This window comes from Thioalkalivibrio sp. ALE11 (genome assembly GCF_000381205.1).
GTDB lineage: Bacteria > Pseudomonadota > Gammaproteobacteria > Ectothiorhodospirales > Ectothiorhodospiraceae > Thioalkalivibrio.
Genome location: NZ_KB906176.1, coordinates 1 through 54740 on the forward strand (window position 1 = coordinate 1; position 54740 = coordinate 54740).

Annotated in this window: 54 protein-coding genes and 1 pseudogene; 24 read left to right on the top strand and 31 right to left on the bottom strand. The window is 69.4% G+C overall.

Annotation, left to right across the window (positions count from 1 at the left end; genetic code table 11):
- Together F620_RS14390 and F620_RS0111680 are read right to left on the bottom strand one after the other, a co-directional pair.
- Positions 1–183 (bottom strand): annotated as a pseudogene (locus tag F620_RS14390) (IS110 family transposase); the annotation flags it as partial.
- 173 nt (positions 184–356) lie between these two features.
- The gene (locus F620_RS0111680) at positions 357–1673 is read right to left on the bottom strand and encodes a zinc ABC transporter substrate-binding protein (protein WP_019570690.1); all 1317 of its coding nucleotides are present in this window, start codon (positions 1671–1673) and stop codon (positions 357–359) included.
- Between the two features lie 25 nt (positions 1674–1698).
- Between F620_RS0111680 and F620_RS0111685 the strand changes: the two genes are divergently transcribed.
- Positions 1699–2589, top strand: coding sequence for an ATP-binding cassette domain-containing protein (locus tag F620_RS0111685; protein ID WP_026331442.1), 891 nt, complete (start codon positions 1699–1701; stop codon positions 2587–2589).
- Positions 2589–3413, top strand: a complete 825-nt coding sequence (znuB, locus tag F620_RS0111690; protein WP_019570692.1) for a zinc ABC transporter permease subunit ZnuB — start codon at positions 2589–2591, stop codon at positions 3411–3413. The genes F620_RS0111685 and znuB overlap by 1 nt, the downstream gene beginning before the upstream one ends.
- A gap of 6 nt (positions 3414–3419) precedes the next feature.
- Here the strand turns inward: znuB and F620_RS0111695 are convergent, their stop codons facing one another.
- From F620_RS0111695 to lgt, 4 genes are read right to left on the bottom strand one after another with little or no spacing between them, the layout of a single operon-like run.
- Positions 3420–3926 carry a dihydrofolate reductase gene (locus F620_RS0111695; RefSeq protein WP_019570693.1) on the bottom strand — a complete coding sequence of 169 codons (507 nt, stop codon included), beginning with the start codon at positions 3924–3926 and terminating at the stop codon, positions 3420–3422.
- Positions 3916–4134, bottom strand: a complete 219-nt coding sequence (locus F620_RS0111700) for a type II toxin-antitoxin system HicB family antitoxin (RefSeq protein WP_018870877.1) — start codon at positions 4132–4134, stop codon at positions 3916–3918. Before F620_RS0111700 ends, F620_RS0111695 begins: the two co-directional genes overlap by 11 nt.
- A 42-nt stretch (positions 4135–4176) precedes the next feature.
- Positions 4177–5010, bottom strand: a complete 834-nt coding sequence (locus F620_RS0111705) for a thymidylate synthase (protein ID WP_019570694.1) — start codon at positions 5008–5010, stop codon at positions 4177–4179.
- A 9-nt stretch (positions 5011–5019) separates the two neighbouring features.
- Entirely contained in the window at positions 5020–5838 is an 819-nt protein-coding gene (gene lgt, locus F620_RS0111710; protein WP_019570695.1) for a prolipoprotein diacylglyceryl transferase, read from the bottom strand.
- A gap of 115 nt (positions 5839–5953) precedes the next feature.
- Here lgt and F620_RS0111715 point away from each other — a divergent pair, with 115 nt between their 5' ends.
- The 6 genes from F620_RS0111715 to F620_RS0111740 all read left to right on the top strand — a co-directional run bounded on the left by F620_RS0111715 (position 5954) and on the right by F620_RS0111740 (position 12276).
- Positions 5954–7990 carry a thioredoxin domain-containing protein gene (locus F620_RS0111715; protein WP_019570696.1) on the top strand — a complete coding sequence of 679 codons (2037 nt, stop codon included), beginning with the start codon at positions 5954–5956 and terminating at the stop codon, positions 7988–7990.
- A 103-nt stretch (positions 7991–8093) separates the two neighbouring features.
- The gene (locus F620_RS0111720) at positions 8094–8507 is read left to right on the top strand and encodes a rhodanese-like domain-containing protein (protein WP_018870881.1); all 414 of its coding nucleotides are present in this window, start codon (positions 8094–8096) and stop codon (positions 8505–8507) included.
- 147 nt (positions 8508–8654) lie between these two features.
- Positions 8655–9464 carry a GNAT family N-acetyltransferase gene (locus F620_RS0111725; protein WP_019570697.1) on the top strand — a complete coding sequence of 270 codons (810 nt, stop codon included), beginning with the start codon at positions 8655–8657 and terminating at the stop codon, positions 9462–9464.
- Positions 9458–10672 (top strand): glycosyltransferase family 1 protein, encoded by a 1215-nt coding sequence (locus tag F620_RS0111730; protein ID WP_019570698.1) that lies wholly within the window; start codon positions 9458–9460, stop codon positions 10670–10672. Before F620_RS0111725 ends, F620_RS0111730 begins: the two co-directional genes overlap by 7 nt.
- Complete coding sequence (locus F620_RS0111735) at positions 10650–11198, top strand: phosphatase PAP2 family protein (protein ID WP_019570699.1); 549 nt, start codon at positions 10650–10652, stop codon at positions 11196–11198. Before F620_RS0111730 ends, F620_RS0111735 begins: the two co-directional genes overlap by 23 nt.
- Before the next feature lie 307 nt (positions 11199–11505).
- Positions 11506–12276 (top strand): 1-acyl-sn-glycerol-3-phosphate acyltransferase, encoded by a 771-nt coding sequence (locus tag F620_RS0111740; RefSeq protein ID WP_018870885.1) that lies wholly within the window; start codon positions 11506–11508, stop codon positions 12274–12276.
- Positions 12277–12296: 20 nt separating this feature from the next.
- Here F620_RS0111740 and F620_RS0111745 read toward each other — a convergent pair whose 3' ends face one another.
- The 8 genes from F620_RS0111745 to F620_RS0111780 all read right to left on the bottom strand — a co-directional run bounded on the left by F620_RS0111745 (position 12297) and on the right by F620_RS0111780 (position 20818).
- Positions 12297–13133, bottom strand: a complete 837-nt coding sequence (locus F620_RS0111745; RefSeq protein WP_019570700.1) for a symmetrical bis(5'-nucleosyl)-tetraphosphatase — start codon at positions 13131–13133, stop codon at positions 12297–12299.
- A gap of 7 nt (positions 13134–13140) precedes the next feature.
- Positions 13141–13524, bottom strand: coding sequence for a Co2+/Mg2+ efflux protein ApaG (apaG, locus tag F620_RS0111750; RefSeq protein WP_019570701.1), 384 nt, complete (start codon positions 13522–13524; stop codon positions 13141–13143).
- Positions 13521–14528, bottom strand: a complete 1008-nt coding sequence (locus F620_RS0111755) for a glucokinase (RefSeq protein WP_019570702.1) — start codon at positions 14526–14528, stop codon at positions 13521–13523. The genes apaG and F620_RS0111755 overlap by 4 nt, the downstream gene beginning before the upstream one ends.
- Positions 14529–14619: 91 nt before the next feature.
- A complete protein-coding gene (rsmA, locus tag F620_RS0111760; protein ID WP_018870889.1) occupies positions 14620–15453 on the bottom strand; it encodes a 16S rRNA (adenine(1518)-N(6)/adenine(1519)-N(6))-dimethyltransferase RsmA in 834 nt (277 codons plus the stop codon).
- Entirely contained in the window at positions 15450–16469 is a 1020-nt protein-coding gene (pdxA, locus tag F620_RS0111765; RefSeq protein ID WP_019570703.1) for a 4-hydroxythreonine-4-phosphate dehydrogenase PdxA, read from the bottom strand. The genes rsmA and pdxA overlap by 4 nt, the downstream gene beginning before the upstream one ends.
- A 4-nt stretch (positions 16470–16473) precedes the next feature.
- On the bottom strand, positions 16474–17964 hold the full coding sequence (locus tag F620_RS0111770; RefSeq protein ID WP_019570704.1) for a peptidylprolyl isomerase: 1491 nt from the start codon (positions 17962–17964) through the stop codon (positions 16474–16476).
- Positions 17942–20170 carry an LPS-assembly protein LptD gene (locus F620_RS0111775; protein WP_019570705.1) on the bottom strand — a complete coding sequence of 743 codons (2229 nt, stop codon included), beginning with the start codon at positions 20168–20170 and terminating at the stop codon, positions 17942–17944. Before F620_RS0111775 ends, F620_RS0111770 begins: the two co-directional genes overlap by 23 nt.
- A 6-nt stretch (positions 20171–20176) precedes the next feature.
- Complete coding sequence (locus F620_RS0111780; RefSeq protein WP_019570706.1) at positions 20177–20818, bottom strand: adenylate kinase; 642 nt, start codon at positions 20816–20818, stop codon at positions 20177–20179.
- Positions 20819–20996: 178 nt separating this feature from the next.
- Here F620_RS0111780 and ppa point away from each other — a divergent pair, with 178 nt between their 5' ends.
- The 9 genes from ppa (at position 20997) to lipB (ending at position 29861) form a co-directional block, all read left to right on the top strand.
- The gene (gene ppa / locus F620_RS0111785; RefSeq protein WP_018870894.1) at positions 20997–21533 is read left to right on the top strand and encodes an inorganic diphosphatase; all 537 of its coding nucleotides are present in this window, start codon (positions 20997–20999) and stop codon (positions 21531–21533) included.
- 125 nt (positions 21534–21658) lie between these two features.
- Positions 21659–23545: a penicillin-binding protein 2 gene (mrdA, locus tag F620_RS0111790; RefSeq protein ID WP_019570707.1), complete on the top strand. Its 1887-nt coding sequence runs from the start codon at positions 21659–21661 to the stop codon at positions 23543–23545.
- Positions 23542–24660, top strand: coding sequence for a rod shape-determining protein RodA (rodA, locus tag F620_RS0111795; RefSeq protein WP_019570708.1), 1119 nt, complete (start codon positions 23542–23544; stop codon positions 24658–24660). Before mrdA ends, rodA begins: the two co-directional genes overlap by 4 nt.
- On the top strand, positions 24657–25667 hold the full coding sequence (gene mltB, locus F620_RS0111800; RefSeq protein WP_018870897.1) for a lytic murein transglycosylase B: 1011 nt from the start codon (positions 24657–24659) through the stop codon (positions 25665–25667). Before rodA ends, mltB begins: the two co-directional genes overlap by 4 nt.
- A complete protein-coding gene (locus tag F620_RS0111805; RefSeq protein WP_019570709.1) occupies positions 25639–26643 on the top strand; it encodes a septal ring lytic transglycosylase RlpA family protein in 1005 nt (334 codons plus the stop codon). The genes mltB and F620_RS0111805 overlap by 29 nt, the downstream gene beginning before the upstream one ends.
- A 106-nt stretch (positions 26644–26749) precedes the next feature.
- Positions 26750–27985 carry a D-alanyl-D-alanine carboxypeptidase family protein gene (locus F620_RS0111810; protein ID WP_019570710.1) on the top strand — a complete coding sequence of 412 codons (1236 nt, stop codon included), beginning with the start codon at positions 26750–26752 and terminating at the stop codon, positions 27983–27985.
- Positions 27986–27992: 7 nt separating this feature from the next.
- Positions 27993–28892 carry a D-amino acid aminotransferase gene (locus F620_RS0111815; RefSeq protein WP_019570711.1) on the top strand — a complete coding sequence of 300 codons (900 nt, stop codon included), beginning with the start codon at positions 27993–27995 and terminating at the stop codon, positions 28890–28892.
- The gene (locus F620_RS0111820) at positions 28885–29160 is read left to right on the top strand and encodes a YbeD family protein (RefSeq protein WP_018870901.1); all 276 of its coding nucleotides are present in this window, start codon (positions 28885–28887) and stop codon (positions 29158–29160) included. Before F620_RS0111815 ends, F620_RS0111820 begins: the two co-directional genes overlap by 8 nt.
- The gene (lipB, locus tag F620_RS0111825; RefSeq protein WP_196799385.1) at positions 29157–29861 is read left to right on the top strand and encodes a lipoyl(octanoyl) transferase LipB; all 705 of its coding nucleotides are present in this window, start codon (positions 29157–29159) and stop codon (positions 29859–29861) included. The genes F620_RS0111820 and lipB overlap by 4 nt, the downstream gene beginning before the upstream one ends.
- 36 nt (positions 29862–29897) lie before the next feature.
- Here the strand turns inward: lipB and lipA are convergent, their stop codons facing one another.
- The 6 genes from lipA to F620_RS0111855 all read right to left on the bottom strand — a co-directional run bounded on the left by lipA (position 29898) and on the right by F620_RS0111855 (position 34578).
- Complete coding sequence (gene lipA, locus F620_RS0111830) at positions 29898–30866, bottom strand: lipoyl synthase (RefSeq protein ID WP_018870903.1); 969 nt, start codon at positions 30864–30866, stop codon at positions 29898–29900.
- A 25-nt stretch (positions 30867–30891) separates the two neighbouring features.
- A complete protein-coding gene (locus tag F620_RS0111835) occupies positions 30892–32109 on the bottom strand; it encodes an HDOD domain-containing protein (protein WP_019570712.1) in 1218 nt (405 codons plus the stop codon).
- Positions 32102–33313 (bottom strand): HDOD domain-containing protein, encoded by a 1212-nt coding sequence (locus F620_RS0111840; RefSeq protein WP_019570713.1) that lies wholly within the window; start codon positions 33311–33313, stop codon positions 32102–32104. The genes F620_RS0111835 and F620_RS0111840 overlap by 8 nt, the downstream gene beginning before the upstream one ends.
- Positions 33314–33403: 90 nt before the next feature.
- Positions 33404–33916, bottom strand: a complete 513-nt coding sequence (locus F620_RS0111845; RefSeq protein ID WP_019021098.1) for a hypothetical protein — start codon at positions 33914–33916, stop codon at positions 33404–33406.
- Complete coding sequence (locus tag F620_RS0111850) at positions 33913–34317, bottom strand: hypothetical protein (protein WP_019570714.1); 405 nt, start codon at positions 34315–34317, stop codon at positions 33913–33915. The genes F620_RS0111845 and F620_RS0111850 overlap by 4 nt, the downstream gene beginning before the upstream one ends.
- 18 nt (positions 34318–34335) lie before the next feature.
- Positions 34336–34578 carry a BolA family protein gene (locus tag F620_RS0111855; protein ID WP_018870908.1) on the bottom strand — a complete coding sequence of 81 codons (243 nt, stop codon included), beginning with the start codon at positions 34576–34578 and terminating at the stop codon, positions 34336–34338.
- Positions 34579–34854: 276 nt separating this feature from the next.
- On the opposite strand from F620_RS0111855, the gene F620_RS0111860 reads away from it, so the two are divergent.
- From F620_RS0111860 to F620_RS0111880, 5 genes are all read left to right on the top strand, one after another.
- Positions 34855–35607 carry an MBL fold metallo-hydrolase gene (locus tag F620_RS0111860; RefSeq protein ID WP_019570715.1) on the top strand — a complete coding sequence of 251 codons (753 nt, stop codon included), beginning with the start codon at positions 34855–34857 and terminating at the stop codon, positions 35605–35607.
- A gap of 201 nt (positions 35608–35808) precedes the next feature.
- Positions 35809–36294: a 6,7-dimethyl-8-ribityllumazine synthase gene (gene ribE, locus F620_RS0111865; protein WP_018870910.1), complete on the top strand. Its 486-nt coding sequence runs from the start codon at positions 35809–35811 to the stop codon at positions 36292–36294.
- A gap of 10 nt (positions 36295–36304) precedes the next feature.
- Positions 36305–36844, top strand: coding sequence for a transcription antitermination factor NusB (gene nusB / locus F620_RS0111870; RefSeq protein WP_019570716.1), 540 nt, complete (start codon positions 36305–36307; stop codon positions 36842–36844).
- 31 nt (positions 36845–36875) lie between these two features.
- Positions 36876–37871 (top strand): thiamine-phosphate kinase, encoded by a 996-nt coding sequence (thiL, locus tag F620_RS0111875; RefSeq protein ID WP_019570717.1) that lies wholly within the window; start codon positions 36876–36878, stop codon positions 37869–37871.
- 55 nt (positions 37872–37926) lie between these two features.
- Positions 37927–38460: a phosphatidylglycerophosphatase A gene (locus F620_RS0111880; protein ID WP_019570718.1), complete on the top strand. Its 534-nt coding sequence runs from the start codon at positions 37927–37929 to the stop codon at positions 38458–38460.
- Here F620_RS0111880 and F620_RS0111885 read toward each other — a convergent pair.
- Genes F620_RS0111885 through F620_RS0111895 form a run of 3 tightly spaced genes read right to left on the bottom strand, consistent with a single transcriptional unit; the run spans position 38457 to position 41883 of the window.
- Positions 38457–39350, bottom strand: coding sequence for an MBL fold metallo-hydrolase (locus F620_RS0111885; protein ID WP_019570719.1), 894 nt, complete (start codon positions 39348–39350; stop codon positions 38457–38459). The genes F620_RS0111880 and F620_RS0111885 overlap by 4 nt on opposite strands.
- Entirely contained in the window at positions 39347–40219 is an 873-nt protein-coding gene (locus F620_RS0111890; protein ID WP_018870915.1) for an HDOD domain-containing protein, read from the bottom strand. The genes F620_RS0111885 and F620_RS0111890 overlap by 4 nt, the downstream gene beginning before the upstream one ends.
- Positions 40180–41883 carry an HD family phosphohydrolase gene (locus F620_RS0111895; RefSeq protein WP_019570720.1) on the bottom strand — a complete coding sequence of 568 codons (1704 nt, stop codon included), beginning with the start codon at positions 41881–41883 and terminating at the stop codon, positions 40180–40182. Before F620_RS0111895 ends, F620_RS0111890 begins: the two co-directional genes overlap by 40 nt.
- Before the next feature lie 187 nt (positions 41884–42070).
- On the opposite strand from F620_RS0111895, the gene F620_RS0111900 reads away from it, so the two are divergent.
- Positions 42071–42568, top strand: a complete 498-nt coding sequence (locus F620_RS0111900; protein ID WP_019570721.1) for an HPP family protein — start codon at positions 42071–42073, stop codon at positions 42566–42568.
- Positions 42569–42578: 10 nt separating this feature from the next.
- Here F620_RS0111900 and F620_RS0111905 read toward each other — a convergent pair whose 3' ends face one another.
- Genes F620_RS0111905 through dksA form a run of 8 tightly spaced genes read right to left on the bottom strand, consistent with a single transcriptional unit; the run spans position 42579 to position 53465 of the window.
- A complete protein-coding gene (locus F620_RS0111905) occupies positions 42579–46454 on the bottom strand; it encodes an AAA family ATPase (protein WP_081621771.1) in 3876 nt (1291 codons plus the stop codon).
- A gap of 59 nt (positions 46455–46513) precedes the next feature.
- On the bottom strand, positions 46514–47041 hold the full coding sequence (locus F620_RS0111910; RefSeq protein ID WP_018870921.1) for a hypothetical protein: 528 nt from the start codon (positions 47039–47041) through the stop codon (positions 46514–46516).
- Positions 47038–47601, bottom strand: a complete 564-nt coding sequence (gene thpR / locus F620_RS0111915; RefSeq protein ID WP_019570723.1) for an RNA 2',3'-cyclic phosphodiesterase — start codon at positions 47599–47601, stop codon at positions 47038–47040. Before thpR ends, F620_RS0111910 begins: the two co-directional genes overlap by 4 nt.
- Positions 47602–47606: 5 nt before the next feature.
- Positions 47607–48929: a sigma-54 dependent transcriptional regulator gene (locus F620_RS0111920; protein WP_019570724.1), complete on the bottom strand. Its 1323-nt coding sequence runs from the start codon at positions 48927–48929 to the stop codon at positions 47607–47609.
- Positions 48926–51865: a sensor histidine kinase gene (locus F620_RS0111925; protein WP_019570725.1), complete on the bottom strand. Its 2940-nt coding sequence runs from the start codon at positions 51863–51865 to the stop codon at positions 48926–48928. Before F620_RS0111925 ends, F620_RS0111920 begins: the two co-directional genes overlap by 4 nt.
- Positions 51855–52025, bottom strand: a complete 171-nt coding sequence (locus tag F620_RS15380) for a hypothetical protein (protein ID WP_018870925.1) — start codon at positions 52023–52025, stop codon at positions 51855–51857. Before F620_RS15380 ends, F620_RS0111925 begins: the two co-directional genes overlap by 11 nt.
- A 1-nt stretch (position 52026) precedes the next feature.
- Complete coding sequence (gluQRS, locus tag F620_RS0111935; RefSeq protein WP_026331445.1) at positions 52027–52959, bottom strand: tRNA glutamyl-Q(34) synthetase GluQRS; 933 nt, start codon at positions 52957–52959, stop codon at positions 52027–52029.
- Between the two features lie 56 nt (positions 52960–53015).
- Positions 53016–53465, bottom strand: a complete 450-nt coding sequence (dksA, locus tag F620_RS0111940; protein ID WP_018870927.1) for an RNA polymerase-binding protein DksA — start codon at positions 53463–53465, stop codon at positions 53016–53018.
- 125 nt (positions 53466–53590) lie between these two features.
- Here dksA and F620_RS0111945 point away from each other — a divergent pair, with 125 nt between their 5' ends.
- A complete protein-coding gene (locus F620_RS0111945) occupies positions 53591–54361 on the top strand; it encodes an HAD family hydrolase (protein ID WP_019570727.1) in 771 nt (256 codons plus the stop codon).
- Positions 54362–54740 lie beyond the last annotated feature (379 nt).

Sequence of the window (54740 nt, forward strand, 5' to 3'; positions counted from 1 at the left end):
GCCGTAATACTCCGGCGCTCCACGACCGCACTCGGCCACCGCCACCGCGATCGTCTCCTTGTGCACGTCCAGCCCGATGTAGGCGCCGTACACATCGGCGGCCGGCTCCACCGCCTGCCTCACGCCGGCCAGACCCGACACCGGCCCTGCATCCTTCATCCCTTCCGCGCTAAACTGGTCCATGACCTGCCCCCTCGATATTGGCTCTGTGTTGAAGGTGGTTGTCCCAACCCCGAGAACATAACCCACGCTCTCGAGGTCGGGCAGGTCAATCCATCATGTCTACGGGTCGGTACAGGCCAGGTAGGAGCGAGCTTGCTCGCGAATGCCTTTGCGAATGCCCTGGCCGACGGGGCTTATTCGCGCTTCATGCAGTCGAGGAAGCCGTCGGCCAGGTCTTCCATCAGTTCGAACCAGGCGTCCGGGCCGGGCTGGATGTCGACACCGACCGGGTCCAGTTGACCCAGGCGCGTCGCGTGTCCTTCCACGATGGTCTCGGCCAGCGCCGGGCGGAACTGCGGTTCGGTGAACAGGCAGGTGACATCGTCCGCGGACAGGCGATCACGCAGTTCGCTGATGCGCCGTGCCCCGGGACTGCGGGACGGGTCGACGGTGATGGAGCCGGCCGCGTTCAGGCCGTAATGCGCCTCGAAATAATGGTAGGCGTCGTGGAACACTACGAAGGCTTCGCCGCGCACCGGTTCCAGGCGCTCTTTCAGTTCGGCATCGAACTCGTCGATGCGTTCCAGCATGCGGTCGCGGTTGTCTTCCAGGGCGCCGGCCTTGTCGGGGAAATTCTCGCCGAGTCGGTCCGCAAGCTGCGTCACGATCGCCCGGGCGTTGTCGGGTGACAGCCAGATGTGGGCGTCCCGGTGCCCGTTGCCGTGGTCGTGCCCGTGGTCACGGTCATGCCCCTGGTCATGGTCATGCCCGCGGTCGTGGTCATGCCCGTGGTCATGGTCATGCCCGTGGTCGTGGTCATGCCCGCGGTCGTGGTCATGGCCGTGGTCATGGTCATGGCCGTGGTCATGGTCATGGCCGTGGTCATGGTCATGCCCGCGGTCGTGGTCATGCCCGCGGTCGTGGTCATGGCCGTGGTCATGGTCATGGCCGTGGTCGTGGTCATGGCCGTGGTCGTGATCATGTCCGTGGTCGTGGTCATGTCCGTGGTCGTGGTCATGGCCGTGGTCGTGATCATGCCCGTGCTCATGGTCATGTCCGTGGTCATGCTCTCCGCCATGTCCTTCTCCGCGGGCCTCTTCATGCGCCGCATCATGATCGTGACCGTGGTCGTGCGGTTCCCAGACCCCGCCCGAGCGCGTGGGCAGCAGATCGAGGTCCATGTCCTCCATCAGGGTCACGACCGTGGTACCTTCTCCCCGATTGCGCAGGGGTGATTCGAGGAAGGTCTCCAGGTCGGGCCCGACCCAGACCACCACGTCGGCGTTCTGCAAACGCCGGGCTTCGGACGGGCGCATGGAGTAGCCGTGCGGTGAGGCGTCCGGCGGCAGCAGGACATCGGCCTCCATTACGTCGTCCACCAGGCCCGCGACCAGGCCGTGGATCGGGAGGATGCTGGAGACCACCCGCGGGTCGTCCGCCTGTGCGGGTATCGCCAGCGTGGCGCTGGCGACCAGGGTGCCGGTGAGCAGGGGGAAACGTTTGCGCATCATGACCGGGGCTCCGTATGGGATCTGGATGTTATACAATACCATCATGTTCGCGAGCGTCCACAACTGGTTACGCGGTCACCGTGCGGGCCGCCATCCGCGGCCGCGCCCGGAGCGGGGTTCCGGGCCGCTGGTGGCGGCCCGCGAGGTGACGGTGGAGCGGGGCGGACGGACGATCCTCGACCGGGTGTCGATGGCGGTGCACGCGGGCGAGGCGGCGATGATCATCGGCCCCAACGGCGCGGGCAAGACCAGCCTGCTGCGTGTGTTGATGGGACTGTGGCAGCCGGACGGCGGCCACGTGGAACGCGCCCCGGATCTGCGGGTCGGTTACATGCCTCAGCGGCTGCAGATCGAACCGGTGCTGCCGCTGTCGGTTTACCGCTTCCTGCGCATGCGCCAGCGGCTGCCGCGGCGTGAACTGCTGGCCAGGCTGGAACGGGTAGGGGTCGGGCACCTGATCGATTCGCCGATCCAGTCCCTGTCTGGCGGCGAGACCCAGCGGGTGCTGCTGGCGCGGGCATTGCTGGGCGAGCCCGATCTGCTGGTGCTGGACGAACCGGCCCAGGGGGTCGACGTGGTCGGGCAGGGCGACGTGTTCGCGATGCTGGACGACATCCGCCGCGAGTCCGGCTGCGGGGTGCTGATCGTCTCGCACGACCTGCATTTCGTGATGGCCGGAGCCGAGACGGTGATCTGCCTGAACCGGCATGTCTGCTGTACCGGAAACCCCGAAGAGGTCTCGCGCCATCCGGAATACCGGCGCCTGTTCCCCAGCGTGGATCTGCGGGGTCTGGCGGTCTACACCCACGATCACAATCACGTGCACGGCCTGCACGGCGAGGTGCGCCCGCTGGATGGAGAGGGCACGGACACCTCCTGCAACGATCCGCAACACGGTCCGGGGTGCCGTCACTGATGGACATCGCCGGCTGGCTGGACGACTTCCTGGTGCGCGCCGTGCTGGCGGGCCTGATGGTGGCGGTGGTCGCGGGGCCGCTGGGCGCCTTCGTGGTGTGGCGGCGCATGGCCTATTTCGGCGACACGGTGTCGCATTCGGCTCTGCTGGGGGTGGCCCTGGGCTTCCTGCTGGGGCTCAATCTCAACCTGATGGTGACGCTGGTCTGCATCGCCATCGCGGTGCTCCTGGTGATCCTGCAGCGCTATCAGGAGCTGGGCTCGGACACCCTGCTGGGGATCCTCGCGCACAGCGCGCTGTCGCTGGGGATCGTGGCCGTGGCCTTCGTCGAGGGGCTGCGGGTGGACCTGATGGCCTATCTGTTCGGCGACATCCTCGCGGTGGGGCGTGACGACCTGCTGGCGATCGCCATCGGCGGGGTGATTGCGCTGGTGCTGCTGATCGCGCTGTGGCGGCCTCTGCTGGCGCTGACCGTGCACGAGGAACTGGCGCGGGTGGAGGGCGTGCGGGCCCTGCCGGTGCGCCTGGGCATGATGCTGCTGATCGCGCTGGTGATCGCGGCGGCGATGCAGGTGGTCGGCGTACTGCTGATCACGGCGCTGATGATCATCCCGGCGGCCACTTCGCGACGTTTCGCCCGCACCCCGGAACAGATGGCGATCCTCGCCGGGGTCCTGGGCATGCTCGCGGTGGGCGCGGGGATCGCGGGGTCGTTCCAGTGGGATACCCCCACCGGGCCGAGCATCGTGGTCGCGGCCCTGCTGGGGTTCATCCTGGTGCAGCTGCTGCCCGCGCGGCTGCTGCCGCGTTTCGGCACGCGCTGATCCGGCTCAGCGCCGCTCCAGACGCTCGAAGGTGAATGCGCAGGCGTGGTGCTCGTCGGCCGGGTGGTATTCCGACTCGGTCAGCGTCCATTCCGCGGGATCGATGGCGGGGAAATACGTATCGCCGGGATGGCGTTCGTGCACCCGGGTCAGGTGCAGGACCCCGGTGCGCGGCAGGGCCTCGGCGAACAGCCCGGCCCCGCCGATGACGAACGCCGGACCCGAATCGATATTCGCCAGCGCTTTGTCCAGGTCGGAAAAGACCTCGACGCCCTCGGGCTGCTGCCAGTCGGTCTGCCGGGTCAGCACCAGGTTGCGGCGCTTCGGCAGCGGCCGGCCGATGGATTCGAACGTGCGCCGGCCCATGATCACCGGATGGCCGGCGGTCACCCGCTTGAAGTGCCGCAGGTCGTCCGGCAGCCGCCACGGCAGGTCGTTGTCGCGCCCGATCACGTGATCCGGGTCCAGCGCCACGATGATATGGATCTCGGGTCCCCGGGCTTCAGGCTGCATCGATTCGCACGGTTTCGCTGGAATGGTGCGGTTCGGGAATCGGCTCGCCTTCGTCATGCAGGGCTTCCAGGTGCATGGTGATCGCCTCGCGAATCGCGGCCATGACTTCCTCGCGGCTGTCACCGGTCGCAATGCAGCCCGGGAGGTCCGGAACATAGGCTCCCCAGCCGCTGTCGCCCTGCTCGATAATGACCGTGTATTGCTTCATGGTCGCCTCCCGGTCCTCGGAACCAATCTAGCGCATGGCGGGCTAGATGGCGATGGGGGCGCGGATGGCGGGGTGGGACTGGTAGTCGCGGACCTCGATGTCCTCGAAGCGGAACGCGAACAGGTCGCGCACCTCCGGGTTGAGGTGCAGGGTCGGCAGCGGCAGCGGGTCGCGCTCCAGCAGGGTGTCGACCTGCTCGGCGTGGTTGGCGTAGAGGTGCGCATCGCCCAGGGTATGGACGAATTCGCCGGGCTCCAGGTCGACCACCTGCGCGATCATGTGGGTCAGCAGGGCATAGCTGGCGATGTTGAAGGGCACGCCCAGGAACACGTCGGCACTGCGCTGGTACAGCTGGCAGGACAGCCGCCCGTTGGCCACGTAGAACTGGAACAGGGCATGGCAGGGGGCGAGGGCCATAAGGCCGGCGGCCGCGTTCTCCTGCGGGGCGCGGGTCTCGTCCGGCAGGTCGGCGACGTTCCACGCGGAGATCACGTGGCGGCGAGAGTGCGGGCGGGTGCGGAGGTTGACCAGCAGCTCCGTCAGCTGATCGTGGGTGCCTCCGTCGGGCAATGGCCAGGAACGCCACTGGGCGCCGTAGATCGGGCCCAGTTCACCGCTCTCGGTGGCCCATTCATCCCAGATGGTCACCTTGTTGTCGCGCAGATAGCCCACGTTGGTGTCCCCCGCGAGGAACCACAGCAGCTCGTGGATGACCGAGCGCAGATGGGTCTTCTTGGTGGTGACCAGGGGGAAGCCCTGCGCCAGATCGAAGCGCATCTGGTAGCCGAACACCGAGCGCGTGCCGGTGCCGGTGCGGTCCGGGCGGTCGCTGCCGTGGTCGCGGATGTGGCGGACGAGGTCCAGATATTGCCGCATGCTGCGTCCTCAGGGCTTGTCGGAGGTGTCCGGGCGGGGTTCGGGCAGGGGGTTGCGGCGCGACCAGACGATCAGGCCGAGGCCGAACAGGATCACCGGCAGCGACAACACCTGGCCCATGGTCACCCAGCCGAAGGCGAGATAGCCGATGTGCGCGTCCGGTTCGCGCACGAACTCCACCACGAAGCGGAACGCGCCGTACAGGGTCAGGAACAGGCCCGAGACCAGACCGGTCCGCCGCGGCTGGCGCGACACCAGCCACAGCACCACGAACAGCACCACGCCTTCGAGAAAGGCCTGGTAGAGCTGCGAGGGATGCCGGGGTACGTAGTCGGCCGCGGGGAATACCATCGCCCACGGCAGGTCGGTGGGCTTGCCCCACAGCTCGCCGTTGATCCAGTTGCCCACGCGCCCGGCGCCCAGACCGATGGGGATCAGCGGGGCGATGAAATCGGTCAGGCGGAAGAACGGCTGGTGCAGGTGCCGGGCGTACAGCCAGGCGGTGACCAGTACGCCGATCAGCCCGCCGTGGAAGGACATGCCGCCCTCCCACAGCCGGATCAGGCTGACCGGGTCGGCCAGCACGCCGTCGAAGTTGTAGAACAGCGCGTAGCCCAGGCGCCCGCCGATGATCACGCCGATCGCGCCCCAGAACAGCAGGTCGCCGACCTGGCGCGGCTCCAGCGGATCCCAGTCGCGCGAGCGCGCGCGCCAGACCCCCAGCCCCCAGAAGGCCAGGAATCCGATGACGTACATCAGCCCGTACCAGTGGATGCTGACCGGGCCCAGGGAGAACGCGACCGGATCGATAAACGGGTGAACAGGCATGGGCGCTTGCGGTGGCCGAAACAGCCGCACATCCTACCGGTCCTGCAAGGCATTCGCACGCATCGGGACCGTCTTCGTCCCGACTTTCGCCACCCACGTTTCCAGGGAGGTCGCCATGAACCGTCTCGCCGGCGCCAGCAGCCCGTATCTGCAACAGCACGCGGACAATCCGGTCGACTGGTATCCGTGGGGCGAGGAGGCCCTGGAGCGGGCGCGGACCGAGGACAAGCCGATCCTGCTGTCGATCGGGTACTCCGCCTGCCACTGGTGCCACGTGATGGCGCACGAATCCTTCGAGGATCCGGCGACCGCGGAGGTGATGAACCGGCGTTACGTGAACATCAAGGTGGATCGCGAGGAGCGGCCCGATCTCGATCGCATCTACCAGAACGCGCACATGCTGCTGGCGCAGCGCCCGGGCGGCTGGCCGCTGACGGTGTTCCTGACGCCGGACCAGGTGCCGTTCTTCGCCGGGACCTACTTCCCGAATACCCCGCGGCACGGGCTGCCGTCGTTCGTGGATCTGCTCAACCGCGTGGCCGATTTCCTCGCCGAACATCCGGAGGAGATCCGGCGCCAGAACGATTCCCTGCAGCAGGCGCTCACGCGGATCTACAACCCCGAGGGCGGCAGCATCCCGGCGCTGAGCGTGGTGGACAAGGCCCGCGCGGAACTGGCGCAGAGCTTCGACGCGGAGCATGGCGGTTTCGGCGATGCGCCCAAGTTCCCCCATCCGGCCTCGCTCGACTGGCTGGCCTGGCATGCGGCGCGCCACGGCGACGGCGAGTCCCGCCGCATGCTGGATGCGACCCTGGACGCGATGGCCGCCGGCGGACTGTTCGACCAGGTCGGCGGCGGGTTCTGTCGCTACTCGGTGGACACCCGCTGGATGATCCCGCATTTCGAGAAGATGCTGTACGACAACGGGCCGCTGCTGGGGCTGTACGCCGAACGTGCGGCGCGCGGCGATGCCCGCTCGCGGCGGGTCGCGGAGCAGACAGTGGCCTGGCTCGAGCGCGAGATGCGGGATTCCAGCGGCGCCTTCTGTTCCAGCCTGGATGCCGATTCCGAAGGCGAGGAAGGGCGCTTCTACGTCTGGGATCCGGAGACCGTGGAGGCGCTGCTGCCGGCCGAGGAATGGGCGGTCGCCGCACGCGTGTGGGGTCTGCAGGGGCCGCCCAACTTCGAAGGCCGCTGGCACCTGCACGAAGTGGTGCCGCCGGACACCGTCGCGGATGCCCTGGGGATCTCCCCGGAGGAGGCGGCGGCCCGTCTGGACCGGGCGCGCGAGCGGCTCCTTCGGGCACGCGAGGAGCGCGTGCGCCCGCATCGCGACGACAAGCTGCTGGCGGGCTGGAACGCGCTGATGATCACCGGCCTGGCGCGCGCGGCCCGCGCGCTGGATCGTCCCGACTGGCTGGCGCTGGCACAGGACGCAATGGCGGCGGTGCGGCGCCTGCACTGGCACGACGGCCGCCTGTATGCCAGTTATCGCGAGGGGGCGACCTCGGCCATGCCGCGCGCCTGCCTCGACGACTATGCCGCGCTGCTGGAGGCGACCCTGGCGCTGCTGGAGACCGAATGGGACAGCGAGCTTCTGGACTGGGCCGTGACCCTGGCCGGGGCCCTGATGGAGGATTTCCACGATGATGCCAGCGGCGGCTTTTTCTACACCGCGCGCGACCACGAGGCCCTGATCCAGCGGCCCAAGGTGTATTCCGACGATGCCATGGCCGCGGGCAACGGGATCGCCGCGCAGTGCCTGATCCGGCTGGGGCATCTGCTGGCCGAGCCGCGCTATCTGGAGGCGGCCGAGGGTACGCTGGCCAATGCCGGGCCGATGATCGAACAGGCGCCGATGGGCCACATGAGCCTGCTGGTGGCGCTCGACATGCATTATCACGCCCCGCCGCTGGTGGTCCTGCGCGGGCAGGGCGAGACGCTGGCCGACGCGCGCCGGACGATCGCTGCCGCCGATGGCGCGGCGCGGGTCTTCCCCGTGCCCGACGATGCCCGCGATCTGCCCGACGCCCTGGCCGGCAAGGCGCCGCGCGAGGGCGGACCGCGCGCCTGGCTGTGCCGCGGTCTGCACTGCGAACCCCCGGTGGACGACCCGGCGGCGCTGGCGGAACGTCTGGCGGCGGGCGAATGACGCCCCTGGAGAAACACTGAGCTTGAAATCGGCGGCGAAGCCCTCAGACTGCAAGGGTTATCCGTTCAACCATCAAAACTTCACCGAACAAAAGGAATGCCCCATGAGCGAAAAGCTGATGAAGGATTTTGTCGCCGCGGCACGCGAGGACATCCGCGAGATCTCCCCGGAAGAGCTGCACGAGGCGATCCAGAAGGGCGAGGACTGGACCCTGGTCGACGTGCGCGAGCCCTATGAATACGAACGTGCCCACGTGCCGGATTCGCTGCTGATCCCGCGCGGTCTGCTGGAAGGCGCGGCCGACCCCAATACCCCGCATCGCATCGAGGCGCTGTACTCCGCGCGCGAGAAGCCCGTGGCCATCATCTGTGCCACCGGCGGGCGGGCCGCCCTGTCGGTCCTGCGCCTGCAGGAGATGGGCTTCACCAACGTGGTCAACGTCGCCGGCGGGATGAAATCCTGGGAAGGCGAGGACCTGCCGGTCGAATCCGGCGCCTACACCGGTCAGCTGCCGTAGGCCCGAGCCGCCCCTTCCTGCCCGACCGGGCCGCTGCCGCCAGCCGGCGGTTGCCTCCGGCCCGGTCACTCAAACGTCACGCGCCGGTCAAGGCGCTGCAAGCCGATGGCCGTAGTCTCCCGGGATATGACCCGTGGAGACTTCGCCATGTCCGATTCGTCCCTTCATGCGACACATTCCGCCGACCCCGGTTACGAGTGGCGCGTGGCCAGCGACCGCGAAGAACTGCGGGCAGCCCAGCGTCTGCGCTTCCGGATCGCGGCGGAGCATCGCGGTCGCTGTCTGCCGGCGCGTCTGGCCGGGCTGGATCGTGACCCGCTGGATGCCTGGGGCCACCATCTGCTGGTATTCGCTCGCGGCACGCGCGAACCGGTGGCCTGTGCCCGTCTGCTGGTGGAGGAGACCGTGGCTGCGGCTGGCGGCTTCCCGGGCCTCGAGGACTTCGATCTCGGCCCGCTGATGGCCCTGTCCGGGCGCGGTGCGGAGCTCGATCGCGTCCGTTTCCTGCCCGGGTTCGAGGAGCGTGAAGCGGCGGTCGCCGCGCTCTGGCGCGGGGTGACCCGTCTGCTGGAAAGCCTCGACTGCCGCTACCTGATCGCGCGCACGTCGCTGCCTCTGGATCGCCATACGCCGGCCAGCCTTGCCTGGTTGCGCAATTTCCGTCGCACCCCGTCGCGGTGCCGCGTGAGCCCGCGCAAGCCGCTCCCCAATGCCCTGACGATCTGGCACGGCATGCCGTCGGCGGAGGGCCTGCCGCCGCTGGCCCGGTCGTGGCTGGCGTTCGGGGCGAAGGTCGCCGGCGAGCCGTCGCATGACGTCAGCGGGGATGCGGCCAGCCTCCTGATGCTGCTGCGGCGCGCGGACATCCCGGCCCGCTTCCGCTCGGCGGGCCCGTGGCATTCCGGGGCCGGCAGCGACGCCGCCGGCCCGGGTCGCTTCGCCTCGGGGGAATGGTGATCATGGCGGCGAGCCCGCGCGTGGCCGTGGTGACCGAGACCTGGCCACCCGAGATCAATGGCGTGGCCCTGACCCTGCACCGCCTGGTGGAAGGGGTCCGCGAATGTGGCTGGCAGGCCGAGGTCGTGCGTCCCCGTCAGGCGGTGGACCGGGCGCGCGGTCCGCAGCCGATGGCGGAGGAAGACGAATACCGGGTACCGGGGCTGCCGCTCCCGGGCTATCCGGGCCTGCGCATGGGGTTGCCGGTGCGTCAGCGTCTGCTGCGACGCTGGTCACGCCTGCGGCCCGATGTCGTGCATGTGGCCACCGAGGGCCCGCTGGGACACGCGGCAGTGAGCGCCGCCCGCCGCCTCGGCATCCCCGTCAGTTCGGCCTTTCACACCCGATTCGATGGCTACGCCCGGCATTACGGCATGCGCTGGGCCGAGCCTCTGGCGCTGGCGGTGCTGCGGCGCTTTCATAATCGTTGCCATGCCACCCAGGTCCCGACCCGGACCCTGGCCAGAGAACTGGATTCGTACGGCTTTCACGGTGTCCGGGTGCTGGCGCGGGGGGTGGATTCTGCGATGTTTCACCCCGGCCGGCGGTCATGGCCCCTGCGCCAGGAATGGGGTGGCGGCGTGGACGCGCCGGTGCTGATGAGCGTGGGCCGGCTGGCGCCGGAGAAGTCACCCGAAGACGTCATTCGCGCCTGGGAAGCGGTCCGCACCCGCCTCCCGAATGCGCGTCTGGTGATGGTCGGGGACGGACCGTCGCGTCCCGCCCTGGAGGCCCGCCACCCCGAGGTGATCTTTGCCGGCATGCGTACCGGCGAGGACCTGGCGGCCCATTACGCCAGCGCCGACCTGTTCGTGTTCGCCTCGCGATCCGAAACCTTCGGCAACGTGGTGATCGAGGCGATGGCCAGCGGTCTGCCGGTGCTGGCCTTTGACCGCGCCGCGGCGCGCGAACACCTGCGCGACGGCGAGAACGGTGCGCGGGTGCCGGTCACCGGTCATGCGGATCGGGACAGCGAGGCGTTCGCCGGAGTGGCACTGCGTCTGGCGGAAAAGCGTCGGCGTGACCGCCTGGCCTGGAAGGGCATGGGCGACGCCGCCCGCCTGCGGGCCGAGGGACTGGACTGGTCCTGCATCGTGGCCCATTTCGCCGCCCAGCTGGAAGAACTCCTTGCGGAGGAGGGGCGGCATGCGTCTGCTGCAGCGGGTTGACCACCTCGACGGCCGTGTCGCTCGCCACTGCAACCGGCTCGCGCGGCATCCGCTCGTCAGTCGGTTCTTTGCCGTCGTCTCGCGACTGGGCAATGGCGGGGCCTGGTACGCGATCATGCTTGCACTGCCGGCGATCCACGGGATTTGGGCGTGGACGGTCAGCCTGCACATGATGGCCGTGGGTCTGGTGTCGATGCCGCTCTACCGGGTACTCAAGCAGGGGGCCGGCCGGGCGCGGCCTTACCGGCGCCACGACGACCTGCTGCCGGGGGTGCCTGCGCTGGACGAGTTCAGCTTTCCGTCCGGGCACACCATGCACGCCGTGGGTTTCACGGTCGTGCTGGTGGCCTGGCTGCCGGCCTGGGCCTGGCTGGTGGTGCCGTTCGCGCTGCTGGTGGCCATGTCGCGCCTGGTGCTGGCGCTGCACTACCCCAGCGACGTGGCGGTGGGGGCCCTGATCGGCGCATTGATCGCCGGTGCCAGCCTGGCGCTGGTTCCGTGGTTGCCCCTGCCGCTTCGGGTCTGAAGCGCACGGGCGAGCGCGCTGACCAGCGACACCAGCAGGGCCGTCAGCGCCAGTGTCAGGCCGGCGCGTTCCAGGACCGGGGCCGCGGCCAGCGCAAGTCCCGGGTGGCCGCGCAAAACGAGTCGTTCCATCCAGTCGAGCCCGCCGCACTCCCTGCCGCTTCCGCGACGGGATGCCGGGATCGGGTCCTTCCTGAACCGCTTCGATAACGCCTGCAGTCCACCGGTACGGCAGGTCTCGTTTACCATGAGCGGCGCGACCCGGGCGCACGCCATCCGGCCGTGGCCCCGCAACACAAGGGAAGGGCATGACAGGTACCGCAAGAGGGATATTCCGACTCGTCCGGATTCTGGGCCATCTGCTGGTCGGGGTCTGGGTCACCTGGCGGCTGCAGCGACAGGGCGCCGGCCCCGAGGCGCATTCGCAGGTGCGGCGCGCCTGGTATCGCAGGGCACTGCAGCTGGCGGGCGTGTACTGCGAGGTCGCGGGGGAACCACCCCGCGAGGCGTCGCTGGTGGTCGCCAATCATGTGTCCTGGCTGGATATCCCGTTGCTGGGCGCGGCGGTGGACCCCTGTTTCCTGTCCAAGGCCGAGATCGCCCGCTGGCCGATCATTGGCTGGCTGGCGCGACGCCACGGTACGCGCTTCATCCGTCGCGGCGGACACGAAGCATCGGCGCACGTGGAAGCGATGCGCGAAGGGCTGGACGCGGGGCGGCATTTCGTGGTGTTCCCCGAGGGCACGACGACCCGGGGACACGGGCTGCGCCGCTTTCATCCCCGGCTGTTCGCCGCGGTCACGGGGACCGCGCATCCGGTGCAGCCGGTGGCGCTGGATTACGAAAGCTACAGCGACGGTACGGTGCCGGTGGCTTTCGCCGGACATGATCGTCTGGTGCCCAACGTGTGGCGGCTGCTGTGCCGCCCGCGCACGCGGGTGAGCGTGCATGTGCTGGAGCCGCTGCAGGGGCATGATCGCCCGCGCCGCGAGCTCGCCGAGGCGGCGCGTTCGCAGATCGTGGAGGCGCTGGGCGTGCCCGCGGAGCCGGTCGACGATCCCCGCCCCGGGCGGGGCTGACGAGGTCTGTCCGGGGCTTCTCAGGTCCCCGGGCAGGAGACCTGTTCCACCGCAGCGGTCTGCGGCGTGGCACCGTCCAGGCGTGCCAGGCTCATCGCATTCCCCCAGACGCAGCCGCTGTCCAGCGCCAGCCAGTCGGGGCCGCGGCGGTGACCCAGCGCGGCCCAGTGGCCGAACACCACCGGGGTGCCGCGGCTGCGGCGTGCGGGGTGTTCGAACCACGGGACCAGCGTCGCCGGGGCTTCTTCCGGCGGGCCGTTGCTGGCGAATTCCAGCGCGCCGCCGGGACCGCCGCCGACCATGCGCATGCGGGTGAAGCCGTTGATCGCGAAGCGCAGGCGATCGTAGCCCTGAAGGGCCGGATCCCATTGCGCCGGCGTGTCGCCGTACATCACCTCCAGCAGGGCACGACGCCGGCGCGGTTCGCCCAGTTCGGCCTCTACTCGCCGCGCCTCGGCGGCGGCGGTGTCGGTGTCCCATACCGGCGGGATGCCGGCGTGGACCAGCGTCCAGTCGTTGTCGGGATCGCGATGCAGCAGCGGCTGGCTGGCCACCCATTCCAGGAGCTCCGCGGCATCCGGGGCGTTCAGCACCTCCTGCAGGGTGTCGCGTCGACCGGGTTCGCGCAGGCCCTCGCTGGCAGCCAGCAGATGCAGGTCGTGGTTGCCGAGCACGGTGGTAGCGGCCGCGCCCAGCGAGCGCACCCGCCGCAGGCAGCCGGCCGAGTCCGGCCCGCGGTTGACCAGGTCCCCGACCAGCCACAGGCGATCGCGGGACGGGTCGAAGCGTACGCGTTCCAGCAGGCGCTCCAGCGGATCCAGGCAGCCCTGCAGGTCGCCGACGGCGTACAGTGCCACGCCGGCCTCAGTGCAGCGTGCGGGGAACGGACAGGGTGAACGGCGGGATGGTGGCCTCGAAGGTGTGCCCCTGCTCGTCGCGCATCTCGTAGCTGCCTTCCATCATGCCCACCGGGGTCTCGATCACCGTGCCGCTGGTGTACTCGAAGGAGTCGCCCGGGGCGATATGGGGCTGCTCGCCGACCACGCCCTCGCCGCGCACTTCCTGGGTCTGGTCGCGCCCGTCGCGGATGATCCAGTGGCGGTTGAGCAGCTGCACGCTGCGCTCGCCGGCGTTGCGGATCACCACGTGGTAGGCGAAGACGTAGCGGTCCTCTTCGGGTTCCGACTGGTCTTCGACATAGGCGCTGGAGACCTCGATCTCGACGGGATTTTCCTGCTGCATGGTCATGGGGCGGATGCTCCGTGGGGGCCGGCCCGGGAAGCGGCGACCGCGGCTCCCAGCAGGCCCGGTTCGGGATGAATGATCAGTTCCACCGGCAGGCGTTCCAGCAGGTCTTCCATCGGCGGGCGTGCACGGAAGGCCTCGCGGAAGGCCGGGGCGAGAAAATGGTCGGCCCAGCGCGGGGCGATGCCGCCGCCGATGAAGACGCCACCGCGCGGCAGCGCGGTCAGCGCCATGTCGGCCAGCTGCCCGGCGTACAGGGTCACGAAGCGGCGCACCACCCGCAGTGCGGCCGGGTTACCGGTGTCCGCCAGCGCGCTGATGGCGGCGGCGGGTTCCGCGGCGGCCAGCGCGCGCCCGAGTTCGGGGTCGTCGCGGCGCTGCAGCTCGAAGCGCCCGATGCGCGCGATGCCGCGGCCGCTGAGCAGGTGTTCGCGAGTGCACAGGCCGGCCTCGGCGGTGACGAAAGCGGCCAGTTCGGTCTCGTCGGCGTCGGCCGGGGAAAAGCGAGCGTGGCCGCCTTCGCCCGGATGGATCGCCGGCGGGGCATCTGCGCCCGCGGGCGGGGTGACCAGGCAGGTGCCCAGCCCGGTGCCGGCCCCGGTGACCAGCCTCGGTCCCGCGGGATCCGCCTCGCCGTCCTGCAGGATCAGGCGGTCTTCCGGGGTCAGGGCCTCGAGACAGGCGCCCACCGCGGCGAAATCGTTGATCAGGGCGACCGGCACACGGGCCACCGCGGCCAGTTCGGCGGTCGCGAGTTCGGGCCAGCGCAGGTTGGTGACCCGGGCGCGCCCGGCGTGCACCGGCCCGGCGACGGCCATGCCCGCGCCGCTGAAGGTCACCGCGGACTGTTCCGGGCGCGCCAGCCAGTCCTCGAGGATTGCACCCAGGCCGGCGTACTCGCGGCTCGCATAGCGGGTGGTCGCGTGCAGTTGCCACGTACCCCGGGCGTATTCGGCCTGCGCCAGGCGGGTGTGGGTCCCGCCGACATCGGCGACGATCAGCTGCATGCGGTCCCTGCCAGTCATGTGCCCATGGTAACGCGAGCGGGGCGTGGAGGGAGAAAAACGGACCCGGCGCGGGGCCGTGCCCCTGCCCGGGTCACTCCGCGCCGGCGGATTCGGGGATCCGCCGGGCGAGGGCGTCGAAACCGGCGACGTCGACGGTCTCCGGACGCTGGCCCGGGTCCAGGCCGGCGGCCTCGATATCGGCCGCCTCCAGCAGGCCGGCAAGCCCGCGCCGCAGGGTCTTGCGCCGATTGGAGAACGCGCGGTTGACCAGCGCGGCGAAGGCGGGGAGCCGCGCAGCGGGCACCCGCGGCTCGGCATCCGGGACGATGCGCACCACGGCCGAATGCACCTTCGGCGGCGGGTGAAATGCCCCCGGCGGGACTCCCAGCAGTTCGGTGGCGCGGGCGCGCGCGGCGACCATCACGCTCAGGCGGCCGTAGCGCTTGCTGCCCGGCCCGGCGGTGATGCGTTCCACTACCTCGCGCTGCAGCAGGAAATGCATGTCGCGGATGTGCTCGCTCTGCGCCAGCAGGTGGAACAGCAGCGGGGTGGAGATGTTGTAGGGGAGGTTGCCCACCACGCGCCAGCCGGCGGGCGGGGTTTCGCCGAGCGCGGCCAGGTCCAGTTCCAGGGCGTCGCCGGTGTGGAGGGTCAGGCGTTCGGGCGGGAAGTGACTGCGCAGCGCTGCGGCCAGATCACGGTCGATCTCCACCGCGTCCAGTTTCTGCAGGCGGTCCAGCAGCGGGGCCGTCAGGGCGCCGCGCCCCGGGCCGATCTCCAGCATGCGATCGTCCGGCTGCGGGTCGATGGCCCGCACGATGCGATCGAGGATGCCGGGGTCATGGAGGAAATTCTGGCCGAAGCGGCGGCGGACCGGGCCCGGTCCCTCGTCGGCTGCGGCCGGTCGCCGGGTGCGTCGGGTCATGTCGGAGTCCCCGCCGGGGGTGCCCCGCGGTGGCCCGCGAGACGGGCGGCCAGGTTCTCCGCCGCGGCCAGACTGCCGACCTCGGCGCGTCCGCTGCCGGCCAGATCCAGCGCGGTGCCGTGATCCACCGAGGTGCGCACGAAGGGGAGGCCCAGGGTGACGTTTACCGCCTCGCCGAAGCCGGCGTGCTTGAGCACCGGCAGGCCCTGGTCGTGGTACATGGCGAGCACCGCGTCGACCCGGGCGAGGGCACGCGGGGTGAAGGCGGTGTCGGCCGGCAGCGGCCCGGTCAGGTGCATGCCGCGTTCGCGCAGGCGGGCGAGCACCGGTTCGATCACGAGCTCTTCCTCGCGTCCCAGCACGCCGCCCTCGCCGGCGTGCGGGTTGAGCCCGAGCACGGCGATGCGCGGCCGCGCCAGGCCGAAGTCGCGGCGGAGGTCGTGATCCAGGATGTGCAGGGTCCGTTCCAGCACCGGCGGGGTAATCGCGTCGGGGACCTCGCGCAGGGGCAGGTGAGTGGTCACCAGGGCAACGCGCAGATCACCGGCGACCAGCATCATCACCGGTCGGCCGGAGCCGGCGCGCTCGGCCAGCCATTCGGTGTGGCCGGTGAAATCGTGGCCGGCCCGATGGATCACCCCCTTGTGGACCGGGGCGGTCACCATGGCGTCGAAGTGCCCGTCGAGGCAGCCGTCGGCGGCCGCGGCCAGCAGGTTGAGCACGTGCCCGGCATTGGCCGGTTCCAGGGCCCCGGGGGTCACCGGTGCTTCCACCGGGACCTCCAGCAGCTCCAGGGTGCCGGCAGGTGTAGGTTTGCGCGGTGCATCGGGGTCGTGCGCGCGCAGGGTGAGGGCGATGCGCAGATCGCGTGCGCGGCGTTCGAGGACACCCGCATCGCCGATCGCGACGCGCTGGGCCGGACCGGCGTGGCGCGCCAGCATGGCCAGCAGGTCGGGTCCGATTCCGGCGGGTTCGCCGGCGGTCAGCGCCAGACGCGGAACCGGTTCTCCGGCCATCGGCTCAGGGCTCGAGGCCGTCGACGCGGTATTCGACATAGGCGCCCTCGCGCAGGCGGCGCAGCCACAGCTCCATCTCGTCCTGGCGCTTGCGGTTCTGCAGGACTTCGCGGGCGCGGGCGCGGATCTGCTCGCGGGTGGTGTCGACTTCGCGGCGGTCCAGCACCTCGATGATGTGCCAGCCGAACTCGCTCTGCACCGGCTCGCTGATCTCGCCCGGCTCGAGCCGGTTCATGGCCTGTTCGAAGCCGGGCACCAGCTCCCCGGGACTGATCCAGCCCAGGCGGCCGCCCTGCGCGGCGGACCCCGGGTCGTCGGAGTTGCCGCGGGCGAGATCGCCGAAGTCCTCGCCCTCCTGCAGGCGGTTGTACAGGGCGCGGATCTGGCGCTCGGCCTCTTCCTCGCTGCGGACCTCGTCGGGACTCTTGAGGATGTGACGGACTTCGGTCTGTTCGACCAGGGTCTGGTCACCGCCCTCGCGGTCCTCGAGACGGATGATGTGGAAGCCCTGCGGTGAGCGCAGGACGTCGCTGACCGCGCCGGTGCGCATCAGGATGGCCTCGCGGGCCAGCACCGTGGACAGCTCGCCGGGGCTGCGCCAGCCCAGGTCGCCGCCCTGCAGGGCCTGCGGTCCGTCGGATGCTTCCATCGCCACCCGGGCGAATTCCTCGCCTTCCCGCACGCGGGAGCGCAGCTCCGCGGCCTTTTCCCGCGCCTCGCGGATCTCGTCGCTGCTCGCGCCCTGCGGCACCGCGACGAGGATGTGCGAGAGGCGGTAGCGCACGTCGCGGTCGATGGCGCCGCTTTCCGAGGCGATGAGGTCTTCGATCTCCTGATCGGAAACCCGGACCCGGTTGTCGACCTGGCGGCTGCGCAGCTGGTTGATGGTCAGCTCGGTGCGGATCTGTTCACGAAACGCCTCGAAGTCCACGCCGTCCTGCATCAGGGCGCGGCGCAGCTGGGGCAGTGTCATGCGGTTCTCGCGCGCGATCTGCTCCATGGTTCGGTTCAGTGTCATCTCGTCGATGCTGATGCCGATCCTGCGGGCTTCCTGCAGCTGCACGCGTTCGGTAACCAGCTGTTCCATGACCTGGCGGGCGAGGGCGTCCTGGCCGGGCGGACGCTGCCCCTGTTCGGCCATCTGCTGAGCCACCAGGTTCATGCGTTCCACCAGCTCGCGCTGGGTGATCACGTCTTCCTCGACGATCGCGAGGATGCGGTCGGTGAACTGGTCTTCCTCCGGCGGAGTGATTGCCGGGGCGGGCGCGCCGGCATCGGTGGCGGCACCCGGGGTGACCGGGGCCTGTACCCCCGTTTCGGCGCCGGGGCCCGCTCCGGCGCCCGCTCCGGTGCCCGTACCTTCGGGCATGGAGAGCGGGTCGTGCTGGGCCTGGGCCAGCGGCGCCAGGGCCAGGGCAAGCCCGGCCAGGAGCAGGGGGCGGGCAAGCATGCCCGCGCGGCGACCGGCGCTTTTAGCGGTCGGGGTGCGCATCATATCCGGCAATACCTTCGCTCAGGAGGCTGTCGACTCCGCCGTCGAAACGGGCCAGTCCGTCCAGCGTGATCTGGAAATGGATCGAGTTGTCGTAGCGCTGGTCGGAATCCAGCGAACGCCGGGCGACCACGCGCAAACCATAGCAGCAACTACGATACTGGAGACCGGCCAGAAGTTCGAGGTCGCGTTCACTGCGCAGGCTGTAGTTCCAGCGTCCGACCAGGTCCACGCGGTCGCCGGCCGGCCACAGTACGGACACGTCGGTCTGTTCCAGCTGATCGGCCCGCTGGCGGTAGCCGAGGTTGATGCGCCGGCGCTCATCCGGGCTCCAGGACACGCCGAGCGCGGCCAGCGAGGTGTCCTTGTGCTCGCGGTTGTAGAGCACCGAGCCGCGGCCGTCCCAGGCGTCGCCGATACGCAGGCGCCCCTCCACGGCGAGGTCCGAATGGCGGTCCTCCAGTGCCGGCGCGGAGGGGCTGCGGCGTACGCGGCGGTCGCGGAAATAGCGGATCTCGCCGACCGACAGCCGCGCGCGTTCCTGTCCGGTGGTCGTATCGAGGAGGCGGCTGGTCAGGGCGGCGGTGAGCTGGTGGGTGTCGCCCACGCGGTCGGCGCCGGTAAAGCGCTGCAGGCTGAACAGGTTGTCGAAGCTGAACTCGCGCTCGCCGGTGTCGAACACCGGGATGTCGTCCTGGTCGCGGTAGGGCACGTAGCCGTAGAACAGCCGGGGCTCCAGGGTCTGCAGCCGTTCGCCGTCGGCCAGGTCGCGTTCGAAGATCAGGCCGCTGTCCACCGCGGCGTGCGGTACGGTGCGGCGGATGGAGTCGGGGCCGGGTTCGCCGCGGCGGTCCAGCTCGTAGGCGGTGTAGCGCACCCCGGCACGGGGCTCGACAAAGATCCCGCCGGTGTCGAAACGCCAGGCCAGTTCCGGGTCGAGGTCGAAACGCAGGCCGGTGGGACGGTCCGAGGCGCGTTCCTGACGGGCGAAACGCACCAGTTCGGCGTCCAGGTCCCAGGTGACTCCGCCGCCGGCCCATTGTCCCGCGTATTCGCCGGCTTCAAGGGTGATCTGCGGCAGGCGCTGGTAGGGCTCGCGCCGGTCGGCCAGCTCGGTGTCGACGATCTGATAGTCCTCGACCCGGGTGCGCAGGCGGTAGCGCGGTTGACTCCAGGTCAGGTCGGCCCGGCGACGCAGGTCGCGCACCGAGCTCGAATAGCGGTCGGCGGAGCCGAAATCGCGGAAATATTCGCTGTCGGAGACGTCCGCGGCATCGATGTCCAGGCGCAGGCCCGGGGCGATGCGGGTGCGGTGCTGCCAGGCCACAAATTGGCGATCCTCGCCGGTCTCGCGATCGTCCGGCAGGTAGCGAAAATCGACCTGTCCTTCGTGGGCAGGCTGCAGGTAGCGGAATTCGGTGCTCAGCTTGATCCCGCGGTCGGCCATGATGCGCGGTGTGAACGTGGCGTCGTAATTGGGCGCGATGTTCCAGTACCACGGCAGGGACAGATCCGCGCCGGTGCGTCCGCCGGTGCCGAAGCTGGGCAGCAGGAAGCCGGACTTGCGCCGGTCGTCCAGGGGGAAATCGATATACGGGGTGTAGGCCACGGGTACGTTGCGCACGCGCAGCACGGCGTGGCGGGCGACCCCGCGTCCGCTTTCCTGGTCGAGGTCGAGGCGTGCGGCGTCCAGGCGCCAGGAGTCGCGGTTGACCGGGCAGGTGGTGTACTGCGCCCGTTCGAAGCGGTGCCGGTCGGGGTCGAGCTGCGTGCCGGCCCCGGCCTGTCCGCGTGCGGGCACCGAGCGCACCATGTAATCGATGCGGCTCAGCTCCCCGGTATCTTCGTCGAGCTGGAAGCGGCCGTCTTCGCCTTGCAGCAGCAGGTCGCCGTCGAACAGCCGGACCGCTCCCTCGGTCCGTGCCAGCCCCCGGGCGCGGTCGTAGTCGAGGACCTCGGCGTCCAGCCGTTGACGGTCTGCGTACAGCCGGACATCGCCCTCGGCGCGCACCTGGTCGCCCTCGCGACGTACATGATCCGCCTCGATCTCGCGCACGTCGGGCGGCAGTTCGCGCAGGGCGGGCCAGACGGCGTCGGGCGCGAATTCGCAGCCGGCGGGACGATCCCCGCCGAAGGCCGTCTCCGTGCCGGCCGCCGGGGCGGTGGCGGCCAGCACGAGGCACACCGCCGCGGCACGCGCCGGCCGCATCGCGGATCAGTCCAGCAGGCCGCGGATCTCGTCGAAGATCCGTTCCATGTCGCGGGTGCCGTCGACGTGCTTGAGCAGACCGCGGGTGTCGTAATACTCGATCAGCGGCTGCGTCTGTTCCTCGTACACCTGCAGGCGGCTGACCACCGTCTCCTCGGTGTCGTCCGCGCGGTGGACCAGGTTGCCGCCGCACTGGTCGCAGATGCCTTCCTTCTGCGGCGGGAAGGTGTGGGTGTTGAACACCGCGCCGCAGCTTTCGCAGGAGACCCGGCCGGTCAGGCGCTGCTTCAGCTCCTCGAACGGCACGTCGATCTGGACCGCGCGGTCCAGCGGACGCTCGATGTCGCTCAGCATGCTGTCCAGGGCCTCGGCCTGGGCGCAGTTGCGCGGGAACCCGTCGAGGATGAAGCCCTTTTCCGCGTCCGGTTCCTGCAGCCGGTCACGGATCAGACCGAGCACCAGGTCGTCGGGAACCAGCTGGCCGGCATCCATGGCACTCTTGGCCTTCAGGCCCAGTTCGGTCTCTGCGGCGACGGCCGCGCGCAGCAGGTCGCCGGTGGAGATCTGGGGGATGCCGAAGTGACTGACCATCTTCTTGGCCTGGGTACCCTTGCCGGATCCGGGGGCGCCCATCAGGACGATTCGCATAATTGACTCCTGCCGTGTGCCGTTCGCGCCCGCATCGGCGCCGGCACGTGGATTGGGTATCGAAAGCGCACGCGGTCTTATACCGACTGGCCGGGGGGCTCGCAAGCCGGCCGGGATCGTTCACCTGTCGCGCAGTCCCGTTATAATGCCGCGCCAACCAATCAAGCGGAAAGAGACGATGGATCTGAATCAGATTGAAGCCGGGAAGGATCTGCCCGATGACATGAACGTGGTCATCGAGATCCCTGCCCACGGTCAGCCGGTCAAGTACGAGGTCGACAAGGACAGCGGGGCGCTGGTGGTCGACCGTTTCATGACGGTCGCCATGTTCTACCCCTGCAACTACGGGTTCGTGCCGCAGACCCTGTCGGAAGACGGGGATCCGGTGGACGTGCTGGTGATCACGCCGGTGCCGCTGATGCCGGGTTCGGTGGTGCGCGCGCGGCCGGTGGGCGTGCTGCAGATGTCCGACGAGGCCGGGCAGGATGCGAAGATCCTGGCGGTGCCGGTGACCAAGCTGCATCCGGGGTACGAGAGCGTGAAAGGCCCGGAAGACGTGTCGCAGGAGCTGCTGGACAGCATCAAGCACTTCTTCGAGCACTACAAGGAGCTCGAAGCGGGCAAATGGGTGAAGGTGGAAGGCTGGGCGGACGCCGAGGCCGCCAGGACGGAGATCCTTGCCAGCTACAAGCGTTTCCAGAAGAGCAAGATCTGAAGCCTTTCGCGCAGCCATGGGCGTGCCGTGCGTGCCCCGGGGGAGCCGGTCTCCCGGGCGCGTCGCTGCGCGTGCCCGTCCGCGACCCGATGGAGCGGTCCTGATGGCCGCGGGCGGGCGGCCCCATGGATGAGCGCGACGCCTATGGACAGGAACAGCACGATCACCGGCGTTTTGTCGCGCGGGTGGTGCTGTCCCTGGTGCTGCTGGCGGGGGTGCTGGGCCTGATCGGCTGGCACACCGCCAGTCTGCAGGTGGGTGCGCACGAGCACTACACCACGCTTTCCGAGAACAACCGGCTGCGCATCGAGCCCATCGCCCCCAGCCGGGGCGTGATCCGGGATCGCAACGGCGTGCTGCTGGCCGGCAACCGGGCTTCCTATCAGCTCGAGGTCACGGTGGAACAGGCCGACGACCTTGACCGGCTGCTGGAGCGGCTCGAGGAGTTCGTGGAGCTCTCCGATGCCGACCTCGAGCGGTTCCGCCGCGGGGTGGAGCAGCGGCGCCCGTTTCAGCCGGTGTTGCTGAAGGCGGGGCTGGACGACGAGACCGTCGCACATCTGGCCGTTTCCCGGCATGAGCTCCCCGGGGTCGAGATCGAAGCGCGTCCGATGCGCTATTACCCGGCCGGCGAGGCGTTCACGCATGTGGTGGGCTACGTGGGCCGGATCACGCGCGAGGACCTGCAGCGCGTGGACCGGCGTGCCTATGCCGGTGTGTCCCACATTGGCAAGACCGGGATCGAGCAGCATTACGAGGAGCTGCTGCACGGCCGCCCGGGCCACCGTCAGGTGGAGGTGAACGCCCAGGGCCGGGCGATCCGCGAGCTGGAGGTCAGCCCGCCGACGGCCGGGACCGACATCCATCTGACCCTGGACTACAACCTGCAGCTGGCGGCCCGCCGCGCACTGGGGGACCAGCGCGGGGCGATCGTGGCCATCGAGCCCGCCAGCGGAGACGTCCTGGCCATGGTCAGTGCCCCGGGATTCGATGCCGAGCCGTTCGTGAAGGGGCAGTCGCAGGAAGAGTTCTCGGCACTGCGCGACCATCCGGGGCGGCCGCTGTTCAACCGGGTGCTGCATGGCCAGTATCCGCCGGGGTCCACCATCAAGCCGATCGTGGCCCTGGCCGGCCTGCACGAGGAGGCGACCACCGCCGACCGCGAGATGTTCGCCCGCGGCTACTACCAGATCCCCGGGCACGAACGCCGCTATCGTGACTGGCGCCGGGAGGGCCATGGCCTGGTCGACATGTCGCGCGCGATTGCGGTGTCGTCGGACGTGTATTTCTATGACCTCGCCCACGACATGGGGATCGACCGGATCACGCCGATGCTGGAAGCCTTCGGTATCGGCGAACCCACCGGCATCGATCTCAGCGGCGAACGCACCGGCATCCGGCCGGGACGCGACTGGAAACGTGCCACCCACGGCACCGTCTGGTATCCCGGCGAGACCCTGATCACGGCCATCGGTCAGGGGTACATGCTCAGTACCCCGCTGCAGATGGCCGATTTCACCACCACGCTGGCGAATCGGGGCGAGCGCGTGCGCCCGCGCCTGCTGCAGGCGATGGGGGATGGCCGGGAACAGGAAATCGGCGAGACCCTGCTGCCCGATTACCGCCAGCCGGTGGCGCTGGACGAAGCCCACTGGGACGTGATCCACGGATCGCTCGTCGAAGCGGTGCACGAGCCGCATGGCACCGCCTGGGGCAGTATCGGGAGCACCCGTCCGGAGTACACCATCGCCGGCAAGACCGGGACCTCGCAGGTCTTCAGCCTGGGCGAGGACGAGGAGTACGACGAGGACGAGCTGGCCCGCCATCTCTGGGATCACGCCCTGTTCACCGGCTATGCCCCGGCGGATGACCCGCAGATCGCGGTTGCGGTGCTGGTGGAGCACGGCGGCAGTGGTGGCCGCGTAGCGGCGCCCAAGGCGCGCGAGGTCATGGATGCCTGGCTGCTGGGCGGTGGCGGCATGAGATTGCCCGTCGAGGAGGCCGGGGAATGATCAGCGTGACCGGACGTGAGCTCTCCGCCGGGCAGTGGGCCCTGCGCAGCCTGCGGATGGATGGCACGCTGCTGATCCTGCTGTCGCTGCTGCTGATGCTCGGTCTGGTGGTGCTGTTCAGCGCGACCGGCGAGAGTCTGGTCGCGCTGGAGAACCAGGTGTTGCGGATCGGTTTCGGGGTCGCGGCGATGCTGGTGATCGCGCAGATCCCGGTGCGCGTACTGCGGGTCATGGCCCCCTGGCTGTTTGTCACCGGCCTGGTGCTGCTGGTCGCGGTGCTGTTCTTCGGCGAGATCGGCAAGGGGGCCCGGCGCTGGCTGGACACCGGGCTGGTGCGTTTCCAGCCTTCGGAGATCATGAAACTGGCCGTGCCGATGATGACCGCGTGGTACCTGTCGCTGCGCCAGGGTGCGCCGCGGGCGCGCGATCTGGCCGTTGTGCTGCCGATCATCCTGGTGCCGGTGTGGCTGATCATGGAACAGCCCGATCTGGGCACCGCGATGCTGGTGGGCGTGGCCGGGTTGCTGGTGGTCTTCCTCGCCGGGCTGTCCTGGCGCTGGTTCACCGGGCTCGGGGCCCTGGTGGCCGCGGCGGCGCCGGTGCTCTGGCTGCAGATGTATGACTACCAGCGCCAGCGCGTGCTGACGCTGTTCAATCCCGAGTCCGATCCCCTGGGGACCGGTTATCACATCATCCAGTCGCAGATCGCCGTCGGCTCGGGCGGGTTCTACGGCAAGGGCTGGCTCAACGGGACCCAGTCGCAGCTGGACTTCCTGCCGGAACGGTCGACCGATTTCATCTTCGCGGTGTATGCCGAGGAATTCGGCTTCATGGGGGTGGTGCTGCTGCTGGCGCTGTATTTCGCCATCGTCGCGCGCGGGCTGTGGCTGGCATCCCTGGCGCAGGACCGCTTCGCCCGTCTGCTGGGTGGCAGCATCAGCCTGACCTTTGCGGTGTACATGGTGGTCAATATCGGCATGGTGACCGGGCTGCTGCCGGTGGTGGGAGTTCCGTTGCCTCTTGTGAGCTATGGCGGAACTTCGCTGGTGACGCTCATGGTGGCCTTCGGTATTCTCATGAGCATTGCCTCCGAAAAACGCCTGGTGAATCGATGAACCCCGTGAATCCGTGTCGCTTCGCGACGACTGTTGCCGTCTCCTGCCTGTTTCTGGCCGCCACCGCCACGGCGTCCAACTCCGAATACCGGGCGGGCGAGACGCCCTATCTCGAACGCGAGGAGGTGCAGGAATTCATCGACGAACGGGCGGAGGCGGGATTCGATCGCGAATGGCTGGAAGAACTGTTCGAGGAGGCGCAGCCGCGCCAGGACATCATCGACAGCATCTCCAGCCCCGCCGAGGCCCTGCCGTGGAAGGACTATCGACCGATCTTCGTGAATGATCGCCGGGTCCGCCGCGGGCGCGAGTTCATGGAAGAGCAGGCCGAGTGGCTGAAACGCGCCGAGGAACGCTTCGGTGTCGAGCCGGAAATGATCACCGCGATCATCGGCATCGAGACCGATTACGGACGCAACACCGGCAGCACCCGCGTGCTGGATGCGCTGGTGACCCTCGGGTTCGACTACCCGCCACGGGCGGCATTCTTCCGCAGCGAGCTGGGCCATCTGCTGGAGCTGGCGGAGGAGGAGGATCTGGAGATCCTTGATCTGCATGGCTCCTACGCCGGAGCGATGGGTTACGGCCAGTTCATCTCCTCCAGCTACCGTCATTACGCGGTGGATTTCGATGACTCCGGGCGGCGCGATCTGCTGAATTCCTGGCCCGACGCGATCGGCAGCGTGGCGAACTACTTCGCCGAGCATGACTGGCGCTGGGGGCAGCCGGTGGTGGCCCGCGCCGAGGTCGACGACCATCCGGAAGAACTGGTCGAGCAGGGCTATACCGCGCGCTTCGACCTGGACGAGCTGGCCGAGCACGGCGTGCGTCCGGCCGAAGGCGAAACGGTCGACCCGGACGGTGATTATTCGCTGGTGTATCTGGAGGCCGACGAGGGCGATGTCTATTATCTGGGGTATCCGAATTTCTACGTGATCACGCGATACAACCGGAGTCCGCTGTATGCGATGGCCGCCCATGAGCTGGCGCAGGCGCTGTACGACTGACGGGCGTGCGATCGGCGGGGCCGCCCTGCCGGTTGCGCTGCTGGCCGGTATGATCCTTGCCGGTTGCTCGGGTACGCCCGAGCGCGACCGCCCGCTGGGGGATGCCGCCCATGACAGCTATCCCGATCCCGACGAAGTACCGCGGGATCTGGCACTCCTGCCGGATGCCGAACCCACCGACGAGCCGCCCAGTCGTTACGGCAATCCGGCCGAGTACGAGGTGTTCGGTCAGCGCTACGTGACGCTGTCTTCTTCCGAAGGTTTCGAGGAGGAGGGGATGGCGTCATGGTACGGAACGAAGTTTCACGGCCGCCGGACCTCCAGTGGCGAGCCCTATGACATGTACGCCATGACCGCGGCGCACAAGAAGCTGCCGCTGCCCAGCTTCGTCGAGGTGACCCATCTGGAGAACGGGAAGCAGGTGGTGGTCCGGGTGAACGACCGAGGCCCGTTCGTGGATGACCGCATCATCGATCTGTCCTATGCCGCGGCCCATCGTCTGGGCATGACCGATGCGGGCGTGGCGCCGGTGCGTATCCGCGCGGTCGGCCCCGGGGACGTGAACGGCGAGGCGCGTACGGCCGAACGCGATCGCAAGGGTGGCGACACCCTCGCGGAGCCGGAGCCGCTGGCGGTGGACGCGAATGACCCGGACGCAACGCGGGAGATGGCCGGGACGGTCGACGGCGACGGGGCGTACAACGGTGACCCGGGGTCCGGAAAGGGGGGCAGCCAGGAGCCCGCGCGCTATATCCAGGTAGGCGCCTTCGGTGAACGGATGACGGCCGAGCGCCTGCGCGAAAGCCTGCGGGCGGACGGATTCCGGGTGGCCGAACTCGGTCGCGTGGAGACCGCCGGCGGCGAGGAGCTGCACCGCGTGCGGGTGGGCCCGCTGCACGGCGAGGACACCGTGCGCGACACGGCCCGGCGGCTGGAGGCGGTGGCGCCCGGGGATTTCCGTATCGTGACCGATTGAGAACCCGGACGGCGTGCCGGTCTGGTATCTTTGGCAACCTACGGTGTCCGGCCGCCGTGTGCGCCCGCAAGCCCCCGGTCCTCATTCATGGAGACTCCTTCGGTTCATGAAGTCATTACTTCGCAATTCCCTGATCACCGTCAGTTTTCTGCTGTTCCTGCCCGTGGCGGCCAGCGCCGTGGAACTGGAACTGCCACGCGCCGGAACCGGGCCTTCGGCCCCCGGCAGCATCCCTTCGCCGCCATCGGACATCACCGCGGCCAGCTATGTGCTGAAGGACTTCGAATCGGGTGTGGCCCTGGCGGAGCGCGATCCGTCCGCGCGGCGCGAGCCGGCGAGCCTGACCAAGCTGATGACGGCCTACGTGGTGTTCGGCGAGATCCGGGACGGCCGACTGTCCCTGGAGGAAGAAGTCACCATCAGCGAGCGGGCCTGGCGTACCGGGATGGAGGGCGCTTCGCGGATGTTCATCGAGGTCGGCGAGGAAGTCCGGGTCGAGGATCTGCTGCGCGGCATGATCATCCAGTCCGGTAACGACGCCTCCACCGCGCTGGCCGAGCGCGTGGCCGGCTCGCAGGGTGCCTTCGTGGACATGATGAACAACCAGGCCCGGCGCCTGGGCATGCAGGATTCCTACTTTGCCAACCCCCATGGGTTGCCGGAAGAGGAGTCGCAGTACACCACGGCGGCCGACATGGCAACCCTGGCGCGGGCCCTGATCCGGGAATTCCCGGATCTGTACAACCTGTATTCCGAGCGCTCGTTCGAATACGCCGGCATCGAACAGAACAACCGCAACCTCCTGCTTTGGCGCGATGCCGGTTTCGACGGCCTGAAGACCGGCTGGACCTCGGCGGCGGGCTACAACCTGGTGTCGTCCGCCGAACGCAACGATCGTCGCCTGGTGGCGGTGGTGATGGGCATCGACGCCCCCGACCATTCGACCGGAGGCACGCGCCGCGCGAACGAATCCCAGGCACTGGTGAACTGGGGCATGCGCTTTACCGAAACCCGGCGCTTGTTCGGTGCCGGCGAGGCCCTGGGCATGCCGCGGGTCTACAAGGGGAGCGAACAGGAGGCACCGGTCGGCCTGGCGGAGGATTTCTGGGTGGTGATTCCGCCCGGCGAGGGGGATGACCTGTCGGCTTCCATGGAGATCGACCATCCGCTGGAAGCGCCGCTGCGCGAAGGGGCCCGGGTCGGGCGTGTGGTTGCGACCCTCGACGGCGAAGCCGTCCACGAACAGCCCCTGGTCGTGTTGCAGGAGATCGAGACCGGCGGGTTCATCCGCCGTGGCTGGGACAGCGCGGCGTTGTGGGTGCAGTCGGTGTGGCCGTTCTGAGGCGGACATGAGCATTGCCCTGTTCAATGGCGAATTCCTGCCGCTGGAGGAAGTCCGGATCTCCCCGCTGGATCGCGGCTTCCTGTTCGGCGATTCGGTGTATGAGGTCATCCCCAGTTACGCGGGCCGGTTCTTCCTGCTGGACGCGCATCTGGACCGTCTCGCGCGGTCGCTGGCGGCCATTCGTCTGCCGAACCCCTTCGGCCGCGAACAATGGGAACGTCATCTGGGCGATCTGCTCCGCCACAACGGCGCGGAACCGGCGGACGGGTCGACGCCGCCGGATCTGGGACTCTATCTGCAGGTGACCCGCGGGGTGGCCCCGCGGGATCACGCCTTCCCCGACGTCTCCGAACCCACGGTACTGGGGATGGTCAGCCCCATCCGTCCGCTGGGCCCGGCGGTGCGCGAGGCGGGCGTGAGCGCGGTGACCCGCACCGACGAGCGCTGGGGTCGCTGCGACATCAAGGCCACTACGCTCCTGGCCAACGTGCTCGCGCGTCAGGAGGCCGTGGAATCCGACGCGGTGGAGGCGCTGCTGTTGCGCAATGGTCGGCTGACCGAGGGGGCCGCCAGCAACGCGTTCGTGGTGCGCGACGGGACGCTGGTGACACCGCCACTGGACAGCGGGATGCTGGCAGGGGTGACCCGCGATTTCGTGCTCGGGCTCGCCCGGGGCGAGGGCGTGCCCGTGGAGGAGCGGGGCGTGACCGCCGCGGAACTGCGGGCGGCCGACGAGGTCTGGCTCAGCAGTTCCACCCGTGAATTGCTGCCGGTGACCCGGATCGACGGTGAACTGGTGGGCACCGGTCGGCCGGGTCCCCTGTGGGCGCGGCTGCACGCCGCCTACCAGGCCGCCAAGCCCGGTGCCGCGCGCCGACAGTCGGAGGCCTTGAACCATGAGTGACGAAGAAGAACGCGAGACCCTGATCGAATTCCCCTGCCGGTTCCCGATCAAGATCATGGGGGACTCTCACCCCGAATTGATGGAAGCGGTGGAATCCTGCGTGAACGACCACGTGGACGAGCCCGGGGATGCGGTGATCCAGCAGCGGGCATCCAGTGGCGGGCGCTTTGTCGGGATTACGGTGACCATCACCGCCACCAGTCAGCTGCAGCTGGACAACCTCTACCGGGCCCTGGGGCAGTGCAACCGGGTACGGATGATCCTCTGAATACGCTGCGGGTTCACCGTCTGGGCGAACGGCCCTACCTGCCGGTGTGGCGGGCGATGCGCCTGCATGCGGCGGAGCGCGGGCCGCACACGCCCGATCAGCTGTGGTGTGTGCAGCACCCGCCGGTCTATACCCAGGGGCGCAACGGTCGTGCCGAACACCTGCTCGATCCCGGCGCGGTGCCGGTGATCGCGATCGACCGCGGCGGCCAGGTGACCTGGCACGGGCCGGGGCAGCTGGTGGTGTATACCCTGCTGGATCTGCGGCGCCGCGGGCTGGGGGTGCGGGCGCTGGTGGAGCGCCTGGAACAGGCAGTGATCAATGCCCTGGGAGAATGGGGCATCGTCGCGGGCCGCCGCGAGGGCGCGCCCGGGGTCTACACGGGCGATGCGAAGATCGCTGCACTGGGCCTGCGCGTGCGCCACGGGGTCAGCATCCACGGGCTGGCGCTCAACGTGGATCCGGCCCTGTCGGCCTTTGGCCGCATTCATCCCTGTGGTTATGCCGGACTGGCGACGACTTCGGTGGCCGCGGAAGGGGGACCCGCGAACCCCGAGCGGGTGCGGCGCGTGCTCCTGCGGGCGCTGGCCGTGCAGCTGGCCACCGGGGGGCAGGAAACGCCGTCGGCCTGCGAGGAGGTGCCGACGCTGCCGCCGGAACTGCTGCGCTGCCTGGCGCGGCCGCAGGCCCCGGCGGCCTGAACGCCCCGCCGGGTGGGCGGCGACTGAGCGGCGCGTTCAGACGGCTTCGGTCTCTCCGGCGACGCCCTGTGCCTGCAGGTCCGCGTGGTAGGAGGAGCGCACCATCGGGCCGCTCGCGACCTGGCGGAAGCCCATCTCGCGGGCGCGTTCGCCCAGCTCGTCGAACTCCTCCGGTGTGAGGAAGCGGGTGACCGGCAGGTGGTGGCGCGAGGGCTGCAGGTACTGCCCGAGGGTCAGCATGTCGCAGCCATGGTCGCGCAGGTCCTGCAGGACCTGCAGCAGTTCCTCGCGTTCCTCGCCCAGACCCAGCATCAGCCCGGACTTGGTGGGGACGCCCGGATGCTGCTCCCGGAAACGCCGAAGCAGGTCCAGCGACCACTGGTAATCGGCGCCCGGGCGCGCCTCGCGGTACAGCCGCGGCACGGTCTCGAGGTTGTGGTTGAAGACGTCCGGCGGGGCCTGGCGCATGATCTCCAGCGCCCGGTCCATGCGCCCGCGGAAGTCGGGCACCAGGACCTCGATCTTCGTGTTCGGGGTGCGTTCGCGGATCTCGCGGATGCAGTCGACGAAATGCCCGGCACCGCCGTCGCGCAGGTCGTCGCGGTCCACCGAGGTGATGACGACGTATTTGAGGCCGAGGGCCTCGATGGTCTCGGCCAGGTGCCGGGGTTCCTCGGGGTCCAGGGGCTCGGGACGGCCGTGGGCCACGTCGCAGAACGGGCAGCGCCGGGTGCAGACCTCGCCCATGATCATGAACGTGGCCGTTCCGTGGTTGAAGCACTCGCCGAGGTTGGGGCAGCTGGCCTCTTCGCACACGGTGACCAGCTTCTGCTCGCGCAGGATGCCCTTGATGCGCTGGACCTCGGGGCGCGCCTGGCTCTGCGCGCGGATCCATGAGGGCTTGCGCTGCGGTTTCGTGGTCGGATTGATCTTCACCGGGATGCGCGAGACCTTGTCGGCGGCGCGCTGTTTCTCCCCGGGTTGCGGACGGTTCGTTGCGGTCATGGTTCGGTTCCTGCCGGTTGACGCCTCAGGCGAGTTCCTGCATGAGGGCTTCGATCTTCGGCCGTGCCTTCTCCACCGCGGCCAGTTCACCGTTTTCGTCCAGCGTGAAGCCGAGCCGCCGGATGGCCTGGAGGTTTTCCAGCGGGATGGCCCGGGCGCGTTCCACCTCGGAGGCGTCGCGCAGACAGGCGTTGCGCGCGATGCGCACGATGTCGGTCAGGGGCGCAGCATCGGGCTGTTCCGGCCCGCCGGAGTCACGGATGGCCGCCATGATATCGGAGGCGAGTCCCCATTGCTGGGCAACCAGCTCGCCGGTCATGGATTCCAGGCGCTGAATGACGTGTTCCACCTCGACGGCATCCGGCCGCTCTTCGCGCGAGGCGATCTCGCCGAGGATCGGGAGGGCGCCGACCCGGTGCAGCAGGCCGGCGAGCAGCGCACGGTGACGATCGGCTGCACCGGATTCATCCGCCAGTACGAAGGCGATGGCGGAGATGCGCGTGGACTGACGCCACAGTTGCTCCATCAGGGTCCGGTACGGGCTCTGCCGGTCGATGAACACCTGCTGGGCGGCCAGTGCGAGCACCAGCTGGCGCGTGCGTTCGAGGCCCAGACGCGCGATCGCATCGCCGAGGCGCGTGATCTCGCGCCGTGAACCCATGGCCGGGCTGTTCGCGACCGACAGCAGGCGGGCCGCGGTGCTGGGGTCGCGTTCGACGATCTCGGTGACCCGGCGGAACTCGATATCGGGGTCGTCGATGGCTTCCTGCAGGTGCAGGGCCACGTCCGGAAGCTGCGGCAGGGCCAGTTCGCCGGTCTGGGCCTTGTGGAAAAGGGTGGCCAGCAGTTCGCCTTCCTGCGCCGTGAGATCGACTTCACCGACCTCCATGGCGTCGCCGACGCAATTGAGCTGGGTTTCGTAGACGTTGCGGTCGAAGCGGACCAGCGTGCTGGGGCGGGCGGCAACGGCGTGGGTACGGTAGTCGTGGGGGGCGAACAGGGGCTCCAGCGCGGCCGGTTCGTCATCCTCCACGGTGTGCGCCTTGTCGCCATGCGCCAGGACCATGCGGCCCTTCAACAGGAACAGCAGGTGGCGGTATTCCTCGCGCGCATACACCTTCTGCCCGGGCTTGAGTTCGACCATCCGGGCATGGCGGATCAGTTCGCGGCGGCCGCTTTCGCCGAGGTCGGCGAACGGCTTCAGCCGCGGGACGACGGGGTCGAGGGTGAGGGCTTCATGCATTGAACAGGAGCTTCAGTTCGTTCAGGTCGTCGTTGCGTTCCTCGAGGAACGGGATGGGATCGCCCGGCGCGGGCGGGTCGATGCCCAGCACCTCGAACGCCGCGACCTCACGGGCGTCCGGATGGGGCTTGCCGCTGTAATGCAGGGCGGCCCATTCGGCGACGATGCCGACGCTGGCGTAGTCCGGCTGTTCGGCGCGGTAGGACCAGTCGTACGCGTGTTCGGCCACCGCCACCAGGTCCTGGCCCAGATCCCAGTAGTTGATGACCAGGACCCCGGCGAGGTTGCGCAGGCGCTCGATCAGCATTCCGAGACGCTCGGCGCCGGGGTTCTCCTCGCGCATCTCGGCGAACTGGATGATGGGCACCGCGCCGATCCCGGCCACCAGTCCGCCCAGCAGGGCCCGCTCCCGGTCGAGCAGGCGCAGCGAGTCGGCGATCAGGTAGGCGAACGCGGAGTTCAGCACGCCTTCGCTCCACACCTCGGCCATGGCCTCGCGGGTGGCCGCGTGCTTCGCCTTGAAGGTCTGGCGCAGGGCCATGTTCATCGCCAGCATGCGGGTGTTGCGAAAGCCCAGACGGGTGACGGCTTCACGCACCGACTGGATCTGCTGGGCGCCGCGGAACAGTGGACTGTTGGTGGCGTGCAGCAGGGCGCCGGCAATGGTCCCGTCACGCTGGATGACCTCGGTGAGGTCGTCCATGCTGGCTTCGGGGTCGTTGGTCAGTTCCTGGATGCGCAGCGCGACCTCCGGCATGGTCGGCAGCTCCAGGCGATTGCTGGTGATCAGGTCGTAGAGCTCGCTGAAAAACGCGCCCTCGGTGTCGTCCAGCTCGGTGTCGCTGACCACCACGGAAGATGAATACGCCCTTTCCAGGGCGGCCTTGGGCAGCGCGAGGATGCGGCAGGGCTGTTCGGTGAGGACGAAGTCCTGATGCCCGGGGCTGCCCTCGAACAGTTCGACCGGGACGTCGCCATCCTCGCCATCGAGGCGGATGCGCTCGGGGGTACCGCCGACCACGCGCACCAGCTGGCCGCTCAGCAGGAACAGGTGGTGTTCGCTGGCCGCATCGGGTCGCAGGCGCTTGCCGGCGGCTTCATCGAGGGTTTCGCACTGGGCTGCGACTTCGTCACGGGCGCCTTGCGACAGTCCGGAGGTCGGGTCCAGTTGCTCGAGCAGCGGGCTGATCGTCGGGGTGTCCATGGGCAGGCCTGAAATCCGTGCGGTTTCCGAACAAATCCGGAGTGTACCATCGTTTTTTACGTCTGCCGTGAGATGAGCGTTAGTCGCGGGTCAGGTGCCGCGCGCTCGTCCGGTCAGGCGGCCACCGGCGTCGATCAGGCCGTGCTGCTGCAGGAACCGGCGCGCATCGTCCGCGTCCTCGCGGAACCAGGCCGCGGTGCTCCCGAGACGGAAGCTGTAACCCCAGGCGTCCATGTCGCGCATCAGCCGCTCGCGGCCGACACCGGGCAGGGCGTCGGCCAGCAGGATCTGCAGATAGCACACACCGCATTCCTCGAGGTCGTCGCCGCCGGCGTTGGTGTCGAGGGTGGCGCGGCGCGCAGGGTCCATGCACAGGGTATGTCCGGCCTCGTGCAGGGCCGAATGGACCGGCGTGTCCGGGCGGACGTGCACCTGCAGGCCGACGATGCCGGCTTCCGGTTCGCCCCACCAGGAACCGGGCAGCGCGGCCCCCGCCGGATGCAGGATCAGCTCCAGGCCGTAGCCCTCGAGCAGGGCGGCGAGTGCCCCGGCCTGCTGCGGGTCGCCGCAATACAGGATCTCGTCTTCGGACGCGGTGTTCATGTATCGGCGTCGTGGTCCAGCCCGCGCTGGTGGCGTGCGGCCCGTCGCGGGCACTCTTCGGGGTGGTCGCGGCACCAGCGGTCGACCCGCTCGGTCAGGTCATCCTGAAAGCACAGCAGGTAGAAGCGCGCCTGTTCCCGGTTGACGATCTCCGGACGCCCGAGGGCATCGACCACGCCGGTGCGCAGCGCGGCGATGATCGCGTTCGCGGCCTTTTTCTGCGGCCAGGAAGTGATCTCCCGCCAGGCCTGCGGTTCGAAGTACAGGCGCAGCAGGTCGGGCCGGGTGGTCAGCAGCATGCGCGTGACATTGCGCAGCGTGGTTTCCGCCTCGGCCCAGTCTTCCACCAGGCCGCCCTCCAGCAGGCGCTGGATCTCCTCGCGACCCTTGGGTGACAGCATGACGGCGACGGTGGCCGTTCAGCCTTCCGCCTCGGCTTCCTCCGGCGTCAGGGCCACGATCGACAGGGCGTGCAGTTCGCCGCTGTCGATCTGCTCGCGCACCGTGGCGTAGACGGTCTGGTGTTTCTTCACGCGGGACATGCCCTCGAACTGCGGGCTGATGACCCGCGCTTCGAACTTGCCTTCACCCCCGGTCACTTCGACCGACCGGGCATCGGGCAGGCCCGCGCGGATGAGTTCGGCGACCTGACTGGCTTCCATGGGGATTCTCCTGATTGAATGCACTGTCGGCACGGGATTCGGACCGCGATGATAGCGGTCGCCCGCGGACGACAGAAGAGCCCCCGCATGCGGGGGGAGACCCGGGACCCGGAGCGGTGGAACTTGTGCCCGCCCGCAGGGCTCAACCGCACATGGAAACGTCGCGTGGTGCCGGCCGGCGGGAAAAGCCAGCACTCGGGGTGTCGGTGGTTGGTCACGCGCTCATGACACGGGCTAGTATTTCAGGAACTCCTAATACACGTCGGAGGACACGACATGATTTTCAAGCAGCTGTTCGAACCCGAATCCTCGACCTACACCTATCTCCTGTCCTGCCCGGATACCGGCAAGACGGCCCTGATCGACCCGGTCCTGGAGACCGTGGATCGCGATCTGGAGGTCCTGCAGCACATGGGCCTGAGCCTGGATTATGCGGTGGAGACCCATATCCACGCGGACCACATCACCGGCGGCAAGATGCTGCGCGAGAAGACCGGCTGCCAGCTGGCCGGACCGGCGCTGGACGAGCTGCCCTGCCGCGATATCGGCATCCGCGAAGGCGAGCCCTTCCGCGTGGGCAACCTGGTCGTGAATCCGCTGTTCACTCCGGGGCACACCGATACCCACCATGCGTATCTGCTGGATCATGTGGGGCTGAAGATGCTGTTCTCCGGGGATGCGCTGCTGATCGAGGCCTGCGGCCGGACCGACTTCCAGTCGGGTGACCCGCACACCCTCTATCGGTCGATCCACGACAAGTTCTTCACCCTGCCGGACGAGACCCTGGTCTACCCCGGGCACGACTACGAGGAACGCCAGATCACGACCATCGGGCAGGAAAAGATGCGTAACCCGCGTCTGGGCAAGGACAAGCCCGAGGAAGAGTTCGTGAAGATCATGAACGAGATGGATCTGCCCTATCCGAAGAAGATCGACTGGGCGCTGCCCGGCAACGAGGGCTGCGGCATCTGCCCGGACAACATGCCGGAGGACAAGAAGCATCTGTGCGATCCGGACGCCCAGGGCTGAGCCCCTGAGCCACGGCAGACGGCGTCCGCGGTGATGATCCGCGGGCGCCACTGGTCCGAGCCGTTTTTCGACCCGGCCGTGGGGGCTGTGCGCTCCGACGGCCGGGTTTTCTTTCGGTGGCAGCGGCGCGGCAGTGCTACACTGTGCGTTTTCGTTGTGACCTTCGCGATCGCCGCATCGCGACGCAAAAGGGAAGACCCCATGCACGAGATCGAGACCCTGGAAGGGAAGTTTACCGACGCCGGCGGGCGCCGTTTCGGCCTGCTGCTGGCGCGCTTCAACAGCCTGGTGGTGGAACGTCTGCTGGAAGGCGCGGTGGACACCCTGCGCCGGCATGGCGTGGCGGATGACAACATGACCATCGCCCGGGTCCCCGGGGCCTTCGAACTGCCGCTGGCGGCCCGCACCATGGCGGGCTCCGGTCGTTACGACGCCATCATCGCCCTGGGCTGCGTGATCCGCGGGTCCACGCCGCATTTCGACTATGTGGCGGGCGAGGCCGCCAAGGGGCTGGCCCAGGTGCAGATGGAGGCCGACCTGCCGATCAGCTTCGGCGTGCTGACCACCGATTCCATCGAACAGGCCATCGAACGCGCCGGGACCAAGGCGGGCAACAAGGGGGCGGATGCCGCCATGGGGGCCATCGAGATGGTCAGCCTGATGCCGCGCCTGCGTACCGGTGCCTGAGCGGGATGCCGTGAACGCCGTGACTGAATCCAGCAACTCCGGTTCTCCCGACCGCCCCTCGCGCGAACAGACCCGCGCCGACAAGGGCGGGCGCAAGCAGCGGCCGCGCAGCACGCCCGAGCAGCGCGCGCGGCACGCGCGCTCGGTCGCGCGCCGCCGCGCGATGCAGGCGCTCTACTCCTGGCAGCTGACCGGGGACGATCCGAAGAACATCCTGCTCGCGTTCCGCGAGGAGGACGAACACGCCAAGGCGGATCCGGAATACTTCCGCGAGATCCTGATGGGCGTGACCCGGGCGCACCAGGAACTGGACGCACGCATGCAGCCCTGGCTGGGGCGCGAGCTCGACCAGCTCGACCCGGTGGAACACGCGCTGCTGTGGATCGGCCAGTGGGAACTGGCCGAGCGCATCGAGCTGCCCTATCGGGTGGTGATCAACGAGGCGGTGGAGCTGGCCAAGCGCTTCGGCGCCGAGCAGTCCCACCGCTACGTCAACGGCGTGCTGGATCGTCTGGCTGCCGAGCTGCGCAGCGCCGAGATCCGTCGCTGAGGCGGATACTCCACCATCCGGTGCGCGGCGCATGGCGTCCCCGTCCCTGTCCGAATTCGATCTGATCCGGCGCTATTTCCGGCCGGCCGGCCCCTCCGGGGATCCGGTCGCGGACGCGCGCGTGGTCCTCGGGGTGGGGGACGACGCCGCATTGCTGCGCCCGGACCCCGGCCATGAGCTGGTCGTCAGTACCGACACCGTGGTGGAGGGCCGGCATTTCTTTCCCGATCATCCCCCGGCGAGCCTGGGGCACAAGGCCCTGGCCGCCAGTCTCAGCGACCTGGCGGCGATGGGTGCGGAGCCGCTGGGCGTGCTCCTGTCGCTGGCGGTTCCGCAGGCCGAAGATGCGTGGCTGAGGCCCTTCAGCGAGGGATTCCTGCGGCTCGCGCGGGAGCTGCGCGCGCCGCTGGTGGGGGGCGACACCGTGCGCGGGCCGTGTTCCGCGGGGGTCACCGTGCTCGGCCAGGTGCCCGCGGGCTGCGCGCTGCGTCGCGACGGGGCCCGCCCCGGGGACCGGCTGGTGGTGACCGGCGAGCTCGGGGGCGCCGCGGCCGGGCTGGCGGCCGAGACGCGGCGCCGCGAGGAGGGCACGCGCCCGGCGGACGCCAGCGCCCCGGTCTGTCGGCGACTCTTCTGGCCGCAGCCCCGGCTGGCGGCGGGGCTGGCCTTGCGCGGACATGCGCACGCGGCCATCGATCTGTCGGACGGACTGCTCGCGGACCTGGGGCATGTCTGCGCCGCCTCCGGCTGCGGGGCCCGCGTCGACTGGCCGGCGGTGCCGCTGGATCCGGCACTCGCCGGGGCGGATCCGGCGCTGGCGCGGGAATGCGCCCTGGGCGGGGGCGATGACTACGAACTGCTGCTGGCGGTGCCTCAGGAGGTGGAGCTGGCACCGCTGGCGGAGGCCGCCGGCGTCGCGCTCCACGTGATCGGGGAGTTCACCACCGGCGATGCCATCCGCGTGGTGGATGCCACCGGCGCCCCTCTGGACGCGGGGCGTTCGGGGCACGATCATTTCGCGGACTGACTGAACAACGAGACGAGGGCCGGACTGCATGGTTCCAGGGATGACGAAAACGACGATGCCGTCGGCACGCACCGTGTTCGGCGACCCCATCCATCTGCTGGCCTTCGGCTTCGGCTCCGGGCTGTCGCGCTGGGCCCCCGGCACTACGGGTTCGCTGGCCGCCCTGGTGCTGTATTTCGCGATCATGAACTTCCCCGAGTGGGCCTATCTGGCGATCACCGTGATCGTGACCATGGCCGGCTTCCACATCTGCGGGGAGAGCGCACGGCGCCTGGGCGTGCACGACCATTCCGGGATCGTGTGGGACGAGTGGGCGGGGATGCTGGTGACCCTGGCCTTCATCCCGCCCGGGATCACCCTCGCGGGTGACACCGCCGGGCTGGTCTGGGTCGCGCTGGGTTTCTTCCTGTTCCGCCTGTTCGACATCCTCAAGCCCTGGCCGGCGCGCTATTTCGACGAGAAATGGCACGACGGCACCGGGATCGTGATGGACGACGTGGTGGCCGGGCTGTATGCGGGCCTCGCCCTGATGCTGATTGTGTTGGCGGCGCAGCAGACCGGGCTGGCGGTGGGCACGCCGCCGGTCTAAAGCGTCACCGTGACGCCTTCGCGGGCGAGCTGGATGGCCGGTTCGTCCGCGGGGTCCGGCGGCGGGTTGCGTTCCAGGGCCTCGGCGAAGATGCGCTCGAGTTCGTCGTCGTCGCGCGTCGGTTCGTGGTGGGTCAGCCACACCTGCCGTACCCCGGCCTCGCGTGCGGCCCGGATGCTGGTGTCGTAGGTGCCGTGGCCCCAGCCCGTGCGGCGTCGATACTCCTCGGGCGTGTAGGCGGTGTCGATGATCAGGGCATCGGCGCCGCGGAAGAAATCGATGATCGCCGCCCGGCGCTCCTGCACCATCGCTTCGTATTCCGCATGGCCGTCCTCGCCCGGGGGATGGATGTTGTACGGCCATTCGTGGTCGCCGGTGAACACCAGCGTTCGCCCTCCGGACTCCAGGCGATAGGCGAAGTTGAGCACCGGATGGCCCATGATCATGGGCGTGACGGTCACGCTGCCCACCTGCGTGGCCTGACCTTCGTGCAGGGTGACGTACTCCATGCTGGCCGCCAGTTCGTTGTCGCGCACCGGGAAGAACGCGTAGTCCATCTGCCGCGCGAGGACCTCGTGGATGTCGCGCTGGTTGACCGGGTCCGCTGCTCCGTGGATCCGGATGCGGTTGCCCGCGACGAAGATCGGGATGAAGAAGGGCAGCCCCTGGATGTGGTCCCAGTGGGTGTGGGTGATGAAGATGCTGGCCTCCAGCGGCATGTCCGCCTGCAGCTGCCGGGCCAGCTGGAAGATGCCGGTACCGGCGTCGAGGATGATCAGCTCGTCGCCGGCGCCGCGCACCTCGATGCAGGTGGTGTTGCCGCCGTAGCGCACGGTCTGCGGGCCGGGAACGGGGATCGAACCGCGCACGCCCCAGAAGGTGAATTTCATCGACCGTCCTCCTCGCTCTGCATGAACAGGCGGGTGGCTTCCAGCTCCGCGCCCGGGTCGTCCAGGGCTTCCGTCAATTCCGCAAGATCGGCGCCGAAACGCTCGCGAATCGGTCGCGGGAAGGGTTCGATCACCGGATTGCCGGAATCGCCAAAGTCCAGGTGACGCACGATCTGGTTGGCCGCGAACACCGTGTCGCGCAGCAGGCTCCAGTCGCCGTCGCGATCCGGCGCGTGATGGTAGCGGATCGCTCCGGCCAGCGTGGCGGGCAGGCCCCAGTGTTCGATCAGCAGACCGCCCAGTTCGGCATGATCCACCTCCAGACGCCGGGCCTCTTCCCGATGCAGCGGTACAGGACCGGCGGCCGCGGCCGCGAGGACTGGAGCGTAATCCTCGCCGGCGTGTCGGATCAGCACGATCTTGCCGAAATCATGCAGCAGGCCGGCGACAAAATGGTCGGTGTTCTCGCTCTCCGGCACCCCCAGGCGCCGCGCCAGCAGGCGCGCGATGGTGGCCACGCCCAGCGAGTGCTCGAGAAAGCGGCCGGTGTCCATGCCGGCATCGTTGCGCGCCGGCAGCATGCCCACCGCCGCGATGCTGAGCGCCAGATTGCGCAGGGTGTTGAACCCGGCGATCACCAGGGCCTGGCGCACCGAGCTGACCGGGCGCGCCAGGCCGAACCATGGCGAATTGACCAGTTTGAGGATCCGCACGGTGATCACCGGGTCGCGTTCCAGGGCCGCCACCAGCTCGCGTGGCTCGCTGTCCGGGTCGCCGGTCAGATCGAGGATGCGCTGCACCGACGCCGGAAACCCCGGCATCCGGTCGATCAGGGCCGCGTAGCGGTTGAGGCGTTCATCCCCGGCCATGGGCTCTTCTCCTTGCGCGGGTTGCAGGGACGCCGGATCCCGGGGAGGCGGTCGGTGTCGATCTCGTCAATCTGGCGCGGGTCGAGCTGCTGTTCGGCGTAGCGCCGATACACGCCCTCGTCGACGAACACCCGGAACAGGTCGGGGTCGAGATGGCCGTCCTCGACCATGCGTCCCATGATGGTCAGTGCCTGGGACAGGGGCATGGGTTTCTTGTACGGACGGTCGGGGGCGGTCAGCGCCTCGAACACATCGGCGATGCCCATGATGCGTGCCGGGATCGACAGCTGGTCGCGCGTGAGTCCGCGCGGATAGCCTCGCCCGTCCATGCGTTCGTGGTGGCCCAGGGCGTACTCCGGGACCCGCTGCAGGTGACGCGGGAAGGGGAGCTGTTCCAGCATCTGCATGCCTACGGTCATGTGGCCCTCCATGATGCCGCGTTCCTCGTCGTTGAGCGTGCCGCGCCGGACGCACAGATTGCGGACCTCGTTTGTGTCCAGCAATGGACGTTGCGTGCCGTCCAGCGCGGTCCAGCGGCGATGGGCGAGGGCCTCGATACGGGCGATGTCCTCGTCGGTCATGAATTCGCCACCGGTGTTGGAGCGGCGCAGGAATTCGAGGTCCTGGTTCAGGCCCTCGCGGCGTTCGGCGCTGGCGCGATCCACCTCCTGCAGGGCTTCGCTGCCGCCGGGCTGGCGGGCCAGGGCCTCGCGCAACTGCCGGATCTCGTGGTCGCGTGCGAGGATTTCGACCCGGTCGCCGATTCCGTCGATGCGGTCGAAGATACCTTCCAGTTTGGTCGACTTTTCCATCACGTGATGCGGCGTGACGACCTTGCCGCAGTCGTGCAGCCAGGCGGCGGTGCGCAGTTCGTAGTAGTCGTCGGGCCCGAACCGGAAATCGCGGACCGCGGGGTCGCCGGATTCGCTGGCGGCCTCGGCCAGCAGCAGGGTGGCCTCGGGGACCCGGCGGCAGTGCGCGCCGGTGGAGGGCGATTTGGCGTCGATGGCGGTGGCAATGACCTGGACGAAGTGGTCGAACAGTTCGCGCAGCTCGTCGATCAGGCGCTGGTTGGTGAGCGCCACCGCGGCCTGCGAGGCGAGTGACCGGGCAAGGTCCCGGTCCTGTTCGTCGAACGCCCGGATCTCGCCGTCCACGGTCTTGTTGAGCAGCTGCAGCGCCGCGATGACGTTGCCTTCGTGGTTGCGCAGGGGCACGGTCAGGACCGAGCGGGTGTGGTAGCCGGTGCGCCGGTCAAAGGCGCGGGTGCCGGAGAAGTCGAAGCCCTGTTCGCGGTAGGCATCGGCGATATTCGCCGTGCGGTCGTTGAGCACGGACCAGACGACCACCGCCTGGTCATTGGGACTGGCGTCCTCGCGATAAAGCGGTACCGCCGGCAGCTGGCCGTCGACCGGCTCGCCGGTGCCGCCAAGGTGCAGGCTCAGGGTGTCGTTCTGCACCAGGGCGAACTCGAGCTCCTGGCGGTCGGAATCCAGCAGATAAACGGAGCCGGCGTCGGCACCGGTCAGGGCCCGGGCGTGATTCAGGATCTGTTCCAGCAGCTGCGGCTTGTCGCGTTCGGCCGACAGTGCAATCCCGATCTCGTTGAGCCGGCGCACGCGTTCCAGCAGGTCGTCCCGGGCTTGCTCGTTGCTGTGCGTCATGGCGCCTTCCCCGCGGGGTGACCACCGGCCACGCGCGCGATCCGCGTGCCCGGCAGGACTTCCCGCCATTCCCCCTTTGGAAGAATAATGGACCGGACCGGCGTGGCCGTCCAGAAAATCCGGAGGTGTACCCCCGTTGGGTGTTTGCCTAAACTTCGGCTTCCGCCACTCCCCCGGAAACCGCAGCGTGAAATTCTACCTCATAGACCGTCAGTTTTTCCGGCATCCGCAGCATTACCTGCAGCAGGTGGGTGTGGCATTTCTGGTGATCGCGGGGCTGGTGGCGGGACTGGGTATGGTCACCGAGGTGGTCGTGGTGGCGGCCATTGGTTCCAGCGCGTTCATTACCTTCGCGATGCCGCATTATCCGACCGCCACCGCCCGCCGGCTGATCGGCGGGCACGTCCTCTGCATCGCAGTGGGCTGGCTGTGGTCGGTACCGTACGCCGCGGGCGTCTTCGGCAACGGCGATGCGGCCCTCGCGATGGCCGCCGGGGCCGCACTGGCGAGTGCCAGCCTGCTGATGCTGATCACCGACACCGCCCATCCGCCGGCGGCCGGCAACGCGATCGCGTTTGCCATCCTCGGGATGTCGCTCCCGCATGTGCTGTTCTCGGTGGTGGCGGTACTGCTGCTGTCCCTGATCCGTTACATGCTGCGCGGCTGGCTGCGCAACCTGGTGTGACCCGCGCGGATCAGGCTTCGCGCGGCAGGTCGTGGCTGAGGGCCTCGGCGCCCGGGTTGCCGATGATGCACTGGTCGACCTGGCGCAGGCTGCGGGCCGCCCATTGCCGCCAGTCGGGTTCGCGGGCATGCCGTTCGACCTCGAGCAGAACCTGGCGCTCCACGTTGGGATTGCCCTGTTCCCGCGCCTCGGCGCGTGCCCGTTCCAGTTCCTGCCAACCCTCCGGATCCGCCCCGTGCGCGAGCTCCAGCAGGCTGCGGGCACGCTGGAGCCGGATGGTCGGCTGAAAACAGCGGTCGCCGCGCTGCAGCGAGTTGTCCAGGGCCGCGTCGGCGATCGCCAGACATTCCTGCGGATCGGGGGCCCCGCGCCGAATCGCGTCCAGTAGGAACAGCCGGAACAGGGTGCTGACGCCGTCCATCACGCTGCGCATGATCTCCACCTGTTCGCGGATGATGTCCACGGCCTGGTCATCGCCCAGTCGGGTGCGCGCCCAGGCGGATACCGCGACGGCCCCGGTGCGCCACAGCGGGTAGTCGTAGGCCTCGGCGATGTCGTGGGCCTTGCGCGAGGCCGCCAGTGTTTCGTGCGGGCGGTCGGCGAAGAAGCCCAGGGCGGAGCGGAAACTGTAGACGAAGGCCTGGGTGGGCCGGTGATCGAGCTGGTCGGCGTGCTGGCAGGCCCGGTCCATCTCCACCCAGGCACGTTCGTGGTTGCCGGAAAAGAGCAGCGTCCAGGCGAAAAAGGCGCGTGACAGAATGGCGGGGTTCTCGGTGTGGCGGGCGATCAGACGCGGGTGATCACGCGGCTGGTAGAGCTCCAGGGTTCTTGTCTGGTGGTCCATGGCCTGGCGGAAGTGCCCGGTCCAGAAGCAGGTGTTGCCCTGGGCGTAGCTGGCGGCGATCCGCAGCAGACGATCACCCGAACGCTCCGCCACCATCTCCGCTTCGTGCGCAAGGCGGGCGGCTTCGTCGAAGCCCTGACAGGATCCGGCTCCGTGCCACAGCCCCCACAGTACGCGGAAATGCTCCACGGGGTCGCGCTCGGGCCGCGACAGCTCCGCCGCGCGTTCGAACAGGCCGTGGACCGTGCGCGAGCCGTAGCCCATCAGCGCCAGACTGGCCGACCCCAGCCCGCTGAGGGCCCGCAGGGTGTCGGCCTCGTTGAGCGAGGCGCTGTCGGCGAGGTCGTTCTGGAGGCAGTCGAGGGCATCCTGAAAGTGCTGCGCCGCTTCCGGCAGCATGCCGCGGGCAAAGGCCTGCTCGCCGGCCTGCAGCCAGTGGGTCACCGCTTCGCGGTAACGGCCGGCCTGGTGCAGGTGCAGCGCGACCCGGCCGCCGGCCGGGGCCCCGTACGGACGTTCCGCCTCTTCCTGCAGCAGATCCGCGAGCCGGTCGTGCAGCCGGGAGCGCTCCGAACGCAGCATGGCTTCCAGTGCGCTTTCCCGGTACAGCGCATGGCGGAAACGGAACAGGTTCCCCTCGGAGGCACCGGCCGGTTCGACGAACCCCTTGCGCATCAGCAGTCCCAGTTGCTGGCGGACGTGCTCGGTGGAGCGTTCGAGCAGCCGGGCCAGGATGTTGACGCTGAAATCGCGCCCGATGACCGCCGCCGCACGTGCCAGTTCGCGCGCCGGCCCCAGCTGCTCCATGCGCGCGATCAGGAGGTTGTTCAGGCCGGGGGGCAGTTCATCGCCGGGAGTGCCCGGGTGCCCGTGTTCGAGGGCGAAGCGGGTCAGCTCTTCGAGGAACAGCGGTACGCCTTCGCCCCGCGCGACCAGTTCGTCGCGTACCGTGCGTGGCAGAGCCTGGCCGGGGTCCAGCGCGGCCACCAGATGCCCGGCCGCCGCATTGTCCAGCCCCTGCAGAACGATGGATTCCATCTCCACGTCGCGCCATTCGCTGCGATAGCTCATGCGCGTGGTGAGGACCACCATCAGGGCGGCATCGCGGCCACGGTGGTGCAGTCGCCGCAGGAATTCCGACGTCGCAGAGTCCATCCAGTGCAGGTCATCCACGACCAGCAGCAGGGCCCGGCCGCGCACGCCGGTCAGGGTCAGATCCACGAGGGCGTCGAGCAGGTGGTCGCGGTCGACGTTCCCGGAGCGGAACAGCTCATGGTCCGGGGTCGTGGGACAGGTCAGCCAGCCGGCAATGGTGGCGGCCTTTTCCGCGGCTTCGCCGTGGCGTTGCAGAAGCCTGCGGAGCAGGCGTTCGGCCGCCGCCCGGCGGTTGCGTGTGGCCGCCCATCGTCCCAGCGTCTGGCGTACCGGGGCCAGCAGCTGCCGGGCCGTGTCCTCGCGGCATTTGAGGGCCCGGACCACGCCGTGACCATCCACCTGTTCGGCCAGGCCGCGGGCCAGACGGCTCTTGCCCATGCCCGCCTCGCCCTGGATCAGGACCCAGCGGGAACCGCCACGACGGGCCCGGTCCCATTCGCCCCGCAGGCGGCGCAATTCCGCATCGCGTCCGGCCAGCGGCGCCTGACGGGTCGCCGGGCGTGCATCCACGCGGTCGCGCGGACCCGGGTCTTCGATGACCCGGAAACCGCCCGGGCGTCCGCGCCAGGGCTGGAATTCGAAGAAACCCTCGAGGTTCTCCCGCACCGCGGCCGACACCCACAGGATGCCGGGGCGCAGGGAACGGGCGACGGCCTGGACGCGCGCGGTGAAACGGCCGGCAGGGTCGGGGATGTCGGGGTCGTCGCCGGTGACCACGGTGTCGATGTCCACCGCCGCACGCAGTTCGACCCCGGACGGCGCGGTGCCCAGGGCCTGCCAGGCCGCCCTGACCGCGTCCATCATGGCCTCCTCGCGCCCGGCCGGATAGCCGAAATACGCCAGCAGGCCCTGGCCCGGGGCGCGTACCACGTGGCCGTGATGCGCCAGCAACAGGGCGTCGAGCGTTTCCAGCGCCGTACGAATCCGCTCCCATTGTTCTTCGATGTCCAGGTGTTCGGGTGCCCGCAGATCGCAGACCACGAGCACCAGCCGGCGACGCTCCTGGCGCAGGGCGGTGGCGGAGGCCGCCGCGCGGTCGGTCCGCTGCACGCCGTCATCGCGTGCGCGTTCGAGCTGTTCGCGGATTTCGGCCAGCGCCGGCCCGGGGGCGTGGCCGTCGGTTTCTTCCAGGAGCTGTTCCACGCGGCGATAGTGTTCTTCGGCACGTGCCGGCTGGCCGGCCAGCAGCAGGGTCCGCAGAAACACCGCATTCAGGGGCTCGTCCGCCGGGGCGAGGTCCAGCAGCCGCCGCATCTCGCGGATCCCGCGTTCCGGTTCGCCCGCCCGCCGCAGATATTCGTGGAGGCGCTCGACCGCGGCGCGCGCATGCGACCACAGGACGTCGCGCTGCTGTCGTACCCAGGCCTCCAGGCGGGGCAGGCCTTCGGCCACCGCGTCGGTGGCGAGGAAATGCCCCTGGTACAGTTCCAGGCGCGCCAGCTCGCGGTCGGCAAGGTTCAGGGCATCCTCCGGGCTGGCTTCGGCAGGAGCGACGAACGCGGGTCCGAAAGAGGTGTCTTCGGCAGCGACCCGGAGGAAATCGGCATGGCAGCGATCGTCGACCCGGAATCCGACGTCGCGGGTCGCCGCCTGCAGGTTTTCGGCGAGGGTGTCGCCCAGGTGGCGGCGGATCTGGAACAGGCCCTGACGCAGATTGACGCGTGCGTTGTTGGAATCGAGTTCGGGCCAGAAGAGTTCGGCCAGTTCGCGGCGCGGGATCCGCCGGGGGCTTTCGGCGACCAGATAGATCAGGAGCAGTCCGGCCTTGGTCCCGGACAGGGCCGGAATCTCGCGGTCGTCCACGCTGACCCGCTCGGTCCCGAGCGTCGTGATCTCCAGTTGCGCCAAGGTCTTCCCCCCGTGCCGACCACCGGCCATCCGGATCATACCAGTGTTGGCCGGGACGCTGAATGACCCCTGAAAAGACAGGGTTGGGCGGGGTGGTGTCAGTCGATGCGGATGGTGCTGTACCCCTGCCGCTCGTAACCCATGATGGACAGGAAGGTGTTGCCGACCAGCTCGATGCCGGACAGCAGGTCCTGTTGCCCGAGATCGAAGCGCCGGGTGGCGATGCTGCAGGCCTCCATGTGCACGTTGTCGAGACCCTGCAGATCCCGCAGACGGTCGTGCAGGCGTTCGACCGCGTCGGCGTCGGCGAGGTCGAGGTGATCGGTGGAGTCCGCGACCAGACCGGCCGCCCCGCCACGGAAGGCGAAGATCATGTGCGGTTCCAGGCCCTGGCGCTGCATGTCCTCGCGGGTCTCGAGAATCACGTCCAGCCGCGCGATCAGGCGTTCGGGGTCGCCCAGGGTCACGTCCCAGAGGATGCGTCCTTCCTCGAGGCCGTCGATGGCGCGGGCATCGCCCGGCTTGTCCGCCAGTGCGGGCAGCGCCAGGGCCAGAAGGAGCAGGAGCGCCAGACCGCGGGACAGGCCGGAGATCGGGCCGGAGATCGGGGAATGGTCGAGTGTCATCGGTCGCCTCCGTCAGATGGGTTACTTGAGGATAGCAGGTGACGCTCCGCCAGCAGGCGATAGGGGCCGGGGTGGCCGTCACGACCGGATTCGATCAGCACCAGATGGTTCGCATGCCAGACCACGGGGACGGGCGGTGCCTCGACTTCGGGCGGCGTCGGCGCGTGGCGGCGCAGGGTTACGTGCGGGCGGAACGGGCGCTCTTCGAGCCGGACCCCGGCGGCGCGGCAGGCCCGGGTTGCGGCGCTGGCAAGGGCTTCCAGCCCCGGCGGGGTGGATGACGGTCCGATCCAGCTGACGCGGGGACCGGGGAAATGCCCGTAGCGGTCCAGGTGCAGGTCCACGGCATGTTCCGGGAACGCCGGCAGGGCCTGCGCCAGGGCCTCGGCGACCGGCGCACCCACGGTGCCGGCAAACGCCAGGGTCAGATGCAGGTGGGCGTGCGGTACCGGACGCCCCGGGCCCGGCAGTTCCCGGGCCAGCGCGTGCAGGGCATCGCGGGTGGCCGGGTCCGGCCACAGGGCGAAGAAGACCCGGCGTTCGGCGGGTGTGGCAGTCATGGCGTTCACGGGCGCGGCAGGTTCTCGCGCTGGCGGCGTTCCCACAGGGTCTTGCGGCTGATGCCCAGGGCACGGGCGAGTTCGGTCTCGTTCATGCGCGTCTGATGCTCCAGCACGAACTGGCGGAAGTAGTCGTTGAGGCTGGTGTTTGCCGGGGCCTCCGGGGGTGCGGGACCGCTGGCGGGTGGCGTGCTGGCCTCGAGGCCGAGGTGCGCGGGCTCGATACGTCCGTCCGGGGCCAGCACCGCGCCGCGCTCCAGCGCGTTGGCCAGCTCGCGCACGTTGCCGGGCCAGTCGTGACGGCGCAGGAGTTCCAGGGCCGCCGGTGTCAGCTCCGCCGGGCCGCCGGCGGAGCTGCGTTCGGCGAGGAAATGCCGGGCCAGGACTTCGATGTCCTCCGGTCGTTCGCGCAGGGGCGGGATCGCCAGTTCCAGCACCCGCAGGCGGTAATACAGATCGGCGCGGAAGCCGCCGTCGGCGATCATGCGCTCGAGGTCACGATGGGTAGCCGCCAGCAGCCGGACATCCACCTGCCGGGCCTCGCTGGATCCCACCGGCCGGATCTCGCCATCCTGCAGAAAGCGCAGCAGACGGGCCTGGGCGGCCGGGGCGAGCTCGCCGATCTCGTCAAGGAACAGCGTGCCGCCGTGGGCACTCGCGATCAGGCCGGTGCGGGCCTGTACGGCCCCGGTGTAGGCCCCCTGGGCGTGGCCGAACAGCTCCGCCTCCACCAGGCCCTCGGGGATGGTGGCGCAGTTGACCGCGACGAAGGGACCGTCGGCCCGCGGCCCCAGACGGTGCAGTGCCCGCGCGGCCAGTTCCTTGCCGGTGCCGGATTCCCCGCGCAGCAGCACGGTGGATTCGGTCTGTCCGATGCGGCGGATCTGTTCGCGCAGGTGGCGGATACCGGGGCTGTCGCCCTTGAGGCCCAGGTCGTCGCTGCTCGTGTCCCGCTCCGCGTCCGCATCGGGCTGCGCGCCGGCGCGTCGGCGCAGGGTGGCCCGCAGCGTCAGCAGCAGGGCGTCGTGGTCGAACGGCTTGGCGATGTAGTCCGCGGCGCCGTTTTTCATCGCCTCCACCGCCGACGGCACCGAGGCGTAGCTGGTCATGATCACCACCGGCGCGCGGGTCTCGCCCAGCAGCTGCGTGCCTTCGCCGTCGGGCAGGCGCAGGTCGGCCAGCAGCAGGTCCGGCTCGCCGCGCGCCAGCTGCCCGCGCGCCCGGGCGAGATCCTCCGCGGTGTCCACCGTCAGGCCGTGGTGGACCAGATAGCGGCTCACCGCGCGTCGGATCGGGGCCTCGTCGTCCACCAGCAGGATGCGCGTCATGACGGATCTCCTCCGGGGAGCGTGAGCAGGAAGCGGGCGCCGCCCTCGGGGCGGTTGCTGGCGGTCAGGGTACCACCGTGATCCTGCACGATGGAGTAGGCCACCGGCAGGCCCAGGCCGGTGCCCTGGCCGGTGGGCTTGGTGGTGAAGAAGGGCTCGAACAGCCGGTCGAGGCTGTCGGGCTCGATGCCCGCGCCTTCGTCCTCCACCGCGACCCGGATGCGGCCGTCTCGGCGTTCCGCGCCCACGCGCACCGTGGCCCCCTCGGGGGAGGCCTGTTCGGCGTTGGTCAGCAGGTTGATGAAGACCTGCAGCAAGGGCCCGCGGGCCCCGCGGACCTGCAGCCCCGGGGCGTCCAGGCCGAAGGTGACGAAGTGCAGGTCCTTGCGGCCGGCCAGCCGGGTCAGGCGGATGGCCTCGTGGATCAGTTCCCCGGGGTCGAGGTCTTCGAACCGGCTGCCGGCCGGTTCCTCGGCATGGGCAAAGGTGATCAGCGACTGCACGATGTCGTTGATGCGTCGGGTCTGCGCCAGTACGTCGTCGGCGATCGCACGGATCTCGTCGGGGTCGTCCTCCAGCGGCAGGGTCTGCGCGAGCGAGGCGATGCCGGTCAGCGGATTGCCGATCTCGTGCGCGACCCCGGCGGCGAAACGGCCGATGGAGGCCAGGCGGTCGCTGTGGGCGATCTCCGCCTCCAGCTGGGCGCGGTCGGTGACATCCTCGATCAGGATGATGCGGCCCTCGCGCCGCCCGTCCGAATCCAGCAGGTCGGACTTGTGCAGGTTCAGGCGGCGCCCGCCGTCCTCCAGTTCCAGGTGCAGTTTGTACCACTGCGGGTCGGGACTCTCGATGAACGCCGTCAGCAGCCCCCGCCAGGGCCGCGGCAGGCTGTCCAGTGGCTGCCCGGTGGCGGTGTCCGGCGGGATGCCGGTGAGCTGGCCGAGGGCCTGGTTCCAGCCGGTGATCTCGCCGCTGGCGGTCAGGCTGGCCACGCCCAGCGGCAGTTCGTGCAGGATCTGGCGGTGAAAACGGCGCAGGGCATCCAGTTCGGCGGCCAGCCCGGACAGCGGCAGGGCGCGCGTCTCCAGCTGTTCCTCCACCCGGCGCAGACTCTCGCCCAGGGTGTGGCGGCCGGCGGCGTCCAGGCGCAGGTGCTGGTCGACGATCATGCGTGCCAGCACCGGTCCCAGCAGCCCGGAAAGGTTGCGCTCGATGCGTTCGCGCAGGCGCCGCAGGTCACTGCGCGAACGGGTGTGGCGCGGCAGGCCCAGTTCGTCCAGCGCCCGCTGAACCTCGTGGCGCGCCGGTCCCGGACCCAGGGTCGCCCCCAGCGCGGTCTCCATCTCGCCCACGTCACCGGCCAGCGGCAGCCCGCCGGCGGTGCCCGCGGCGGCGTCGCCCGGGCAGCAGGCACGGCCGGCCTCGCGCTCCTCCGCATTGGGCCGGGTCAGCAGGGATACCGCCACGAACAGCAGCGCGTTGAGTCCCAGGCTGAGGGTCAGGGCGAACGTCCAGGGATCGAGATGGCCGGCTTGCAGCCAGTCCCGCGGGTCCGGCAGCCCGGGCAGGATGCCGGCGGTGTCCAGCAGTGGCAGGACCAGGGTGAACAGCCAGCCGAGGATGCCGGCACCGAGGCCGGCGAGGAAGCCGATGCGGGTGGCGCGGTTCCAGAACAGCAGCCCGGCCAGCCCAGGCAGCAGCTGGGCCACGGCCGCGAACGAGATCAGGCCCAGTTCGGCCAGCCCTTCGACCACCTGCAGCACGCCGTAGAAGGCGTAGCCCAGACCGATGATCAGTACCACCCAGGTACGGCGGGCCCACAGCAGACGGCGGTACAGGTTGCTGCCGGGCGCGTCGTCTTCCTGCAGCCGGCCGATCGGGGTGAGGTAATTGGTGCCCATGTGCGCCAGGGCCAGGGTGGTCACGATCATCATCGCGCTGGCCGCCGAGACCCCGCCGATGAACACCAGCAGCGCCAGCGTGGCCGAATCCAGCCACCCGGCGATGCCGATGGCGTAGTAGTTGGGGTCGATCGCGAGCCCGGCCGCCTCCCCGGCCCAGTAGAGCACGGGCATCGGCAGGTTCAGCAGCAGCAGGAAGGCCGGGAACGCCCACGCCGCACGGTTCAGGGCGCGCGGATCGATGTTCTCGGTGAACAGCATGTGGAACTGGCGCGGCAGCAGGAACGCGGCGGCGAAGGCCAGCACCATCATCGCGAACCAGCCGCCTTCGCGCACCGGGGCGTAGAGTGCCTCGGTGGCCCCGGGGTTGGCGTCCAGCCATGCGTTCAGACCGGCCGGCCCGCCGAACACCGCGAACAGCGCGACCGCGGCGATGACCAGGATCGCGATCAGTTTGATCACCGACTCGAAGGCGATCGCCAGCACCAGCCCGGCGTGCTTCTCGCGCGGGGCGATGTGGCGGGCTCCGAACAGGATCGCGAACGCGGCGATGGTGAGCGAGAACGCCAGCGCCAGCAGGTGCGGCGGGGTCTCGGCCGTCAGCACCGCGGCGGATTCGGTGACAGCCTTGATCTGCAGGGCGATGTACGGGAGCACCCCGGCGAGCATGAACAGCGCGACCACGGGGCCGGTCAGACGGCTGCGGTAGCGGAACGCGAACAGGTCCGCCAGCGAGGTGAGCTGCTGCTCGCGGGTCAGGCGCAGCAGCGGCCGCAACAGCCACGGGGTGGCGGCAAAGGCCAGGGTCACCCCGAGATAGATGGTCAGGTACAGATAGCCCTGTTCGGCGAGAAAGCCGATGTTGCCGTAGAACGTCCAGGAGGTCGCGTACACCCCCAGCGACAGGCTGAACACCCAAGGACTGGCGGCCAGTCGGCCGACCCGGGTGCTGCGGTCGGCGACAAAGGCGATCCCGAACAGGATCGCCAGGTAGGCCACGCCCACCGCATAGATCAGGCCCAGACTAAGGGTCACGCCGCCGCCCGGTGGCCAGTGCCACCACTCCGACAAAACCCGCCCAGATCGCGAAGGGCCACCACCAGGCCGGCGCGGCTCCGGCCAGCCACAGCACCGGCGGGCCGAGGAACAGCAGCACGCCCAGCAGCGTGATCAGGACGCCGTGCGAGGTGTCCATGTCAGGCTTCTCCGTCGGGCCAGGGCAGGTGGCTGGCAGGCGGCAGGCGCCGGGTCAGCGCACGCCGCGCGAGGCGGTCCAGGGCCTCCTGCAGCTGGACCTCCGGGGCATCGGGGTACAGCGGATCCGAGGGCGTCAGCTCGATGATCTCCAGGATCCGCGCCAGTATCCGGCGGGCCGCATCGCCATGCACCCCGGCGGCGCCGGTATGCTTGGAGAGCTTGTCGCCGTCGCCGCCCACCAGCACCGGGTGGTGGGCATGCTCCGGCGGGGCCAGCCCCAGCGCCGCATACAGCTGCAGCTGGCGTGCGGTGGACCCCAGAAGGTCGACGCCGCGCACCACGTCGGTCACGCCCAGTTCGTGATCGTCGATCACGGTCGCCAGCTGATAGGCATGCAGCCCCCCGGCGCGGCGGATCACGAAATCGCCGCCCAGGGCCTCCAGATCCAGGCACAGGGGGCCCTGGAAGCGGTCCTCCACGGTCCAGTAACGGGTCGCAGCGTGGGCACGGACCGTGCGGCCCTCGCGCCCGGCGGGCAGGCCCGGGCGGCAGGTGCCCGGATAGACCGGGCCTTCCCAGCCGGCGACGCCGGCGGTCCGGATCTCGCGCCGGGTGCAGGCGCAGGCAAAGGCATGGCCGGATTGCAGCAGGTGGTCGACGGCTGCAGCGTAGACCTCGTCCCGGTTCGACTGGCGGGTGAGGGGACCGTCCCAGCCCAGGCCGAGGACGTCGAGAGTGGCGAGGATCGCATCCTCGGCACCGGCCCGGACGCGCGGGAGGTCGATGTCATCGATGCGCAGGTGCCAGCGCCCGCGCGCGGCGCGGGCATCCAGCCAGGAGATTACGGCGGCGAGTACGGATCCGGCATGCAGGGGGCCCGAGGGCGTGGGCGCGAAGCGGCCGACGTACGGGCGGTCGGGCGCGGATGACATGCCGGGCGGGCAGGGGGACGGGGGGTGCGACCCGGTGCGGGTCGCACCGGGACCCGTCACGCCATCTGCTTTTCCTTGATCTCGGCGAGCTGCTTGCAGTCGATGCACAGCGTGGCCGTGGGGCGGGCCTCCAGCCGACGGATACCGATCTCCACGCCGCAGGCCTCGCAGTAGCCGTAATCGCCGCTTTCGATCGAGCGCAGGGCCTCGTCGATCTTCTTGCTCAGCTTGCGTTCGCGATCGCGTTCGCGCAGTTCGAGACCGAACTCTTCTTCCTGGGTGGCGCGGTCCGCCGGATCGGCGAAGTTGGCCGCGTCCTGGCGCATGTGGCCCACCGTGCGATCCACTTCCTGCGCGAGCTCTTCGCGCCAGGCCTCCAGAAGCTGGCGGAAATGCTCGAGCTGGTCCGGATTCATGTACTCTTCGTCCGGCTTCGGCTCGTAGGGCGCGATGCCTCCGGCGACCATGTGTTTCGTGGACGGCTTGGCGTTGGCGTCTTCAGCCATGCTGGGTGTTCTCCGGCTCGAAATGAAGGCGCACTTAGTACCAGAGAAGGGGGGCACGAGCAAGTGGTGTGCCATCGTTTCATCCCATTAACATGTTCTGATTCACGTGCGGAGGCGGTTTTTTCATGGCATCCCTGCAGGCTTTGATCTTCGACGTCGACGGCACCCTGGCCGACACCGAGCGCGACGGCCACCGGGTAGCCTTCAACCGGGCCTTTGCCGCGGCCGGTCTGGACTGGGAGTGGAGCGTGGAGCGCTATGGCGAGCTGCTGCGCGTGACCGGCGGCAAGGAACGCATCCGCCAGTACCTGACGGAAGACCACCCCCGGGTGCTGGAGGAACCGGGCATCGATGACCGCATCCGGGCCCTGCACGAGGCCAAGACCCGGCACTACGTGGCGATGCTGGAGGGCGGGGCGATCCCGCTGCGCCCCGGGGTGGAGCGCCTGCTGGACGAGGCCGCCGCGGCCGGTCTGCGCCTGGCAATCGCGACCACCACCACCCCGGCGAACGTGACCGCGCTGCTGCGCGCGACCCTGGGCGAGGACGGGCCGGCGCGCTTCGAGGTGATCGCCGCCGGCGACATCGTGCCGGCGAAAAAGCCGGCCCCGGACATCTACACCCATGCGCTGGCCGAGATGGGCCTGACGGCCGCGGACGCGCTGGCGCTGGAGGATTCGGACAACGGGGTGCGCTCGGCCCGTGATGCCGGGCTGGAGGTGGTCGTCACCACCAACGATTACACCCGTGATCAGGGGTTCAGCGGGGCGCTGGCGGTACTGGACGGCTTTGGCGAACCGGGCGCCCCGGCGCGGTCACTGGCCGGGGCCGAGCTGCCCGGCGACGTGGTGGACGTGGCCACCCTGCGCCGCTGGTTCGACCACGCCCGGCCGTGAAATCGGCCGGAGGGCCGGCCTCCCACCGGGGGCCAGGGTTCGCCCTGTAGGAGGCCAGCCCCCTGGCCGATCCGGCGCAGGAGCCGACGCGGCGCAGGAGATTGCCCGGACGCACAATCGGCCGGAGGGCCGGCCTCCTGCCGGGGGCAGGGTGCGGCCCGTAGGAGGCCAGCCTCTGGCCGATCCGGCGCAGGAGCCGATCCGGCGCGGGGGATTGTCCGGACGCACCATCGGCCGGAGGGCCGGTGTCCTGCCGGTGGCAGGGTGCGGTCCGTAGACATGATGGATTGACCTGCCCGACCTCGAGAGCGTGGGTTATGTTCTCGGGGTTGGGACAACCACCTTCAACACAGAGCCAATATCGAGGGGGCAGGTCATG

Bases quoted from the DNA above. Each gene is read 5' to 3' on its own strand.
- F620_RS0111895 (WP_019570720.1), bottom strand. From the start codon at position 41,883: ATGACGCACAGCAACGAGCAAGCCCGGGACGACCTGCTGGAACGCGTG.
- F620_RS0111680 (WP_019570690.1), bottom strand. From the start codon at position 1,673: ATGATGCGCAAACGTTTCCCCCTGCTCACCGGCACCCTGGTCGCCAGC.
- dksA (WP_018870927.1), bottom strand. From the start codon at position 53,465: ATGGCTGAAGACGCCAACGCCAAGCCGTCCACGAAACACATGGTCGCC.
- F620_RS0111855 (WP_018870908.1), bottom strand. From the start codon at position 34,578: ATGGAAGCCAGTCAGGTCGCCGAACTCATCCGCGCGGGCCTGCCCGAT.
- F620_RS0111880 (WP_019570718.1), top strand. From the start codon at position 37,927: ATGCCGTCGGCACGCACCGTGTTCGGCGACCCCATCCATCTGCTGGCC.
- F620_RS0111945 (WP_019570727.1), top strand. From the start codon at position 53,591: ATGGCATCCCTGCAGGCTTTGATCTTCGACGTCGACGGCACCCTGGCC.
- F620_RS0111770 (WP_019570704.1), bottom strand. From the start codon at position 17,964: ATGATGCGCACCCCGACCGCTAAAAGCGCCGGTCGCCGCGCGGGCATG.
- F620_RS0111820 (WP_018870901.1), top strand. From the start codon at position 28,885: ATGAGTGACGAAGAAGAACGCGAGACCCTGATCGAATTCCCCTGCCGG.
- apaG (WP_019570701.1), bottom strand. From the start codon at position 13,524: ATGACCATGCAGCAGGAAAATCCCGTCGAGATCGAGGTCTCCAGCGCC.
- F620_RS0111810 (WP_019570710.1), top strand. From the start codon at position 26,750: ATGAAGTCATTACTTCGCAATTCCCTGATCACCGTCAGTTTTCTGCTG.
- F620_RS0111720 (WP_018870881.1), top strand. From the start codon at position 8,094: ATGAGCGAAAAGCTGATGAAGGATTTTGTCGCCGCGGCACGCGAGGAC.
- F620_RS0111730 (WP_019570698.1), top strand. From the start codon at position 9,458: ATGGTGATCATGGCGGCGAGCCCGCGCGTGGCCGTGGTGACCGAGACC.
- F620_RS0111725 (WP_019570697.1), top strand. From the start codon at position 8,655: ATGTCCGATTCGTCCCTTCATGCGACACATTCCGCCGACCCCGGTTAC.
- pdxA (WP_019570703.1), bottom strand. From the start codon at position 16,469: ATGGCCGGAGAACCGGTTCCGCGTCTGGCGCTGACCGCCGGCGAACCC.
- F620_RS0111850 (WP_019570714.1), bottom strand. From the start codon at position 34,317: ATGCTGTCACCCAAGGGTCGCGAGGAGATCCAGCGCCTGCTGGAGGGC.
- F620_RS0111845 (WP_019021098.1), bottom strand. From the start codon at position 33,916: ATGAACACCGCGTCCGAAGACGAGATCCTGTATTGCGGCGACCCGCAG.
- znuB (WP_019570692.1), top strand. From the start codon at position 2,589: ATGGACATCGCCGGCTGGCTGGACGACTTCCTGGTGCGCGCCGTGCTG.
- ribE (WP_018870910.1), top strand. From the start codon at position 35,809: ATGCACGAGATCGAGACCCTGGAAGGGAAGTTTACCGACGCCGGCGGG.
- F620_RS0111780 (WP_019570706.1), bottom strand. From the start codon at position 20,818: ATGCGAATCGTCCTGATGGGCGCCCCCGGATCCGGCAAGGGTACCCAG.
- F620_RS0111715 (WP_019570696.1), top strand. From the start codon at position 5,954: ATGAACCGTCTCGCCGGCGCCAGCAGCCCGTATCTGCAACAGCACGCG.
- F620_RS0111775 (WP_019570705.1), bottom strand. From the start codon at position 20,170: ATGCGGCCGGCGCGTGCCGCGGCGGTGTGCCTCGTGCTGGCCGCCACC.
- F620_RS0111905 (WP_081621771.1), bottom strand. From the start codon at position 46,454: ATGATCCGGATGGCCGGTGGTCGGCACGGGGGGAAGACCTTGGCGCAA.
- F620_RS0111860 (WP_019570715.1), top strand. From the start codon at position 34,855: ATGATTTTCAAGCAGCTGTTCGAACCCGAATCCTCGACCTACACCTAT.
- F620_RS0111700 (WP_018870877.1), bottom strand. From the start codon at position 4,134: ATGAAGCAATACACGGTCATTATCGAGCAGGGCGACAGCGGCTGGGGA.
- F620_RS0111885 (WP_019570719.1), bottom strand. From the start codon at position 39,350: ATGAAATTCACCTTCTGGGGCGTGCGCGGTTCGATCCCCGTTCCCGGC.
- thpR (WP_019570723.1), bottom strand. From the start codon at position 47,601: ATGACTGCCACACCCGCCGAACGCCGGGTCTTCTTCGCCCTGTGGCCG.
- lipA (WP_018870903.1), bottom strand. From the start codon at position 30,866: ATGACCGCAACGAACCGTCCGCAACCCGGGGAGAAACAGCGCGCCGCC.
- thiL (WP_019570717.1), top strand. From the start codon at position 36,876: ATGGCGTCCCCGTCCCTGTCCGAATTCGATCTGATCCGGCGCTATTTC.
- F620_RS0111705 (WP_019570694.1), bottom strand. From the start codon at position 5,010: ATGCGGCAATATCTGGACCTCGTCCGCCACATCCGCGACCACGGCAGC.
- F620_RS0111910 (WP_018870921.1), bottom strand. From the start codon at position 47,041: ATGACACTCGACCATTCCCCGATCTCCGGCCCGATCTCCGGCCTGTCC.
- ppa (WP_018870894.1), top strand. From the start codon at position 20,997: ATGGATCTGAATCAGATTGAAGCCGGGAAGGATCTGCCCGATGACATG.
- F620_RS0111740 (WP_018870885.1), top strand. From the start codon at position 11,506: ATGACAGGTACCGCAAGAGGGATATTCCGACTCGTCCGGATTCTGGGC.
- F620_RS0111890 (WP_018870915.1), bottom strand. From the start codon at position 40,219: ATGGCCGGGGATGAACGCCTCAACCGCTACGCGGCCCTGATCGACCGG.
- F620_RS0111805 (WP_019570709.1), top strand. From the start codon at position 25,639: ATGAGCTGGCGCAGGCGCTGTACGACTGACGGGCGTGCGATCGGCGGG.
- mrdA (WP_019570707.1), top strand. From the start codon at position 21,659: ATGGATGAGCGCGACGCCTATGGACAGGAACAGCACGATCACCGGCGT.
- F620_RS0111685 (WP_026331442.1), top strand. From the start codon at position 1,699: ATGTTATACAATACCATCATGTTCGCGAGCGTCCACAACTGGTTACGC.
- F620_RS0111695 (WP_019570693.1), bottom strand. From the start codon at position 3,926: ATGCAGCCTGAAGCCCGGGGACCCGAGATCCATATCATCGTGGCGCTG.
- F620_RS0111840 (WP_019570713.1), bottom strand. From the start codon at position 33,313: ATGGACACCCCGACGATCAGCCCGCTGCTCGAGCAACTGGACCCGACC.
- F620_RS0111735 (WP_019570699.1), top strand. From the start codon at position 10,650: ATGCGTCTGCTGCAGCGGGTTGACCACCTCGACGGCCGTGTCGCTCGC.
- F620_RS0111835 (WP_019570712.1), bottom strand. From the start codon at position 32,109: ATGCATGAAGCCCTCACCCTCGACCCCGTCGTCCCGCGGCTGAAGCCG.
- mltB (WP_018870897.1), top strand. From the start codon at position 24,657: ATGAACCCCGTGAATCCGTGTCGCTTCGCGACGACTGTTGCCGTCTCC.
- rsmA (WP_018870889.1), bottom strand. From the start codon at position 15,453: ATGACCCGACGCACCCGGCGACCGGCCGCAGCCGACGAGGGACCGGGC.
- rodA (WP_019570708.1), top strand. From the start codon at position 23,542: ATGATCAGCGTGACCGGACGTGAGCTCTCCGCCGGGCAGTGGGCCCTG.
- F620_RS0111920 (WP_019570724.1), bottom strand. From the start codon at position 48,929: ATGACGCGCATCCTGCTGGTGGACGACGAGGCCCCGATCCGACGCGCG.
- F620_RS0111815 (WP_019570711.1), top strand. From the start codon at position 27,993: ATGAGCATTGCCCTGTTCAATGGCGAATTCCTGCCGCTGGAGGAAGTC.
- F620_RS0111755 (WP_019570702.1), bottom strand. From the start codon at position 14,528: ATGCAGCTGATCGTCGCCGATGTCGGCGGGACCCACACCCGCCTGGCG.
- gluQRS (WP_026331445.1), bottom strand. From the start codon at position 52,959: ATGTCATCCGCGCCCGACCGCCCGTACGTCGGCCGCTTCGCGCCCACG.
- lgt (WP_019570695.1), bottom strand. From the start codon at position 5,838: ATGCCTGTTCACCCGTTTATCGATCCGGTCGCGTTCTCCCTGGGCCCG.
- F620_RS15380 (WP_018870925.1), bottom strand. From the start codon at position 52,025: ATGGACACCTCGCACGGCGTCCTGATCACGCTGCTGGGCGTGCTGCTG.